Annotated in this window: 47 protein-coding genes and 2 pseudogenes (2 of these 49 cut by a window edge); 11 read left to right on the top strand and 38 right to left on the bottom strand. The window is 57.6% G+C overall.

The genetic code is table 11. From position 1 onward, the window contains the following. From ABIB00_RS14150 to ABIB00_RS14135, 4 genes are all read right to left on the bottom strand, one after another. Positions 1-234, bottom strand: partial view of a glycosyltransferase family 4 protein gene (locus ABIB00_RS14150; RefSeq protein WP_354104755.1) — the beginning only. Its footprint begins 933 nt before the window's first position; the window shows 234 of its 1,167 coding nt (coding positions 1-234); it begins with the start codon at positions 232-234; the stop codon falls past the left edge of the window. A 637-nt stretch (positions 235-871) separates the two neighbouring features. Further along, a complete protein-coding gene (locus tag ABIB00_RS14145; protein ID WP_354104754.1) occupies positions 872-1,738 on the bottom strand; it encodes a glycosyltransferase family 32 protein in 867 nt (288 codons plus the stop codon). 272 nt (positions 1,739-2,010) lie between these two features. After that, positions 2,011-3,393, bottom strand: coding sequence for an O-antigen ligase family protein (locus tag ABIB00_RS14140; RefSeq protein ID WP_354104753.1), 1,383 nt, complete (start codon positions 3,391-3,393; stop codon positions 2,011-2,013). Between the two features lie 98 nt (positions 3,394-3,491). Next, complete coding sequence (locus ABIB00_RS14135; protein WP_354104752.1) at positions 3,492-4,499, bottom strand: glycosyltransferase family 2 protein; 1,008 nt, start codon at positions 4,497-4,499, stop codon at positions 3,492-3,494. A 541-nt stretch (positions 4,500-5,040) separates the two neighbouring features. Between ABIB00_RS14135 and ABIB00_RS14130 the strand changes: the two genes are divergently transcribed. Beyond that, positions 5,041-5,796 carry a class I SAM-dependent methyltransferase gene (locus ABIB00_RS14130; RefSeq protein WP_354104751.1) on the top strand — a complete coding sequence of 252 codons (756 nt, stop codon included), beginning with the start codon at positions 5,041-5,043 and terminating at the stop codon, positions 5,794-5,796. A gap of 354 nt (positions 5,797-6,150) precedes the next feature. Here the strand turns inward: ABIB00_RS14130 and ABIB00_RS14125 are convergent, their stop codons facing one another. The 20 genes from ABIB00_RS14125 to rfbC all read right to left on the bottom strand — a co-directional run bounded on the left by ABIB00_RS14125 (position 6,151) and on the right by rfbC (position 33,225). Continuing rightward, the gene (locus ABIB00_RS14125) at positions 6,151-7,080 is read right to left on the bottom strand and encodes a glycosyltransferase family 8 protein (protein ID WP_354104750.1); all 930 of its coding nucleotides are present in this window, start codon (positions 7,078-7,080) and stop codon (positions 6,151-6,153) included. Positions 7,081-7,145: 65 nt separating this feature from the next. Continuing rightward, positions 7,146-8,126, bottom strand: coding sequence for a glycosyltransferase family A protein (locus tag ABIB00_RS14120; protein ID WP_354104749.1), 981 nt, complete (start codon positions 8,124-8,126; stop codon positions 7,146-7,148). 17 nt (positions 8,127-8,143) lie between these two features. After that, positions 8,144-9,286 (bottom strand): DegT/DnrJ/EryC1/StrS family aminotransferase, encoded by a 1,143-nt coding sequence (locus ABIB00_RS14115; protein WP_354104748.1) that lies wholly within the window; start codon positions 9,284-9,286, stop codon positions 8,144-8,146. Next, a complete protein-coding gene (locus ABIB00_RS14110; RefSeq protein WP_354104747.1) occupies positions 9,283-9,447 on the bottom strand; it encodes a hypothetical protein in 165 nt (54 codons plus the stop codon). Before ABIB00_RS14110 ends, ABIB00_RS14115 begins: the two co-directional genes overlap by 4 nt. Positions 9,448-9,726: 279 nt before the next feature. After that, the gene (locus ABIB00_RS14105) at positions 9,727-10,242 is read right to left on the bottom strand and encodes a UDP-N-acetylglucosamine--LPS N-acetylglucosamine transferase (RefSeq protein ID WP_354104746.1); all 516 of its coding nucleotides are present in this window, start codon (positions 10,240-10,242) and stop codon (positions 9,727-9,729) included. A 176-nt stretch (positions 10,243-10,418) separates the two neighbouring features. After that, positions 10,419-11,276 (bottom strand): glycosyltransferase family 2 protein, encoded by an 858-nt coding sequence (locus ABIB00_RS14100; protein ID WP_354104745.1) that lies wholly within the window; start codon positions 11,274-11,276, stop codon positions 10,419-10,421. A 152-nt stretch (positions 11,277-11,428) separates the two neighbouring features. After that, positions 11,429-12,454 carry an NAD-dependent epimerase/dehydratase family protein gene (locus ABIB00_RS14095; RefSeq protein ID WP_354104744.1) on the bottom strand — a complete coding sequence of 342 codons (1,026 nt, stop codon included), beginning with the start codon at positions 12,452-12,454 and terminating at the stop codon, positions 11,429-11,431. Continuing rightward, the gene (locus ABIB00_RS14090) at positions 12,427-13,605 is read right to left on the bottom strand and encodes a DegT/DnrJ/EryC1/StrS family aminotransferase (RefSeq protein ID WP_354104743.1); all 1,179 of its coding nucleotides are present in this window, start codon (positions 13,603-13,605) and stop codon (positions 12,427-12,429) included. The genes ABIB00_RS14095 and ABIB00_RS14090 overlap by 28 nt, the downstream gene beginning before the upstream one ends. A gap of 96 nt (positions 13,606-13,701) precedes the next feature. Continuing rightward, complete coding sequence (locus tag ABIB00_RS14085; RefSeq protein WP_354104742.1) at positions 13,702-14,223, bottom strand: acyltransferase; 522 nt, start codon at positions 14,221-14,223, stop codon at positions 13,702-13,704. Between the two features lie 28 nt (positions 14,224-14,251). Further along, on the bottom strand, positions 14,252-15,754 hold the full coding sequence (locus ABIB00_RS14080; protein WP_354104741.1) for an oligosaccharide flippase family protein: 1,503 nt from the start codon (positions 15,752-15,754) through the stop codon (positions 14,252-14,254). Positions 15,755-15,776: 22 nt separating this feature from the next. Continuing rightward, positions 15,777-16,841: a Gfo/Idh/MocA family protein gene (locus ABIB00_RS14075; RefSeq protein WP_354104740.1), complete on the bottom strand. Its 1,065-nt coding sequence runs from the start codon at positions 16,839-16,841 to the stop codon at positions 15,777-15,779. A 286-nt stretch (positions 16,842-17,127) separates the two neighbouring features. Then, a complete protein-coding gene (locus tag ABIB00_RS14070) occupies positions 17,128-17,640 on the bottom strand; it encodes a glycosyltransferase (RefSeq protein WP_354104739.1) in 513 nt (170 codons plus the stop codon). An 879-nt stretch (positions 17,641-18,519) separates the two neighbouring features. Continuing rightward, positions 18,520-19,947 carry an HlyD family type I secretion periplasmic adaptor subunit gene (locus ABIB00_RS14065; protein WP_354104738.1) on the bottom strand — a complete coding sequence of 476 codons (1,428 nt, stop codon included), beginning with the start codon at positions 19,945-19,947 and terminating at the stop codon, positions 18,520-18,522. Beyond that, positions 19,944-22,157, bottom strand: coding sequence for a peptidase domain-containing ABC transporter (locus ABIB00_RS14060; protein WP_502917812.1), 2,214 nt, complete (start codon positions 22,155-22,157; stop codon positions 19,944-19,946). Before ABIB00_RS14060 ends, ABIB00_RS14065 begins: the two co-directional genes overlap by 4 nt. Continuing rightward, positions 22,135-22,458 (bottom strand): hypothetical protein, encoded by a 324-nt coding sequence (locus ABIB00_RS14055; RefSeq protein WP_354104736.1) that lies wholly within the window; start codon positions 22,456-22,458, stop codon positions 22,135-22,137. The genes ABIB00_RS14060 and ABIB00_RS14055 overlap by 23 nt, the downstream gene beginning before the upstream one ends. 10 nt (positions 22,459-22,468) lie before the next feature. After that, positions 22,469-29,692: a DUF4082 domain-containing protein gene (locus ABIB00_RS14050; protein WP_354104735.1), complete on the bottom strand. Its 7,224-nt coding sequence runs from the start codon at positions 29,690-29,692 to the stop codon at positions 22,469-22,471. A gap of 109 nt (positions 29,693-29,801) precedes the next feature. After that, complete coding sequence (rfbA, locus tag ABIB00_RS14045) at positions 29,802-30,689, bottom strand: glucose-1-phosphate thymidylyltransferase RfbA (protein WP_354104734.1); 888 nt, start codon at positions 30,687-30,689, stop codon at positions 29,802-29,804. Beyond that, complete coding sequence (gene rfbD / locus ABIB00_RS14040) at positions 30,598-31,587, bottom strand: dTDP-4-dehydrorhamnose reductase (RefSeq protein ID WP_354104733.1); 990 nt, start codon at positions 31,585-31,587, stop codon at positions 30,598-30,600. The genes rfbA and rfbD overlap by 92 nt, the downstream gene beginning before the upstream one ends. Before the next feature lie 7 nt (positions 31,588-31,594). After that, positions 31,595-32,653 carry a dTDP-glucose 4,6-dehydratase gene (rfbB, locus tag ABIB00_RS14035; protein WP_354104776.1) on the bottom strand — a complete coding sequence of 353 codons (1,059 nt, stop codon included), beginning with the start codon at positions 32,651-32,653 and terminating at the stop codon, positions 31,595-31,597. A 14-nt stretch (positions 32,654-32,667) separates the two neighbouring features. Next, the gene (rfbC, locus tag ABIB00_RS14030; protein ID WP_354104732.1) at positions 32,668-33,225 is read right to left on the bottom strand and encodes a dTDP-4-dehydrorhamnose 3,5-epimerase; all 558 of its coding nucleotides are present in this window, start codon (positions 33,223-33,225) and stop codon (positions 32,668-32,670) included. A 364-nt stretch (positions 33,226-33,589) separates the two neighbouring features. Between rfbC and ABIB00_RS14025 the strand changes: the two genes are divergently transcribed. The 3 genes from ABIB00_RS14025 (at position 33,590) to ABIB00_RS14015 (ending at position 39,734) form a co-directional block, all read left to right on the top strand. Then, positions 33,590-35,926 (top strand): AAA family ATPase, encoded by a 2,337-nt coding sequence (locus ABIB00_RS14025; protein WP_354104775.1) that lies wholly within the window; start codon positions 33,590-33,592, stop codon positions 35,924-35,926. 74 nt (positions 35,927-36,000) lie between these two features. After that, complete coding sequence (locus ABIB00_RS14020; protein WP_354104731.1) at positions 36,001-38,010, top strand: hypothetical protein; 2,010 nt, start codon at positions 36,001-36,003, stop codon at positions 38,008-38,010. A gap of 254 nt (positions 38,011-38,264) precedes the next feature. Then, the gene (locus ABIB00_RS14015) at positions 38,265-39,734 is read left to right on the top strand and encodes an exopolysaccharide biosynthesis polyprenyl glycosylphosphotransferase (RefSeq protein ID WP_354104730.1); all 1,470 of its coding nucleotides are present in this window, start codon (positions 38,265-38,267) and stop codon (positions 39,732-39,734) included. 57 nt (positions 39,735-39,791) lie between these two features. Here the strand turns inward: ABIB00_RS14015 and ABIB00_RS14010 are convergent, their stop codons facing one another. Continuing rightward, positions 39,792-40,160, bottom strand: coding sequence for an H-NS histone family protein (locus tag ABIB00_RS14010; RefSeq protein WP_354104729.1), 369 nt, complete (start codon positions 40,158-40,160; stop codon positions 39,792-39,794). Positions 40,161-40,878: 718 nt separating this feature from the next. On the opposite strand from ABIB00_RS14010, the gene ABIB00_RS14005 reads away from it, so the two are divergent. Then, positions 40,879-41,265 carry an H-NS histone family protein gene (locus ABIB00_RS14005; protein ID WP_354104728.1) on the top strand — a complete coding sequence of 129 codons (387 nt, stop codon included), beginning with the start codon at positions 40,879-40,881 and terminating at the stop codon, positions 41,263-41,265. 159 nt (positions 41,266-41,424) lie between these two features. Here ABIB00_RS14005 and ABIB00_RS14000 read toward each other — a convergent pair whose 3' ends face one another. From ABIB00_RS14000 to ABIB00_RS13975, 6 genes are all read right to left on the bottom strand, one after another. Beyond that, positions 41,425-42,504: a nucleotidyltransferase family protein gene (locus ABIB00_RS14000; RefSeq protein WP_354104727.1), complete on the bottom strand. Its 1,080-nt coding sequence runs from the start codon at positions 42,502-42,504 to the stop codon at positions 41,425-41,427. Beyond that, positions 42,491-43,621, bottom strand: a complete 1,131-nt coding sequence (locus tag ABIB00_RS13995; RefSeq protein ID WP_354104726.1) for a serine/threonine protein kinase — start codon at positions 43,619-43,621, stop codon at positions 42,491-42,493. Before ABIB00_RS13995 ends, ABIB00_RS14000 begins: the two co-directional genes overlap by 14 nt. A gap of 157 nt (positions 43,622-43,778) precedes the next feature. After that, on the bottom strand, positions 43,779-44,024 hold the full coding sequence (locus tag ABIB00_RS13990; protein ID WP_354104725.1) for a hypothetical protein: 246 nt from the start codon (positions 44,022-44,024) through the stop codon (positions 43,779-43,781). 1,187 nt (positions 44,025-45,211) lie between these two features. Next, on the bottom strand, positions 45,212-45,739 hold the full coding sequence (locus ABIB00_RS39075) for a hypothetical protein (RefSeq protein ID WP_502917811.1): 528 nt from the start codon (positions 45,737-45,739) through the stop codon (positions 45,212-45,214). Positions 45,740-46,560: 821 nt separating this feature from the next. Beyond that, entirely contained in the window at positions 46,561-46,812 is a 252-nt protein-coding gene (locus ABIB00_RS13980) for a hypothetical protein (RefSeq protein WP_354104723.1), read from the bottom strand. Between the two features lie 506 nt (positions 46,813-47,318). Next, a complete protein-coding gene (locus tag ABIB00_RS13975) occupies positions 47,319-47,807 on the bottom strand; it encodes an arsenate-mycothiol transferase ArsC (RefSeq protein WP_247444011.1) in 489 nt (162 codons plus the stop codon). Positions 47,808-48,328: 521 nt separating this feature from the next. On the opposite strand from ABIB00_RS13975, the gene ABIB00_RS13970 reads away from it, so the two are divergent. The 6 genes and pseudogenes from ABIB00_RS13970 to ABIB00_RS13945 all read left to right on the top strand — a co-directional run bounded on the left by ABIB00_RS13970 (position 48,329) and on the right by ABIB00_RS13945 (position 50,955). Further along, the gene (locus tag ABIB00_RS13970; RefSeq protein ID WP_354104722.1) at positions 48,329-48,679 is read left to right on the top strand and encodes a hypothetical protein; all 351 of its coding nucleotides are present in this window, start codon (positions 48,329-48,331) and stop codon (positions 48,677-48,679) included. A gap of 603 nt (positions 48,680-49,282) precedes the next feature. Then, a pseudogene (locus tag ABIB00_RS13965) lies at positions 49,283-49,666 on the top strand (SMP-30/gluconolactonase/LRE family protein); the annotation flags it as partial. 85 nt (positions 49,667-49,751) lie between these two features. Continuing rightward, positions 49,752-49,985, top strand: a complete 234-nt coding sequence (locus tag ABIB00_RS13960; protein ID WP_354104774.1) for an SMP-30/gluconolactonase/LRE family protein — start codon at positions 49,752-49,754, stop codon at positions 49,983-49,985. Positions 49,986-50,001: 16 nt separating this feature from the next. Next, positions 50,002-50,310 carry a tripartite tricarboxylate transporter substrate-binding protein gene (locus ABIB00_RS13955; protein ID WP_354104721.1) on the top strand — a complete coding sequence of 103 codons (309 nt, stop codon included), beginning with the start codon at positions 50,002-50,004 and terminating at the stop codon, positions 50,308-50,310. After that, entirely contained in the window at positions 50,258-50,578 is a 321-nt protein-coding gene (locus ABIB00_RS13950) for a tripartite tricarboxylate transporter substrate-binding protein (protein ID WP_354104720.1), read from the top strand. The genes ABIB00_RS13955 and ABIB00_RS13950 overlap by 53 nt, the downstream gene beginning before the upstream one ends. 5 nt (positions 50,579-50,583) lie before the next feature. Continuing rightward, entirely contained in the window at positions 50,584-50,955 is a 372-nt protein-coding gene (locus ABIB00_RS13945; RefSeq protein ID WP_345946867.1) for a tripartite tricarboxylate transporter substrate-binding protein, read from the top strand. Positions 50,956-51,355: 400 nt separating this feature from the next. On the opposite strand, the gene ABIB00_RS13940 is transcribed toward ABIB00_RS13945, so the two are convergent. The 7 genes and pseudogenes from ABIB00_RS13940 to ABIB00_RS13910 form a co-directional block, all read right to left on the bottom strand. Further along, complete coding sequence (locus tag ABIB00_RS13940) at positions 51,356-52,759, bottom strand: amidase (protein ID WP_354104719.1); 1,404 nt, start codon at positions 52,757-52,759, stop codon at positions 51,356-51,358. An 85-nt stretch (positions 52,760-52,844) separates the two neighbouring features. Continuing rightward, positions 52,845-53,606: an SDR family NAD(P)-dependent oxidoreductase gene (locus tag ABIB00_RS13935; protein ID WP_354104718.1), complete on the bottom strand. Its 762-nt coding sequence runs from the start codon at positions 53,604-53,606 to the stop codon at positions 52,845-52,847. Between the two features lie 46 nt (positions 53,607-53,652). Then, positions 53,653-54,363 (bottom strand): ABC transporter ATP-binding protein, encoded by a 711-nt coding sequence (locus ABIB00_RS13930; protein WP_354045468.1) that lies wholly within the window; start codon positions 54,361-54,363, stop codon positions 53,653-53,655. Then, on the bottom strand, positions 54,353-55,072 hold the full coding sequence (locus ABIB00_RS13925) for an ABC transporter ATP-binding protein (RefSeq protein WP_247341524.1): 720 nt from the start codon (positions 55,070-55,072) through the stop codon (positions 54,353-54,355). The genes ABIB00_RS13930 and ABIB00_RS13925 overlap by 11 nt, the downstream gene beginning before the upstream one ends. Positions 55,073-55,074: 2 nt before the next feature. Then, positions 55,075-56,148, bottom strand: a complete 1,074-nt coding sequence (locus ABIB00_RS13920) for a branched-chain amino acid ABC transporter permease (protein WP_354104717.1) — start codon at positions 56,146-56,148, stop codon at positions 55,075-55,077. Between the two features lie 12 nt (positions 56,149-56,160). Beyond that, positions 56,161-57,029: pseudogene (locus ABIB00_RS13915) on the bottom strand (ABC transporter permease subunit). A 98-nt stretch (positions 57,030-57,127) separates the two neighbouring features. Continuing rightward, a protein-coding gene (locus ABIB00_RS13910; protein ID WP_502916518.1) for an urea ABC transporter substrate-binding protein crosses the window boundary here: on the bottom strand, positions 57,128-57,671 show its final stretch. Its footprint extends 698 nt past the window's final position; 544 of the gene's 1,242 nt are visible here — the last part of the coding sequence; the start codon falls outside the window, past its right edge; it ends in the stop codon at positions 57,128-57,130.

The following is a 57,671-nucleotide window of genomic DNA, read 5'->3' as shown; positions in this document are numbered from 1 at the left end:
TGGGGAGAGGCCCCGCCCGTGAAAGGCACGGCGAACTTTGGAATAGGTCTTGTAAAGAGGCAGCATCGGTGCGCTGAGGGGACCGATTTGGACCACCTCGTGACCTTCGGCTGCGAGAGATTCGGCCATATGAAAGGGAGTGCCGGACCAGAACCTGACTTCGCTTGCGTCGCCGATCGTCGCGAAGCCGATCCGCCGCGCCGTTTGCCTGCCGGAGAGGTGGCACTGGCTCATCTTGTCGCCTCACACGGCGCAAACGACCGTACAAAAAGGAGCATGGCACCTTTCGGAAAGAGGCGTTCCGCCATTTTCCGCGCTGATTCAATGATGGGAATCTCGGCAGATCTCCCCCTCCTCGCGCCGCTGACGAAGCTGGGAGACATGGATAATTCGACGAACTCTGCTGAGAGATCCCGAAACGGTTCGGCGCGATGATGAAGCATTCCCAAAATCCGACCTTACCCTAGCCCGGATCGAAGAGGCTCATCAGGCGCGGACATCGCAGACAACAGCGCCTCAAAACGAGTCTCAATATCCTCAGAACAGCAAAAACTTACGATCATACCTGCAAATTCGACAATAAGGCTCCCCTGCTCCACTCCGATCTAACTCCTCCGAGCCCAATATTGTGTCGCAGTCCTGCCATGATGCCGGCCGGTTATATTATCCTAGCATTATATTTATAATGTAATCTATCTAATTCGGTTATGGCTGACGCGACGATCCGCTACACAAGACACGGCTGTAAAAGGCGCTTCGTATGCAAGCGCACCCCATCGCCGCGGGTGCCATATCTGCGTTCGTTGTCCTGCCACTGAACATTCCTCCAGTGGCGGTTGTGGGGCTCAAGTGCTCATCAGGCTTGGGGAGGCTAAGGAGCGGAGCGCTTTGGTACGCCAGGGGCTTTAAAGTAGCGGTATACATTGCGCACCTGGGAATAGATGTGATGCGCTGGAGTGGAAAACCATCCGTCCATCGTGACGATGGGGTCTGAGAGCACCCCGTAATACCTGCCGAAAAGATTGGAGTGATCGCTATATATGTTGAACTGCAGTGACAGCTCCGTCTCGTTTGCGACCATGCGGTAACTGTTGCTACTCATCAGCGGCTCGATAGCCAACGTATACGCTATGGGGCCCGTTGTTCTCCAGACGCCCTTGTTTCCGACGCCATGCACCCACGATCGGTAATTCTGAATATTCGCCAGAACGCGCTCAATCACCGCCTTCAGAAATGGATGACCGGCCGCGGCTATGATATGCCACTGTTGCAATTCGCGCTTCCTGTCCGCGCCAAACTCTTTGTGCACGCCCCAGCCCGCGTGCGGCTCTCCGGGGCTGTTCCGCCAAAGCGACAGAATGAACCTATCGTCTAATCGAATGACTCCGTCGAGCGGCTGGACAGTTGTGCTTTTGATATCGATATAGACGCCGCCGCACTTGTACAGCAGGAGATAGCGGAAGAGATCAGCCCGCGCCGCTCCGTACTGCGGATTGATCTTGTGAAACAGGTTCGCGATTTCCGGGCCATAGTGCTTGACGATGAAGCTATTGATCGCTTGATCGTCGTACAGTCGGTGTTCCCAGCCGGGGTTCATCGCTTTGATGGCTCGTATATTGTTTGCCAAGCAGATCGGTAACGGACTCTTTGAGAAATATATTTGGTGAATAATTCGCGGAATCTGTCGAATCTGAAGCCCCGCATCAAAGGTCGGAGTTCGAATATCCTGGATGGCCATGACAGATACCTTCGCTCGAACTAGCAGATAGGCCACGAAACACTGCGCAAGAACCGCTCAAAGACACTCAGCCTTGCTACAATCCCGGCGTCCCATTCGTCGCCGAGTACTTATTCGCGGCATTCGCTAGTGCCAGGCCTGCGAAACGAGAGAGGAAATCCCGATCGGCATGCTCGCCAACGGCTGGGTACCATTTGCGATCACTCCAGAACTGACGCTCCGCTATGTGGCCCGCGAGCCACGGCCTCGCAGCAAAACGCGCTTCCGCTAATTTAATCACTCCAAGTCTCCGCCGCTCTTGCGGCTCTATCGCGCAGTACCGCGGTTTCCGCGAGGTTCGCTCGCATCCCGGCAAAGACAGCAATAAGAATGAAACAGATGCCCCAAAAATGGACTATGAACCCCACAAAAACGATAGTTGCTATGACAATGCCCAGCGCAACTGACAGCCGTCCCTCTTCAGGAGTGAGATGAGGTGATCTGTCGATCGCACCAAGCCAGCATGAGCTCACAAGCGTCAAAAGGATCAGTGCGCTTCCAGGAATTCCATAGTTCATTGCAGCGCCAAGCCAAAAGGCATCCACGCTCGCACTCACAAGCGCCCCATGAGACTGCCAATTCCAGTCGCCGTTCAAGCCAATTCCGAAGATCGGCGAACCGAGTACGACAGGCCCCCCGGCCTCCCAGATCGCTTGACGGTACCAAGCCGCCTCGGCACTCACTCCGCCAAGGCGTACAAGGGTCACGACAGGCTTGCCAGAGAAAGTGAAAACAGTAACGAGAAGAACTGTCACAGCCAGTCCGACCAGCTTCCATCGAGTGGTAAAGCGAGGCGTCGCAGCGTAAAAAATCGCCAGAGCAAATCCGATCACATACGCCAGTAATGGACTCCGCGCCTGCGAAACCGACACACCGACGAGCGCGATGCCTGCAACAGCCCAGCCGAATACCCGGGTCCTGAACGTAGTAAAAGCCAACGTCCCGAACCAAACGCAAACGGCGCCGAATAATATCGAATGTTCCAGGGGACCCATAGCGCGAATGCCCCCGTTCCTGAATAATGTCTCGGACTTCAACGCTAACGCGTCCTCATAACTAGGTTTCACATAACCAGTAATGCCTTTGACGAAGTCGTAGGTGAATAGCCTATCAGTCAGAGGGTCGAGAAGCGCGATACCGATGACCACAATAATCAGCTTACAGGAGAAGCGTGCGAGTCCCACGGGACTATCGCCCGGAGCGGGAAGATACCGGAAACACAAATATGCACCGGTGAATGAAATTGCCTCTATCCCGGATCCCTTGAGACCCGTGAGACCATCCGTAATGGTGGCAGCCAAGATCATCCAAATGCCCGCAAGCGGAGCCACAAAATCAGATGGGACGCGGACTACAGTTCGCCTGTCGCGCTGGGAGAGCCGCGATATCGCCACCATCGACATCACAAAAATCAGAACTCGAGCGACGGTGAGGCGAAAGTCCCCGATGAAGAACGATAGACCCTCGGGCAGAAAGATCGTGACCAATAATAGCTTGAGATATAGCTCGGAACTTGAGGGCGAACGGTCTGCAGCGCGCCTAACTAGACTCTGCTGCCGATCCGGCAGATAGGCAATTTGAAAACCCGGGTTCAATTCTAAGCTTTTGCGGCTCATAGCGAATACCTCGAACTCCCAAGACATCCCGCCAACAAGAAGCAGCGCTCAAACTCGAGGCGCCCCATCAGGTCGACCATTCCGTCCTGACAAGCGCTTCATTTCGTCGTCTCCAAGGGAATCGCCAGGAAGTCGCGACGCAACCGACTTGTCAGGCTGGGTGGCATCAGCGCGTAGGCAAGTGCCTTGTAATAGTATGGATCCGTGGGATGCAGACGAGCACATCGCCAAGCCGTTCTTAGGGCTGATAACCGACGGTTTGAACGACGTGAATCCAATACGCTGTTGATAAAATGCGCAGCGATATTGTTGTCCATCAAGCTGTTACGGGATCCAGGACCCTTATCATCGCATTGTTGCTCGAACCGCAGACCTCGCCGCTCGCACGCTCTGCTAAAAGCCTCAAACTCGAATTGCTTGCGCCACGTCGGCGCACGCCGGGTGAGTGAATTGGGAAGAATGCGGTACGCATAAAGGCACTCGCCCAATACAATCATCGGGTGCTGTTCGCCAATTCTCAATATGTAATCGTAGGTCTCGGCAACCTGCAATGAAGGCGCGAAACGCATATGGCCGACCAACGACATTCGAAACATTCCTGTGGGATCAAGAGCCGGCATTCGAAAAGCTCTGTTCTCGGATCGGCAATGGTCCTCGCTTTTCGGTGAAAACACGGGGGCCATAAATGTCCCGTCGATAATAAGCTCGTTACCGCAGAATACGGCAGCCAAATGCGGCTTGTTCAGCAGCGCACGAAGTTGCTTTTCGATTCTGGTTGGGTGGCTGATGTCATCCGCGTCTTGAATTGCGTAGTACTCGCCGCGGATCTGATCGAGCGCTCGATTGATAGCCATAGGCTTGCCTGAATTCGCCTGATGGATCACGCGAATACGCTCGTCTATCAGTAAATCCTGAACTGTTTCGAAACAGCCGTCCGTGCTGCCATCATCGATAATGACGATATCTAGCTTCGTATAGGTCTGATCGATGACGCTCAGCAGCGAAGGCCGAAAATACTCCCCTGCATTGTAAACGCACATCACAACAGTGACGAGGGGTTGGTCAGCCATCCCTTCAGCTTTGGGCGAAAGTGCTTGGGACGGCATGAAGAGCTCCTGGTCAGTAGAGGACAGTGTTTTGTCTTCGACGGGCTGGCATGTCTAGGATGGGTCCTGCTGTCGAGCGCGAGACGGTGATTGACTTTGCGGCAGCTCGCAAAGCGAGTTTCAAAGGCGACGGACTCCGGCCCTAGGACAAATTGCACGCTCTCGGCGACGCGCGCACTCACATCATCAATCCCTGACATGGCCTCTCGTCAGCTTGTCCGGAAAGCCGGTATGTTCCCACCTCCATGGTTCCGACCGCGGCTCTGTTCAGCCCGAAATCTAACCATTTAAATCACATTAGTCGGATGAAGAAAATAGGTTTATCCAGCGCCAGCCAATTAAATCAAGGATAATTAGCGACTTCAACGCAGGTCCGCGCGCAGCCAGTTTCCGCGGAATCGGATGCCAATCCGTATGAAAAAAGGCGTGTCGCGCAGAAGTACGATATTCAAGCGTCCCGAGCTTATTATTACGATTAATATGTGATATAGTTGGCCGCATTAAAAAAACCGTGCACGCGGTTAAATATGGAGATGGCGTGATGGCCACAGTTTCTTCCCGAACTTTAGAGATCGCGCGAGATTGGAAGAGCACAGATTATTACAACAAAGCGGAATCGGATGCCTGGACCGATCCGTTTTGGAAACCGGGAACGCAATTCCGACGCCTGTTCGAGAAACTGGATACGACGTCAACCGTGGAACTCGCGTGCGGGCACGGTCGCCATTCCGTTCGTTTGTTGAGCACAAAGGGCGATCAGACGGCGCTTCAATCGCTAGTTCTGCTCGATGTCGTCGAGGATAATGTGCTGCATTGTAGGCGACGATTTTCGGACGTTTCAGGAGTAAGCGTGCATACCAATAGCGGCTACGACTTCCATCCCGTCGAGGATGGGTCCGTCTCCGCTATATTCTGTTTCGATGCGATGGTGCATTTCGAGTATGACGCCGTTTTCTCCTACCTGCAGGATGCTTCTCGCATTCTCAGACACGGCGGCCGCGCACTGTTTCATCACTCCAACTTAGACAAGTATCCCGGATCGGAGTACAGAAATAATCCTCATTGGCGCAATTTTATGAGCAAGAATCTGTTCGCGCACGCGGCCACCAGATCTGGATTGCGTGTGCTCGAGCAAGTTACGATAGATTGGGACGAATCACAAAACTTGGACTGCCTGACTCTTGTTGAAAAGAGGGCAGATGGCTCGCTGAAATTGGAGACGCCAAGAGCGCGCAACACAAGCAGTCTGCTTACCCGTCTCGCGGGCAGAGCCAGGCGCATGGGCTTCCAAAAATAGAAAGCGACGGATCGATCCACCGATATGAGTAGGCGGCTCGCCGCTGCTATCGCTCGCCGGGTCTTCGAGCGACAGCAGTGGGGTGACTTACGCGCTTGAATGACGAACGCGGCCTTCTCCACCTTCAACGCAATCGCCCGGAGGAAGACATCTTCCGGGACGCTTTCGCACCTCCTTGGTCTGTCTGATCAAGTTCGACCGCGCTGGTTGCGAACTCCGTACGCGTCAAGGGCGGGTATCGACTTCGAGACGCCAAAGAGTTGAATCCCGCCCGAAAGGCGGTTCTCACTTTGGCCTTACTCCCTAATCTAGCCGACCCCCCGCGATCGGATGATCAAGAGGAGACTGTTTCGACTATTTGTAGCGACTCCGATCAACCTGACGATCAATCATGATGTCCGACCGAGTTGATTTGACCCGTCTCGCGTCCCTGAACCTTTTTATGCGGGACCAACCAATACGCAGCGTGCTTTCCATTTTGTCCATAGAGTTGCGCGCGAACCGCGTGCGGCTTCGAAACGAATCGTACAACGCTGCATTCGCGTTTGGAACGCCAGGTCTCCAAGGTTTGTTCCAGGTCGTGAAGTGAACTATGCTGGGTTTGTACTGGCCTGCCAATTCGGAGACGTCGAGCTCCGTGTTGTAAGCCAGATAATTCCATCGGGAATCGAGCCCTTTCCAAAGGCCATCACACGCAACATTCAGTGCGTCTTGATCCGAGTAGGGCGATCCAGGATAGCGCTTGAGATAGTCTAACGCCGTTTCGGAGATTTTCGCCTGTCGCCATTGGTCAAGGTCTATTAGAAGTACACCGGCATTAAAGTAGTCTCGCACGCGAGGCACCGGTGCGTGAACGGTTTGATTTTTTAGCTGAGAATCGAGGCCGTCCAGAACCGCGCCAAGAACCTTTCCCCCGAGATCTGTTGCGCAGAGCGCCTGCAAGTCATCAAGAACGAGGAGATCGGAGTCTAGATACAAAACCCTGGAGACAGTGTTCGGAAAGATGCGGGGGATAAGGAATCGGGCGTAGGTGACTTTTGAAATGTACCTAATGGTCGAGAAGTCCCGAAACATCTCCAAGTCTACTTCGATCCATCGGATCGACGCAGAACCATGCGGAAGAGAGTCCAATATTCTCTTTCGGATACGCTCGGAAACACCGTCGACAAGCACATGAAACTCGAGCGGTTCGTCGCTTCTATTCGTCTCCACAACTGACCGCAGGGTCGTTGCAAGCGGCATAGAATACCGCCGGTCACAAGCGAGGACAATCGGGCATCGCATTTGTTTTGATTCCATAAGGAAACGAAATGATTGTCATCGACCTCGTGAGCCGAGCGAGCAATTCGTTAGTCCAATAGCCTGCCCGGCGCTCTTCTGATAACGGACAACGCCCATCGACGGCCGTCTTTGCCTGGAATCTTCAGCACTCGCCAAATTGGCGGAAAGTATCGCAACCGGCGATCCATGGTTGTGGCTTCGTGTATGTGGCAAAGGCCGTCACTAAGGCGCCCACGTCGCAGCAATCCGATCCCACTGCGAAACACTTGGTGAGCCAGCGTATGGCGCGCCCGGGCACGTAAACTCCGCGAATTTGGAACGCGATCCCCGCATTCATCAAAAAAGCTCTCGAACGCGAGCAAGCACTGCCGATAATCTAGTATTCTCTTGGCAAAGTAGGCGTTGGACATCGCCGACGAATGCTTGCGATAGATTGCCTGCACCGCATTGATCTGGGCAACTGTGCCGTGCGCAGCAAAACGTAACCACATTTCCATATCGCCGGCGTGAGGGAGCGACGTGAGGTATCCGCCGATCGCCTTCTGTGTCCGTGTCCGCGCAATTGCGGTCGCTGAGGGAACGTCATTTCTGGCTGTGGTGCACATCTCTTTTATCAGGTCTTGCCGTGTCCAAGAATGGTTCTCGCCCGCAGGTAACGCAGGAATCGGTAAATCGTCAAACCAGAGGATGCATTCTCCATATGTAAGAACAACGTCGGAGTTTGCGTCCATGATCTCCGTTGCCCGCTGGAGGGCTCCGGGAACCAGCAGATCGTCAGCGGACAAAAGCAAGAAGTATTCGGATGATGCCCACGCGATTCCTTCATTGAACGTATTGATATGACCATGATTGCGCGAATGCGCTCTCACCGTCACCCTCGGGTCGCTTTGCTCCAATTTCCTTGCGACTGACACCGAATCGTCCGAGGAGCAGTCGTCGATGATAAGTACGCGCAAATCCGAAACGGATTGGCTGAGAATGCTCGACACGCAAGCCTCAAGGAAGCGCCCATAATTGTAACAGGGGACAACAATATCGACCTTCGCCATTCCCGTTATCCTGACTATCAAGCTATTCGGATGTGCTCCAGCAGGGCACCGATGACTCGATTGACATCGTCCTGGCTCATTTGCGCGTAAATCGGCAGCAGTATCGAACGATCCTGCGCGAGTTCGGATTGACGGAGATCATGGCGCTGCTTCCCATTAGCGTAAGCGGGTTCGCGGTGCGAGCACATGATCCCCCGTCGTGTCGCGATTCCCTTATCGAGCAGGTCTTGCATCACGGTGCGCTGGTCGAGGTGGTCAGGCAAACGCACGCAATAGCTTTGCCAATTGGACCTGGCCCACTCGGGCTCCCCCGGCACGCGCAGACCCTCGAAATTGGAGAGTAGCTCGGTGTATCTGGCAGCGATGGCGCGGCGTCGCGCCACCAGTTGCGGAAGGCGTTCGAGCTGTTTGCGACCGATCGCCGCTTGTATGTCGGTCATGCGGTAATTGTACCCGACGACGAGATAATCCTCGAAGATTACTTGAGGCGAACCATGCCGCACCGTGTCAGGGACGCTCATGCCATGTTGGCGCAACAGTCTGAATTTGCGATCAAGCTCCGGATCGGCGGTGGTCAGCATCCCGCCTTCTCCGGTTGTGATCACTTTCCGAGGGTGAAAAGAAAAGCAGCCGATGCGGCCATGCGGCTTTCCAATCGACTCCCATTGCCCATTCATGTGGATTTTACTGCCGGCAGCACACGCCGCATCCTCGATCAGGACAATGCCATGACGGTCAGTTATCTCGGTAAGTGTTGCAAGGTCGCAAGGCATGCCCATTTGGTGGACTGCGATGATCGCGCGCGTTCGCGGGGTTATCGCTTCCACCAGCCGGGTGGGCTCGATGTTGTAGGTTAACGGATCGATGTCTACAAAAACGGGTGTTGCGCCTTGAAACCGGACCGAGTTGGCCGTTGCGATGAAAGAATGACTCGGCGTGATCACCTCGTCACCGGGTCCGATGTCCAGCGCCGCCAACGCGAGCTGCAGGGCTGTGGTACAATTTGATACAGCGCATGCGAAGGGTGCGCCGACAAGGGTGGCGAATTCTTGCTCGAAGGCGGCGACTTGCGGACCTTGCGACACCCAGCCCGATAGAACGACTGCGCGCGCGGCACCCGCTTCTTCGTCGGCGAGGAGCGGCAGTGCGATCGGAATCACGACGCAACCGCCTCTCGCGGGCTGACCGCAACGAGCTTGCGTTCCGCGCGCCGCCACTTCACGAATTGCGCCGGGCCCTGCTCCAGCGCACTGCTGGCGGCCCGATTATTCGGCAGGTCATCCGCCTCCATTACATGCGCGCCGGCGTGAGATTCTTTCATTTACACTTCCTTTGACAAGGTCCGATGTCGATGAACTGCGTTGCACGCGCGGCGCCGCGCTGCGGTTAGGCCCAGAATTTGGCGGCGCGTGCCTGGGATATCTGCGTCTCTGCCACTCCACATTGCTCGTGCCCGCCCACAACAACAGTATCTATCCGACAAACCAATGCGTGCGGTCGTGCGATGCCTGTGTACCGAGCCGCTCGGCCCCGCTGGCCCACTCATCAACCGTGTGGACGAAGCGCTCAAGATATCCCGGCGCTGCGCCCATCGCGAAGCTCACAGCACCGCGCCTGTGTAGTAGGGCCCGTTGGGTCGCGCCAGATGAGGCCACTGCGTTAGCCAGAGGTCGGCGCAATGGCCAATTCGGTCTCCCGACATCGAAAGCTGCTCAACGTTGGCGATGCTGTCGAGCCAGATGGTGCGCGCACCCATTATTTGTCCGAATCGCAACGCCAAATATCCCGGAGCGGCCCCCGTCGAGACTACGATGTCCGGCTTTTCATTCCAAACGATCCAGGCGATCCTGCGCGCTGCTTTCAACAGCGCGATCTTGGTCCAGCGGTTAGCATCGTTGACGAGGTAGAACTTGTGGTCGGGCACCTGCGCGCCATAAGATTCATGGACGGTGACGAACGTAACCTCGCAATGCTCGAAAGCGGGTTTGATCCGCAGCAGCTGCACCCAATGGCCCCCACCCGAAGAGACTGCCAGCACTTTCGGCCGTACGTTGCGTGACCGCTCCGTATAGGGGTTCAGCACCGGGTTGCGATCAAAGACCGGGCTCCGAAGCATTGGCTGGCCTCCCTAAGATGCTGCAAGATTCGCAAGCTCCCGTATCGAAAGCCTCGAATTGCCAGCATTCAATATTAAATGCCATTTAAATTAACAAGCAAGCCATTTAAAATCAAGCATTTTATATGGCGCGACGCGTTCGGTTTTCCTATCACGCGCCCAACCGAATTAGGGCCTCATTTGATCGAATCTGGCAGCGCCACCCGCGAAGTCTCGTCTCGTTGCCAGAGATGATCTCCACGTCGGCCGCCTCTGGTTGCGTTACATCGAGCAGCAATGTTCACCCAGCAATAGATCAACAATCCCGGCCATAAGCGAGGTTCTTTGAACAGTGTAACGAGCGTCCGATTATTGCCCGCTCCCTTGTTTGCGCGCAGCTCGGGAAAGCGCCGGGCGAGCTCGAATGTTCCCCTATAGGCCCGTGTTCTGACGGCGACGAGCTGCAGCAGAGTGCGTGGGGCGAATACCGTGGACCTCACGTGGGGCAGAGTCTCCCTCTCTTCCCGTCTGAACTGAAGTCGAACATAGGTGTCATCAGCAGTGATGTCTGGAAATTGGCCGAACCGCGTGCGTCCGGCCTCGGACAAGGCGTAGACGCCTGAACCTCCGATTCCCTCGCGCGAAGACGGCAACCGTGACCGAATTCCGAAGTATTTGCGGACGAGCCAGGAACAGCCCGCCAGATTGATGTCTGCCGTAGGCGCCACCGCCAAAACGTCACCTTCATTGAGGCGTCTTGCCAAAGCTAGAATGGCATGAACGGTAATAACGATATCGGCGTCAGCATAAATTCGCGGAAAGATGTTCGCGACTTGATCACCAAGATTCAGAGCGTGGGTCTTCCTTGCGGTGTCCGACTCCACAACCTTGATGGTCGAGCCGAAACGCCGAGCGATATTCGCGGTGCCGTCTGTACAGCCGTTGCAAACGACGACCACGCGCAGCTCGTCCGAACCTGGCTTGCCGACCCATTGGCTCAACGTCCGAGCAATCACGGAACTCTCATTGTGGGCTGGGACGACGATCGAAATCATGGCTGGCCCGGTGGAATGGATCCGACTTCCGTGCCTCTCTGAGGCGGCCGCGGGGTCCGTCAGTCTCAGCGCGAGCCCCTGCTAAGCCGCCATCGGCGGCACCAACGAAATCTATCCGGATGGCACGGCCGCGCGTTCCGCCTCAGCCGCAATCACGATGCCGCCGCCTGCCGCTGACGATCCGAAGCGAGCTCGCGTTCGGATCGCCACCATTTCACGAGATCGGCGAGCCCCTGCTCCAGCGAAACCGTGGTGCGGAAACCCAGCAGACGTTCTGCCTTGCCCGTCGATGCTAGTCGTCGTGGTACCGGATTGACCGAGCGCTCCGGCCCGAATTCGGGTGTCAAGCCTCGGCGTCCCATCACAGACGCAAGCGCCATAGCCAGCTCCGTCAGGCTGGTTTCAGTGCCGCTCCCAACGTTGAAGACCTCATCGGTAATCTTTGACCTGGCTGCAAGGATGTTGGCGCGCGCGATGTCGCGGACGTGGACGAAATCCATGCTCTGACGGCCGTCACCAAAGATGATGGGAGGCAATCCGGCCTCCAGCCGCTCCATCCAGCGGATCAAGACCTCGGTGTACCGTCCGTGGATATCCATCCGGCTGCCATAGACGTTGAAATACCGGAACGCCACGTAATCGAGGCCGCATACATCGTTGAAGGCCCGCAGAAGCCCTTCGTTAAACGCCTTGGCGACTCCATAGAGAGTCCGGTTGTTGTACGGATTCTGCCGCTCGGTTGTCGGAAACTCCTCGGCCATGCCATATACGGATGCCGAGGAGGCTGCGACGATCTTCTCAATATCGTGCTTGATGCACAGCTCCAGCAGGTCGTAGGTGGCGTCCACCATGACTTCCTTGGCGAGGCGTGGCTCGGCTGCACAATGAGTGATGCGGAGTGCGGCCTGGTGAAACACGATATCGGCAGCCTTTACCAGCGCTTCCATCAGCTTGCGATCGCGTATGTCGCCGTGAACCAATCTCACCGGTCCACGCCCGAGCGCACGCCGGAGATTTTCCGGCCGGCCCCTGACCATGTTGTCGAGGGCAACGATCTCGATGCAGCCCTCGTCGCAAAGCAGATCAACGATGTGGGAGCCGATGAATCCCGCGCCGCCGGTGATCAGAACGCGTTTTCCCTTGAGATCAATCAAGACGCTCTCCTGTTGTGGGACCATGTCATGACGCTTTGTGGATGCTCCACACGGTTGCTGATCGTTTCGCTGGGCCGCAGTGCCGCCGCGCTCCTCAATGTGGAGACAACTTCGGCCGCCTGTACCGGCAGCAACTCCGGATAGATGGGAAGAGAGAGGAAGTCGTTCGCAAGCATCTCGGTGACGGGGAGATCACCGGCATGATAACCGAGTTCTGAATAGGCTCTCTGCAGATGCACCGGAACGGGATAGTGAATCCCGGCGCCAATGCCGGAATCACGCATTAGCGTCAGCGCGTCGTCGCGGCGCTGCAACCTGACCGCATAGACGTGATAGACGTGACGAGCGTACCGGGGCGGCTGGGGACGCGCGAATGGGAGATCGGACAGCAGTGCATTGTATCGCTCAGCGAGCGACTGACGCGCTTCCGTCCAGCGCTCAATGTAGTCCAGCTTGACGTTCAGTATCGCGCTCTGAATTTCGTCCATGCGATAGTTATATCCGGGGATGACGTGGTCGTATTTCGCCTCCTGTCCCCAATCCCGCAGCAGTGACACACGGCGCGCGAATTCAGGCCGATCGGTTACGATGGCCCCACCCTCGCCAAACGCTCCAAGATTCTTTCCGGGATAAAAGCTGAAGCATCCCAGATCGCCAATCGAGCCTGCGCGACGTCCCCGGTATTCCGCGCCGTGCGCCTGCGCGGCGTCCTCGATGACGACCAGACCGTGACGACGCGCGATCTCCATTATGGGATCCATGTCGGCCATCAGCCCGTGGAGATGAACTGGCAGAATAGCTTTGGTTCGCGGTGTTATCGCGGCCTCGATCAAGCCGGGATCCATCGTCCATGTTACAGGGTCGACGTCGACAAACACCGGCCTCGCGCCGCTGTAGAGAATGGCCGCGGTCGTCGCGACGAACGTCATGGATACTGTGATGACTTCGTCACCGGGTCCAACGCCCGCCGCCAGCAAGGCAAGGTGAAGCGCGGAAGTGCCACTGTTCACCGCGCGGCAATGGGCGGTCCGGCAATAATCCGCAAAGCGACCCTCGAAGGCGGTGACCTCCGGCCCGAGCACAAAGTGCCCGCTAGCGAGGACCCGAGCCACCGCGGCGTCGATTTCCGGCTTGATTTGGCGATATTGGGCTTTCAGATCAAGGAAGGGTATCAAGATTCAAAACCTTATTTGGACCAACAGGATATAAAAACAATTAATCCACATTATAAGCATTTAATCAAGCATTACACTATAATAAATATATTCGGATTAAAATGGCTTGCGAAGCGGCTCTGACGAGCCACGATCGCTCAGGATGGTGGTTTCCGGCTCCGGACAGAACCGGGCGGGCACTCCCGCGACGGTGGCGCCGGGCGGAACGTCCTTCGTCACCACCGCACCCGCGCCTACGGAGGCCCCCTCTCCGATCGTTACACCGCACAGAATGGTGGCGTTCGAGCCGATCGAAGCTCCCCTGCCCACATGAGTGCGTTGCAGTGTCCAGTCCGAAGCTTGCTGAGGACGACCATCCGCGGCCGTTGCCTTCGGATGCTTGTCGTTCGTGAACATCACGCCATGACCGACGAACACTTCGTCCTCGATCGTGACGCCCTCGCAGATGAAGCTGTGCGACGATATCTTGCAACGCGCACCGATCTTTGCCCCCGCCTGGATCTCGACGAAGGTTCCGATCCTGCTCTCGTCACCTACTGTGCAACCATACAGGTTGACTAGATCGGGATGAAAGATCCTGACGTCCCTACCGAGCTCTACGTCCTTTGTAATAGGCATCTACGCCTCCAAGAATCGGCAGAAGGCCTCACAGGGCTGAACGCGATGGCCTCAGCTTTGGTGCAGCACGGGCGAGACTAGCTGCGGCGAGATGGAGCTGATGCAGTAGCGGGTGGCCGGTCACTAGCAGCCCTAGCGACCAGCAAAGCGCCGCAGCACACAATCCCGAGGCCAAACCGGCAAGCGGTGTCACGATCCCCGCTTCCGTCAGCGCCGCACAGCCGGATGTGCCTAAAGCGGTTACCGCCGTGACCACACCGCTCTTCATCAGCGCGCGAAGAATGTTTGTTGGCCTGAAGCCTAGATGCCGCCCGATAAAATAGATCGCGACGGCAGCCTGGAAGGGCAACGTCAAAACTGCGGAGGCGGCGACAGCGTGCACACCGAAGAAGGATGCGCCAAAAATTACAAGCAGCGACGGAGGTAGCGAGATGAAGGAGGACACCAAAGCATCCCGCACACTTCCGACCGCTACGAGCATCGGATAGCTCAAGCACGCTGCGAAAAGCGCCATGTTTGCGATGCAGAGCAACCGCACCAGAGGCACGACCTCCAGCCATGTCTCGCCGAGCCAGATTGCGATGATCGGACGCGCCATGATGGCCACGAATATCAGGAAGGGCCAATGCGCGGCGGAGAGCAGCTCGATCGCCTCGAGATAAACGGCCTTCAGGTCATCCCCCGCTTGGCGCCTTGCGACAATCGCGGGCATGATCACAGGGTTCAATACCTGCGTAACGAGCTTGTCGAACGTTTGCGTCAGGTTACTCGCGCGGCTGTACAGACCGACGGACATGAAGTCCAGAATTCTTGCAAGGAACAGCTGGGGCGCCAGATTGTAGAAGACGTTGATGACGCTGATCCCGCTGGCATAAAGGCCGAAGCTGACGATTTCGCGATATTTGAGGAGCGAGGGACGCAGCGCGTCGAAGTCCCGATGACTGGCGAGCAGCGTCAAGGTCAGAACCACGCTTCCCGCCAAGGCACCCCAGACCGGGGCCATATAGCTGAATCCCGCTATCGCTAGCCCGATCGAGACCACTGCAACAGCCACACCCGCGGCGAAGTTGCAGATGGCTAACGTGCCGAACTTCATGTCCCGGCGCAGCAAGGCTGAAATTGTGCCGGAAAATGGCGCCAGGAAAAAATTCAGCGCCGACACCTCTATGCCCTTCTTGAGACCGTCCTGGGCGAAGAGATCTGAGAGCGCGCCCGCAAGAACTAACAGAAGAAGCGCGATGGCTACTGAGATCCCCAGCGAGATGGTGAAGGCTGAGCGAATATCGGCTGGAGATAGATCACGCTTCTGAATCAGATAATTCCCCCCCCCGAACTCCTGAAAGGACGCGCCAATTACCGCGGTCACGGCATTGACAACCGCATACACTCCGAATTCCGTGGGCGATAGCAGACGAGAGAGGACGGCGGTGACTACCAGGAACAGCACGAGACTGCCATAGCGATCGACCGCCGAAAACAGGATGGAGCGTCGTACCGAACTCATTGCGAGACCGTCGCGCTGCTCGCGCATTTGAATGTTGCCCGCCAATGGTTCAGACCGTTGCCGTCGCACGCTCCGGAACCCTGCGCTGCTGCCGCTTCAGCAGGACCGGTTTGCCGTGCTCGGCGATCGAGCGCGATGCAGCCTCCAGGACCTCGATCACCCGCAGCCCGGACATGCCATTCGAAATCGGTTGCGTCCCGCTACGCACACATTCGATGAAGTGGTCGACCTCGACCTGCAGCGCTTCCCTGGGGGAGACGTGGGGCGCCCACATATCGCCGGCCCGATAACCGATCCGGAACTGATGGGCTTTGTCGGAGGAGCCATCGACCGTGATGCCCTTGTCATACACCTTGATCTTTTCCGTCGGCTCAAGATCGTCATAAACGATCATCTTCTTGCTGCCTCCGATGAACGTCTGGCGAACCTTGATCGGCGAGAGCCAATTGACGCTGATGTGAGCCACGCATGCACTGTCGAAGAACAACGTGATATGAGCCATGTTTTCCGGCGAGCCGACCACATGGCATGATCCTGTAGCCGAAACGGCAACGGGCTGCTCATCGAAGATATAGTGAATGATCGAAATGTCGTGCACCGCCAAGTCCCAGATCACGTTGACGTCACTCTGGAACAGGCCAAGGCTCGCGCGTGTGCCGTCGTAGTAATAGACGCTCCCGAGCTCCTTCTTGACCATGAGCTCGCGGATCTTCCGCACGGCCGGCGTATAGACGAAAGTGTGGTCCACGCTCAATATCAGACCGCGCCGATCCGCCTCATCGATCAGGTGTCTGGCCTGATCTGAACTTTGTGCAAGCGGCTTCTCCACGAGAACGTGCTTGCCCGCCCTGAGTGCGGATAGAGCCAGTTCATAGTGTGTATGAACCGGCGTAGCGATAGCCACGGCATCGACGGCAGGGTTCTTGAGCAGTTCGTCGCAACAGGATGTTGTTATCACCCCTGGATAAAGCCGCTTGCTGGCCCCGAGCTTTTCCGAGTCAAAGTCGCATACGCCGATTAGACGCGCCGAGGGATGAGCAGCGAAATTGCGGACTAGGTTCGGTCCCCAATAGCCGTATCCGATAACTCCAATTCCTATTGTGTCGCTCGACATAATTGCACCGGTGATCTGAAATCGGGTGAAATGTTGAATTTACTTGGCTATCGCTTTCGGTTGCTCTGGCGATGACCAAACTGCTGGCCAATACCAGTCGGAAATGAACGCCGGCACGCGCGCAGTGCATCCCGTACATTCCAGCTCACGATCATGGAGGATACGTCAAGCAGCACCGCCCCGTTCTTTGGCAGCCTTGGTCGTTGGCGTATGCACCCCCTCCATCGGTCTCACACGACTCGAGACGAAAAGAGGCTCGACCGACTTGTAGCTCCATGTTGACCGCCTAAGCTGAAGCGCTGGTAGCTTGGGAACGGATATGTCCCGATTCAATAAAAGTCCGAATTGTCGTGATCAGCTGCGGTGATGCTTCTCCACCGAGGCGCTCGCATCGGTTGAGGACGTCCAGTTGATCAAGCTTGTCGGCTAGTTCGCTTTCCTCAAAAGCGACCTCAATCCGGCCCTGCGCGGCAAACTGTTTTGCCGTTGCGACCTGATGATCGTTTCGGTGTTCGCCTAAGCTTGCACGACGCGGCACGACAATAATTCTCTTCCCAAGTTCGAGGGCGGTAATGATGGAGCCCATGCCCGCATGAGCGATCACCAAGCTTGCGGCCTCAACGCAATTTCTGAATCCGCTGGGGTCGACGAACCGTTCGGAGCGGATGTGCTTGCATTGATGCCTTGATGGCCCGATCTGAGCGAACACATCGCTTCTCGCCCGTGCACCGGCCCATTCATCGACCGTTCGGATCAGACGGTCAAACTGAACTTGCGTACCTACTGTTACGAAGATCATGAGAAGCGTCCTTGATAATCAAGCGCTCGGCGAGCAGTATTTTGGTCCTGATGTCTTGCCATCAGATGCGCTCTGGTTCCTGATAAATGCTGCGTGGGTTGCCGGTCGTGGATGGCGCGCTCGCGAGAGGCACGGTCTCGACCATGTTTGAACATCGACGCTGCGGACGCATCACGGCTCCTGCGAGGAAACACGACCATTAAAGTTGATTTAATGTTCTATTTAATTCATAATCTAACAATACAGGATCCGTCATTATTTTCAAGTGACCATCTTATTAGATTTTTAAAACACGCAACCGCATGCAGAAACAGGATATTTCGAGCTGGATTCGCGCAAGTCGAATTAATTGAAGCCATTATTATGTACCTCAGCGGCTGAGCCCGCCTCGCAGTCTCGACGCGCAGAATTTCCGAGCAATCGGTTCGGAATTTGAGGTAGAGAACGGACCTGCAACGCGCCGGCATCGTGATCCGACATCTGGGCGTGCGGCCGCTGCACGAGGCTCAGCCGGGGGTCCCCACTCCCGTTCGCAACCAGTGTTGGCGCGGACCAGGCGCGAAGACGTTCGCCTTTCGATCGGCCCATGGCTCGCGTCGCGAGATGTGGTGCAAAGTGAGACGGGCAGATCGCGCACTATTGGAGCATGGCGGAGGGACTGCTCGTACTCGCATCGCCGTTAGACTTTCACGCCGCTAGCGAGCAATCCAGCGCATTCCGTCGGCGGGCACTTAAGCCAGTGCGGTCCTGTGCGCCATCGGATCATTTGGGTGGTCGCGGCCGCCGGAACATGGCTTGCGATTGGCCTACAATTCCAGCAGCGCGTGCTACGGTGCCGCTGGAACTGCTTTCATTGGATCGCCGTCTGCCCTGAATGCCCTAGTATTCTCGGATGCTTTCATCCAGACCGCGAAGCAACGGGTACAGGAAATATGAAATCACGGTGCGCTTTCCGACTTTCATTTCGGCCGTCACGGCCATACCTGGAATCAGTTGAATGCGCTCAGGCGGCACCCGAAGGTGAGCGTCGGACAAATCGACCAGTACGCGGTAATAGGGAGCTGGCGCGCGGCGCACACCTTCGGCTTTCGGGTCGGGCGAGAACGTGTCCTGACTGATGACGCGGACTTCGCCCGTTGCAGTTCCGTACTTCTGGAAAGGAAACGCTTCGAACTTGATGCGGACAGCTTCTCCAACCGCCACCTGACCAATATCTCGACCCTCGACATTGACCTCCGCCTGGAGAGGCACATCACGAGGAACCAGGACAAACAGCGTTTCCGCTTCGCGAACCACCGAGCCGACTGTCCGGTTTGCGATCTCCAGCACCACGGCATCTGCCGGCGCCTGCAGGACGATCAGCTGCCGACGAAGGTCGGCCTTCTTCAATTCCTCTGCTGCGCTATTGCGCTTCGGGACGGTCTCCACCAGTTCCTGGTAGGTGGTGCGACGAAACTCCTCGGCGAAGACCTTTTGGTCAGCCCGGGCCTTATCCAGCCGATGTGTACTATCGGCGATACTTCCATGAACGCGCGCCAAATTGCTCTCGACCTCGAGCCGTGCATCGCGAGACAATAGGAAGTTCAGCCTCGAACCGACCTCCTTGTCCATCAGTGTGGTGCGCATAGCTTCAATTGAACGCATCGTGTCGAGTCGCTGAATGAGAACCGCCTCTTCGTTCTGCGCCGTCTTAAGATTGGCCTGAGCGGAAGCGATCTGTGCGTCGTAGTTTTGGATCTGCGCTTCATAGGCGGCCCTCCTCTGCAAGAACAACTTGCCCTGCAGGACCTGGTCCGCATTCGAGAGCTCCGTGACGGAATATTGGGTTCCATTTAGTTCGGCGCCCAGGCGATCGATCGACGCATCGAATCCCGCCACTTTGCCGCGCAATTGATCGAAATCCGCCTGCGAGAAAGTCGGATCGAGCGTAGCCAGAACGTCGCCGCGGTTGACGCGATCACCGGCCTTGACGTGGATCTCGCGTATGACCGACGTTTCCAACGGTTGCACGACCAGGTTTGGACGTATCGTGGTCAATTTCCCCTGCGCCGTGACGATCATCTCCACCTGCGATACGGATGCCCAGGTCACCGCGAAGGCAATCATTGCAAGCACACTATAGAGAGTGAGACGCGCAATCCGCGGCGGCGCTTGCTGTTCGACTTCGGTCGCATCGGACTGGAATTCGACGATTGCAGGCGCTTGCCTCGGCACTGACCTGAATAGCTTGCGCCGTCGCTCGACCGTTCTGGCCAGAACCAGACCGTCCGGCTTCGTGTCCGCGCGTGATTGCCTTGTCTCCTTCATGCAATCTGCTTCATCTGTTGGTTCCACAAATGCCTGTAAATGGTGCATTTCGACAGAAGGTGGTCGTGGCGATCTACGTCAACGATTCGGCCGCGGTCCATCACCAGGATCTGGCTTGCTTCGGTCAGCATTGACAGCCGATGCGAGACGATGATGACGGTACGCCCTGCCGCCAAACGGCGGAGATTGCGCTTGATGATCATTTCGCTTTCGGAATCGAGGGCACTCGTCGCCTCATCGAAAATCACGATCCGTGGATTGACGATGAGAGCCCTCGCAATCGCGAGCCGCTGCTTCTGCCCGCCGGACAGGTTCGAGGCATCTTCCTCGAGCATGGTGTCGAAGCCACGGGGCAACCGCTCGATGAACTCGTCGGCGCCTGCGAGCTGCGCCGCAGCGACGACTTCGGCAAATGTCGCGTCCCGTTTCACGCAGGCGATATTGTCGCGGACCGTCCCTCGAAACAGGAAATTATCCTGCAAGACGATTCCGAGGTTTCGGCGCAGGTGTGCCAAGTCGAGCTCCCTCGAATCGTATCCGTCGATACGGAGTAGTCCCTGTTGCACCGGATACATGCCCGAAATCAGCCTTGTGAGCGTCGTCTTGCCAGAGCCGCTTCGGCCCACGATCCCGAAGATCGAACCCGGCTCGACGGTGAAGGAGACATCATCGAGCGCCGGCGCTCCCTCAGCTCCGTAGCGAAAAGAAACACTCTCGAACTCGATTTTTCCGGCGAAGTCGGGCCGCAGCCCATCTTTCTTGCCATCACGCTCAGGCTTCTGATTCATCACCTCGCCAAGCATTTTCACGGCAAGAGCAACTTCCTGGTATTCGTGCACCATGGTCACGAGTTGGACCAGTGGTCCGGAGACCCTGCCGGCCAACATGTTAAAGGCGACCAGCGCGCCGATTGTCATTTCTCCAGCGAAGACATCGAGTGCTCCGACAGCGATGATCCCAAGTGTCATGATCTTCTCGAGAAATCCAGTGAGGGCCTGGGCACCGGCGGAAATCTTCTCGACACCGAATCGCATGGTGATCGACTGTGCACAGCGGCTATCCCAAATCCTGCCCTGCACGGGCTCCATCCCTAGCGACTTCACCGTGCGCATACCGTGAACTGTTTCGACGAGGAGAGCCTGCCGCGCGCCTTCCGCCTGGTAAAGATCGTAAAGACGTCGCCGGAACGGGCCCATGAGCAGGCCGACAACAGCGCCGCTCGCGGCAGTGAAGGCCAGAACCATAAGTGTCAACTTGACGCTGTAGAGCGCAAGGACCGGCAGGAAGACGAATAGCGAAAGCGCGTCGAGGGTGGTTAAGAATAGTCGGCCGGTCAGAAACTCACGGATCCGCGCCGCTTGCTGCATGTGCTTGACCAAGACCCCCGCTGCCATGTGCTCGAAGAAGGTGACCGGCAGCCCGAGGAGATGACCGAACGTCTTTGTAGCAACTCGAATGTCGACCTTATTGGTCGCATAAAGCAGCAGGTAGCGCCGCAGAAAGCCGAATATCGCGTCAAAGACTAGTGCTGCGGCCGCCCCTGCCGCGAGTACGTAGAGCGTGGTGAAGCTCTCGTGAACCAGAACTTTGTCGATGACGAGCTGGAAAAAGATCGGGGTGACAAGGCCCAACGCATAGAGCAGGATGGCGGCAATCGCGACGTCCCTGAACAGTCGCCATTGAAGAAGCAATTCCGGTACGAACCACCGGAGGCCGAAACTCCTGCGCCCATCCCGTGTCAACTGCTCGCGCTTGATCAGGATGGTGTCCCCGGCCCATTGGGCACAGAATCGGGCCCGGTCGACAACCAAGACCTCGTCCTTGCGGTCGGCGAGCGGGTCGAAGACGCTGACGACCTCAGTGCCCTCAGCTCCCACTCCTGCACCAAGGACAACGATCCAGTTGCCATTGGCGAGCCGCGTCAGCGCCGGGTAGGCTTCTCCGAGACGGATCAGCGCACCCCACTCCATTTTCGTGCTTCTCGCGCGCAGACCTGCATCCTTGGCCATGCGCAATAGAAGGTTCAACGAGAGCGGAGCGGCTACGGCATAGGCGTGCTTTAGACGCTCGACCGCCAGGTCGAGGCCATGATAACCGGCAATCTTGGACAGGCATTCCAAGGCCGTCTGTGTCGCCAATCCAGGCGGCTCCGCAACCCGGCCTTTCGCGCCACCAGCGGAGTCGATTTCACCGGAAGTTTGAAGAGACATTTTGAGACCGTGGCGCGTTGGGCGCGAGCGCATCGCGTACGACCGACGCACCGTTGTGCGAATCAGCTGGCTGATTCCGCCGGATCACGCCCGCGTCGACCAACCCCTGAAGCGCCTTCTGCATCACATCGACCGAATTGGCGAAGGATTCGACCGAAAGGATCAGCCGCTGAGAAAACACGCGTTTCGGCACATTGTTGGCGTCACGCTCCGTCGGTGAAAGACTGACCAGATCGACGCGGACGATGGTTCCGCTAACGGTAATTTCTTCGATTCCGTCGGTATAAAGTTCGGCGTGCATCTGGTGTCTCCTATGCTGCGAGCTGCTGCCTGAAAACCACATCAACGCCGTAGCTCGTTGCGTTGTAAGTGTTGTTTGGAAACAGGCTATCCGTCCCGTACGCAAACACACCGTTGCCGGCGATCGATGCCGAGGATGGAGCCGTCAGAGGTCCGTTGGTAATTGCGCTGGCGAGGAGGCCCGGATCAGCCGCGTAATTGCCGGCGGTGTGATAGGAGGCGACGTAGGTGGTTCCCGGCATGATCGTCACGGGCGTGGCAAAATTGACCTGCTGCCAGCCACCAGCCGTTTCGCTGGTAAATGTCGCGGTTGCCAGCAAACCAGTGTTGCTCCAAAGATCCGCAACGTGGGTGCCCGTGTTGGACGGCCCCTTGTAAAAGCGAATGCCGACAACATCGCCAGGGGTAGACGTCTGAAACTTGACGCCCAGTTCCACGGAATTTGGATCATTGGCTGCCACAATGCTAGGCACCTGACTTGCGCTGAACAGGCTCACAGTCGTCGAAGACGCAGCGGTCACATTGAGAGCGACGGATGTACTGGCGGTGCCACCATGGCCATCGGAGATGCTGTAGTTGAAGGACGCCGATCCCGTGTAGCCGGTCGTCGGAGTGAAGATCACGCTGTTGCTTTGGGCGTTGAAGCTGGCAACGCCATTCACACCGCCGCTCGCGCTCGTGATCGTGAGCTTATCGCCATCGGGATCGGTGTCGTTGGCAAGCAGTACCGAGGTCGGTATCGCGAAGGGGACGTTCTGCGTGGCGTAGAGGCCGCTGTCGTTCGCAGCGACTGGTAACTGGTTGGCGCCGCCGCTCAAGCTGTTGAACACGACGTCCACCCAGTAGTTGGCGGCTTTGTAGGTGCTGGTCGGGAACAGATTGCTCGTTCCGTAGGTGTAGACGCCATTGATGTTCGCAGGAGCCGTGAGCGGACCACTGGTGCGAGCGGTGGTGAAGTAGCTGGTGCTGGAGGCATAGTGGCCGTTGCTGTGAAAGCTCGCGACGTAGGGGATGCCAGCGGCGATGGACACGGGATTGCTGAATGTGACGGTCTGCCAGCCACTGCTACCCTCGTTGGCGAAGGTCGCGCTCGCCAGCAGCGTACCGGTGCTGCTCCACAACGAGCCCGTATGGGTCCCGGGGTCATTTGCGCTCTTGTAGTACTTGATGCCGGTGATCGTGCCTGCCACGGAGGAGGTGAATTGCATGCCAAGGTTGACTTGCGACGTATCGGAATTCGACAGAATGGCCGGCGTGTCCGAGGTCGAGAACAGGCTCACGCCTGAGGGCGCTGTCGTCACCGCGAGATTGAACGTCTCGCTGACTGACAGACCGCCGACATCGGTGACCGACGTCTTGACGCTGAGGGTGCCAGCACTGGTGGACGTTGGTGTCCCGCTGAAGGTCCGTGTCGAGGCATCGAAGGTCAGCCATGCGGGAAGTGCCGTGCCGTCGGCGGCGGTCGCTGTGTAGGCGAGCGAATCCCCGGAATCGACGTCGGTGAAGGTGCCCGCAGGCAGCGTTAAGGAGAATGACGTGCCGACTGTCGCGGTCTGATCGCCAGTCTGGACGGCCAGCACTGGCGCGTCGTTGGCGCCATGAATGGTAACGGTGAGCGTTGTCGATGACGTGGCGCCGGCGGTGTCGCGCATCGTGTAATTGAACACGTCGGTGAGCATGTTGGTCGACAGCCGCAAGGCCTGCACGGCCGGATCCGTCTCGCTGACCGTGTACGTGAAGGTGCCCGAGGCATTGAGCACGAGGCTGCCATGCGCTCCAGATAGTGCTGAACCAAGTGCACCACTGGTCGAGCCGAAGCTGAAGGCGGTGACCGTCTTGGTATCGTTCGCATCGGGATCGGTATCGTTGGTCAGCACGTTACCGGTGGCCGCCGTGCCACCGGTGCTGTTGTTGAACCCGCCCTTCTCGGTGGCATCACCGACGTCAGCAACCGCGGTGGGCGGCGTATTATTCGTGGTGGAGGATCCGCTGAACACGACGTCCACCCAGTAGTTGGCGGCTTTGTAGGTGCTGGTCGGGAACAGATTGCTCGTTCCGTAGGTGTAGACGCCATTGATGTTCGCAGGAGCCGTGAGCGGACCACTGGTGCGAGCGGTGGTGAAGTAGCTGGTGCTGGAGGCATAGTGGCCGTTGCTGTGAAAGCTCGCGACGTAGGGGATGCCAGCGGCGATGGACACGGGATTGCTGAATGTGACGGTCTGCCAGCCACTGCTACCCTCGTTGGCGAAGGTCGCGCTCGCCAGCAGCGTACCGGTGCTGCTCCACAACGAGCCCGTATGGGTCCCGGGGTCATTTGCGCTCTTGTAGTACTTGATGCCGGTGATCGTGCCTGCCACGGAGGAGGTGAATTGCATGCCAAGGTTGACTTGCGACGTATCGGAATTCGACAGAATGGCCGGCGTGTCCGAGGTCGAGAACAGGCTCACGCCTGAGGGCGCTGTCGTCACCGCGAGATTGAACGTCTCGCTGACTGACAGACCGCCGACATCGGTGACCGACGTCTTGACGCTGAGGGTGCCAGCACTGGTGGACGTTGGTGTCCCGCTGAAGGTCCGTGTCGAGGCATCGAAGGTCAGCCATGCGGGAAGTGCCGTGCCGTCGGCGGCGGTCGCTGTGTAGGCGAGCGAATCCCCGGAATCGACGTCGGTGAAGGTGCCCGCAGGCAGCGTTAAGGAGAATGACGTGCCGACTGTCGCGGTCTGATCGCCAGTCTGGACGGCCAGCACTGGCGCGTCGTTGGCGCCATGAATGGTAACGGTGAGCGTTGTCGATGACGTGGCGCCGGCGGTGTCGCGCATCGTGTAATTGAACACGTCGGTGAGCATGTTGGTCGACAGCCGCAAGGCCTGCACGGCCGGATCCGTCTCGCTGACCGTGTACGTGAAGGTGCCCGAGGCATTGAGCACGAGGCTGCCATGCGCTCCAGATAGTGCTGAACCAAGTGCACCACTGGTCGAGCCGAAGCTGAAGGCGGTGACCGTCTTGGTATCGTTCGCATCGGGATCGGTATCGTTGGTCAGCACGTTACCGGTGGCCGCCGTGCCACCGGTGCTGTTGTTGAACCCGCCCTTCTCGGTGGCATCACCGACGTCAGCAACCGCGGTGGGCGGCGTATTATTCGTGGTGGAGGATCCGCTGAACACGACGTCCACCCAGTAGTTGGCGGCTTTGTAGGTGCTGGTCGGGAAAATGCTTCCGGATCCGTAGCCATAGACACCATTGCCGCTAGCCGGAGCCGTTAACTGGCCATTGGCAAGCGATGCCGTGAAATAGTTGGGCGTACCGGAATAATTACCGTTGGTATGATAGGACGCGACGTAGGTGGCGCCTGCCGTGATGGCCACAGGGTTGGAGAAGTTGACCTGCTGCCAACCGCTGGCTGTCTCGTTCGCGAATATGGCAGTCGCAAGCAGCGCTCCAGTCGAGCTCCAGAGATCTGCAACATGGGCACCGGTATTCAATGATCCCTTGTAGAAACGCAGACCGGTTATTGTCCCGTTCACGGATGCGGTAAACTTGACTCCAACTTCGACGGGGCTGGTATCGCCGGAATTGGCGACCCCTGGCGCATCATTGGTGCCGAACAGGCTCTGCGCAGAGACGAGATAATCGACCTTGAGTGACACCTGGCCGGACCCGCTTTGGCCGCTCGTGTCTGTGATCGTATAGGTGAAACTCGCTATCCCAGCATACCCATTGGTGGGGGTAAAGGTCACCGTCTGGTTCTGCGCATTGTAGCTTACGTTTCCATTGGCCGGATTACCGACGCTGGTAAGTGAGAAAGCCAGCCCGGACGGGTTGGTGTCGTTCGCGAGCAGCGCTGATGCCGGAATGTTCAGCACACCATTTTGGGTAACCGTGAAGCCACTGTCCCCGTTAGCTTGCGGCGACGTCACGCCTGTATCAGAGAAAACGACGTCGACCCAGTAATTTGGGGCTTTCGTAGAGGAAACATCGTCGGGGAAGATCGGGCCAGTGCCATAGGCAAAGACGCCGTTGAGGCTGCTGCCAAGCGCAGTGAGCGCCCCTTTCGTAAGGCCTTCGTAGTTGATGAAGTAGAAATCAGTTGAGGAATAGTGGCCGGTGTTCGTGTGATAGGAAGCAACATACGTCACGCCAGCGTTAACAGTGATAGGAGTGGCGAAATTAACCTGCTGCCAGCCGCTCGCCGTTTCGTTGGTGAAGGTGGCGCTCCCAAGCAGGGTGCCGTTTGTGGTCCAGAGATCACCGATGTGAGTGCCAATGTTCTCAGGCGCTTTGTAGAAACGAATGCTGGTGATCTTGCCCGACACGGCGGGGACGAACTTGACACCAAGCTCAACTGAACCGGAATCGCTATTTGAGATCACCGCAGGCGTATCGGTAATATTGAAGAGTGTCTGGTTGGAAGACGGCGTGACGGTGTAGGTAACCCCTGCACCCGGTGTTTCCAGGTTCAGGCTGTCGTCGATTGCCCTGGTCTTAAGGTTATAGGTCCCCTGAGCCCCTGTGACGAACGTGTATGACCACGTCACATTCGCCGCGCCGACGTTACTGTTGGCCGGATGCCAGGTTGTTCCACCATTCGTGGAGATTTCGACGCCGGCAATCTTTCCACCGGCGTCAGCGGCCGATCCCATCACCGTGATCGATTGTCCCTCGACAACGCTGGCAGCCGAGAGATTGATGACACCAGAGGTCGGCGCCGTACCGTCTGTCGACTGGGTCGCGGCAGTCAAGTTCGCCTGCAGCGTTGCCGGCTGAACCCCCATGTCGGCAAACAGGTTAACCATCGCCTGCTGTACGTTCGGATCTACCGGAGTCGCCGGTCCATCGTGGTCGCTAGCAAGCGCCCATGGCCAGTTGATTGAACCGGCCGAGAATATCAGTGCACCACTAACGGGATCCCGATGCAGCACGAGATTGTGCGTCGCTGTGCCATCCGCGAACGTGTTGCCATAATCGAGGAGATACTGCCCACTTACCTGCACCGTTGAAGATGAGACGCTGATCAACCCCGCCGGGCGAAATCCGTTGTCCGGCGCGGTGTCCCATTCAACACCTAACAGGCCCGGTACGAGCGAGGCGGTCTGCCCGGCTGACGTTTGCGCGACGGCCGTGTTGCGCCAGAAGCGCAATTGGGTCATTGGATACGGTATCGTGATCGTATCGTACCGAAATGCGTTGACCGCGAACAATGTACCGGTCAACTCGTTCGAGGGAAGAGGCGGACCGAACCGCGGGTCAGAGTAATTTCCGGTCGCCTGTCCTGTTGGATCAATCAGCGCATTTGCGTGCGTATCCTTATAGCTGATGAGTGTGCGGTTGGCCGATCCGCTGCCGTCGATGCTGGGTGCCAACCTTGTTTTCCAAAAGATCTCGTTGCCTGTGAGAAACGCAAGGTTCACGCCAGCATGCGCTGCGGCCTCTACGTTGGCGCGCTGAGCTTCGGTCCAATACTCGTCATGCCCCGCGTCCATGAACACTTTGTGATTGAGCAACAACGAGCCGTTTGTCGCAGCATCGATTCCAGAAATGTAGGAGACATCGTACCCGTTTTGCTCGAGCCACTGAATGGCCGCAAACTCAGCCGTGAACGGGGAGTCTCCCCCCTCAGAAAAGGTTCCCTCGCCGTCACGCGTTACGAGAGGGCGATTGTAACTGACCGCGAAAGCCGATCCGTTGATGCCCGGGCCGTTCCCGAAATAAAGGTTGGCGCCTCCCCAACCGTTGTAAGCTTGCCAGTCCTCATCACTTGTCTGCAAGACGATATCGCTGTGCGAAGCGTCGTTCCTTATGACGAACGGGATCTGGAAAATCTGGGTGCCGTTGATGACGCTGGCGATGTAGACGCCCGAGACCGCATCGGTTGGCACGCTCCAGGCGTCGGTTACGCTCCAGTTGCCGGCATCTACGAGGCCAGTCGACGGGTCACTTAACGGAGCAGGTTGGACGACCGCGGCTGCCGCCTGATGCTGCAGACTCGTAACTAGTCTGGCACCATCGCCTCCATAATAGCCCAGGCGGTAAACATCGACGTGGTAATTCGGGTTGCCAGTCAGATTGTTTATCTTGAATTGGACCGTCCCTCCGACATCGGTGCTGATTGCTGTCGCAAACCCTTGGGTCAGAGTCGAATTGTCTCCTGGCTGAATCTGCCAGACACTTTTCGGCGTACCTGGCTTTTGGTTTTCCAGTACGATGGTATTCGTGGGCGGATCGGACACAATGGTGCCTCCCTGCCCATCACTTTTAAAATTCCAATTCGAGTCCATCCCCGAGAACAACAAGGTGATATCGGCCGCACCATTGCTGAAATCAACTACGCTGATATTCGAGCTATTGTCGTAGTGGACGGTCGCCGACATCGATGATGTGAAGGGTAGATCTTTCAGGTCGATCAGGTTCGCTGGCGAAAGCGCTGCCCCCGGCGACGAACCTGCAATCAACCCGTGGAACTTGGCCGACTGATCGAGGACAAGCGTGCCACTTCCCGCGTCGAACGACACGATTATGCCCGAGAATGATCCATTCAAGAACTGCCCGGAAACCGAACCTTCAATCTCAAGGATCGCCTTGTCTGAAATTTCGAAAGATCCTATGCCGGTGACGTCGCCCTTAAGTTTCCCTGTAGCAATGCCATCGCCAGGGAACGACCCTCCTTCGACAGCCCCGTTGTTCACTACATCGCCTTCGACGATAAAGGGCGATCCGACACCAAACGAAAGCGTCGCGCCTGCATCAACGACCAGACTCTTAATATCAACACTGGACGCGCCGGTGACGATATACGCTCCTGCCGCATCGAAGACCGCAGAGTCAATGATCGTCGGGACGCCGGCGCTCCAATTCGTGGCAATATCCCAGACTCCACCGCTGGAATTGGTCCAGTGCGTGGTGCTCGGGACCGAAATCGATGATGATGTCGGCGACGTCCGTTCGTTTGCTGCAAATGGGAACTTCGGGCCCTGATAGCGGCTCGTCAAAGACGTCGACGACAGCAGCTCAGACAATCGCGTTTGGAAGGGCGCAGAGAAAAGATGGGGCGGACTGGATGACCCGCTTGCTGGCGGATGAGCGAACAGCGGGATCCAAAGGCCGGGCGGATCGGAGTCCTCGAATGCATTCCACAACGGCGATTCTCGCCAAAAAACATTCAAATCCGCGGGAATATCTTCCGCTGAAGAAACGGCCCGGGCTCCCCGACCAAAGGCACTCGCCTTTTGAATAAGCATGGCCAATCCGATTAAACAAATAAACTATAGACATTTAGTTATATTTTAGACCGCAGGTCAATTCAATGTGCGCGCGTTTAAAACAAATATAGTTATCGACCAAGGAGCGCTATTTCGAAGCAAAATGCGTCAGCCGAGTGATTTCGTTCAGATATTTGCCGTAACCGCTCTTCTCCAACGGTTGCGCCAGCGCGAGAAGTTGATCACGATTGATGAAGCCGAGTCTAAAGGCAACCTCCTCGAGACAGGCAACCTTCATTCCCTGCCGCTTTTCAAGGGTCTGCACGAACATCCCGGCATCGATAAGAGACTCGACCGTGCCGGTATCCAGCCAGGCAAACCCCCGCCCCATGCGCTCAACGTGCAGCGCGCTGGCTGAAAGGTAGCGCATCTGAAGATCGGTAATCTCGAGCTCTCCCCGCGACGACGGCTCGACGCGACGGGCGTAGCGGACAACGCGATTATCGAAAAAATACAGCCCTGTAATCGCCCAATTCGAAGGTGGCCGTCTGGGCTTCTCCTCGATCGATACTGGGCGGTCCGCCTCGTCAAACGCGACGACGCCATATCGTTCTGGGTCCCGCACGTGATAAGCGAAAACCGTTGCGCCTTCTTCACGTCCTGCCGCCCTGGCAAGTAATTCGCTCAAGCCATCGCCGAAAAAGATATTGTCCCCAAGCACCATCGCCACCCGATCGTTTCCGATGAAATCGGCACCAACGATGAAGGCGTCCGCGAGACCGGCGGGGCGGGCTTGTTCCGCATAGCTGAGCCGAATGCCCCATTGGCTGCCGTCCCCCAGCAACCGCTCGAACTGACACCTGTCTGAAGGCGTGGTGATAATCAGAATTTCGCGAATTCCTGCCAACATCAGCGTCGACAGGGGATAATAGATCATCGGCTTGTCATAAATCGGGAGCAACTGCTTGCTGACCACGTGCGTGATCGGATAGAGGCGCGTTCCGCTGCCGCCAGCCAGCACGATTCCCTTGAGCATCGGTTTCTCCTTCTCCAACCAGCCGGTCGAGACAGACTTCGAGTGAGTGGCGCCAAGGGGCCAATCGAATCCCGAACACACGTTCGGCCTTAGATGAGTCCAGGCACGAGTTCCGTGGCCGACGCGCAGCGGTGGGAAACTCTTCGGTGGTGATCGCTTCGAGCGCCGGAATTCGCGCTCCACGACGGGAAAGCTCGTAGAAGATTGCCTGCGCAAAGTCGTGCCAGCTTGTCTCACCTTGACCGGCGAGATGAAAAATGCCGGCCGTGGCCCTGCGATCGGCCGTTACTGACCGTTCTGCGATCCGAAGGACGGCTTCCGCAAGGTCCAATGCTGAGGTCGGATTTCCATGTTGATCCCGAACAACCCTTACGATGGGCTGCGTCTCACATAGCCGCAGCATCGTTCGAACGAAGTTGCTGCCATAAGGGCTGTAAAGCCACGAGCATCTGATCACGGTCGCGAGCGGATGCGTGGCCAATACGGCTGCTTCGCCGGCAAGCTTCGACGCGCCGTAGACATTCAACGGCGCGGGGATGTCGCTTTCGTCATACGCATCCGGTTTCGCGCCGTCGAACACATAGTCGGTCGAGAGATGGATGAGTGGCACGCTCATCTGCCAAGCAACATTTGCTAGCGTCGCCGCGCCATCGCGGTTGATGCTGAACACTTTCGCTGCTTCAGATTCGGCCTTGTCAACCGCCGTATAAGCGGCCGCATTGATGATTGCAGACGGCGCGATCGAAGCGATGAGCTTGTCGATTCCTTCGCGGTTCTCCAGATCAAGTTCTCGGTGCCCGAGAGCCACAGCAGGCAGACCGCGCATTGTGGCGAGATCACGTAGGCACTTTGCCAGCTGACCGTTCCGCCCGGCAATGAGGATGGGTCGATCGGTCATCTTCACCTCAATGTTGGACCGCGAGGAGACCCAGACGCGAGCCGTCATAGACACCGCAGCGAGCACGCTCCCACCATGCACGGTTTTTGAGATACCATCCGACCGTTTCGGCCAAGCCCTGTTCGAAGGCCCTCGTCGGCTCCCAGCCAAGTTCGCGATGTGCCTTCGACGCGTCGACGGCATAGCGCGAATCATGTCCCGGACGATCCGGCACGAAAGCAATGAGAGATCGTCTCACTCCCGCGCCCGGAGATAACCGATCCAGCACATCACAAATCCGGGTGACCACTTCCAGGTTGGATCGCTGGCTGTCTCCGCCGAAATTGTATTTCTCACCCGGTCTCCCCTCGTACAGAAGTCTTATCAAGCCGGCGGCGTGATCATCGACGTGAAGCCAGTCGCGAATATTTCCGCCGTCGCCATAGACCGGTAGTGGCTTCCGGTCGATCGCATTGAGGATCGTCAACGGGATGAGCTTTTCCGGGAACTGGTACGGTCCGTAATTGTTCGAACAATTCGATACGATGACTGGCAGTCCGTAGGTTCTGAACCACGCGAGCGCGAGGTGGTCCGAGGCCGCCTTGCTCGCCGAATACGGCGAACTCGGCCTGTAGGGCGTGTCCTCGCGAAACAAGTCCTCCGGCCCCAATGAACCGTAGACTTCGTCTGTCGATACGTGGATGAATCGGAACTGCTTCCGCCGCGGAAGCGGCAGACGTTCGTAGTAAATCCTGGCCGCCTCCAACAGCGTGTAGGTGCCAACTATGTTGGTGCTGACGAAGGCCTCGGGCCCGGCGATCGAACGGTCGACGTGGCTTTCGGCGGCCAGATGTATGATCGCATCCGGCTCGTAGTCGGCGAACGCGAGATCCATAACCTGTCGATCGCAGATGTCGGACTGCAGGAACGCATAGGACCCCAGCCCCTCGATGCTCGCCAGCGAAGCCAGGTCGGCTGCGTATGTCAACTTGTCGACGTTGATCACTGCGGCACCGGTCTGCAGCACTAAACGGCGACACACCGCAGAGCCGATAAAGCCCGCTCCGCCGGTCACCAAGATACGCATCTTACTCATCTCCGCTATTCGAAAACGCAAGCTACTTGGCTGAGCACAGGAAGGGTCTGGTCCTTTGGCGATATCTGAGCCTCTGAGGTTGTCACCGGCCACTTGATTGCTAATGCGGGATCAGCCCAATAGACGCCGCAGTCATGGCTCGGCGCGTAGACCTGGTCGACTTTGTACAAGACGACGGTCTTGGGCTGCAGCGTACAGAAACCATGCGCGAATCCCTTCGGAATGAACAGCTGCTCACCGCTTTCGCTATCCAACCGGATGGCGACGTGCTTGCCGAAGTTGGGCGATGAACGCCGGAGATCAACGGCAACATCCAGAATGGCCCCGTTCAACACCCGTATGAGCTTGGCCTGGGCGAAGGGCGGTCGCTGGAAATGCAAGCCGCGCACTGTGCCGATCCGATCTGAGCTGGACTGATTATCCTGAACGAAGTCATGGAGGATCCCCTTTTCGGCAAAAGCCGATCGCCGAAAGGTTTCACAGAAGTAGCCGCGGGCATCGGAGAACCGATCTGTTCGAATTACTTTGACATCAGGGATAGCCAAGGATCGCAGTTCCAGCATTGGGCACCTCCTGCCGGCCCTCAATTTCGAACAGGTTTAACGCAGATTATAATCTTCGATAGGATCAATTTTCCGTCCGCCAACTCGTCTCTAACGCTCACATTATTTTCTAACGCTCACATTATTTGCGATGCAAACACCAATCCGAACGTAAACTTCGGAAACATCATCTTTTTTTGTCGATGTCGCATCGAAGCAGCGGCCTCGCCCTTATTTTCAGCCACACTTAAATTAATATATGATTTATTTAAATTGGCAAGCAGATTTTTTAATGTATATAATCTATCGGCGCCCGCACGTTCTCCCTGAACGTTGGTCTGCGGGCGGGCGGCCTAAACGTGACCCACTGTCAGACAGGTACGTGATGCTCCAGAACAATCTTCAACACACGGATAGATTACGGCTGCCGGTGAACGGGCTGGCTCAACCAGCCCAGGCACAGGGCGGAGGAATAAGCGACATCATCAATTTCGGGATCGGGCTTCTACGGCGCCAATATCTCGTGATCCTTGTCACTGCTGGACTCGTGACTGCGGCCAGCCTGCTTTATCTCCGGGTGGTGCCTCCAACCTATACCGCGCAGGTTCAGCTCCTGTTGGCTAATCCAAGGCCCCAATTTGTCCAGCAGCAATCACTTCTCGCCGAGCCGGCCTTCGATCTCAGTCAAATCGAGACCCAGCTTCAACTCCTGAGATCAAAGGCCACCGCGGTTGCGGTAATCGACCAGTTGAAACTGGCTGACGATCCGGACTTTAATTCGTCAGGGCTATCTCTACAGTCGCTCTGGCAGCGGATTCGGACATGGGCCTCGCCTGGATCGAGGAAAGACAGCCCACCCGATACGAAGGGCGAACCATCGGACACTCTCGTAGACGCATTTCTGAATCGGCTTTCAGCGGGGCGTGTCGGGTTCAGCAGCGTCATTGAGATCAGCTTCAATTCGAGCAACGCGGCCCGAGCCGCGGAGATCGTCAACGCGGTAGCCAATACCTATGTTGCGGACCAGTTCAATGCAAAGTTCGACGCCAATCGCAAGGCAACAAGCTGGCTGCAGGAGAGGCTGCGCGATCTCGGTGACCAAGCCCTCGCTGCACAACGTGCTGTCGACGTCTACAAGGCCCAGAACAATATCGTATCTTTGGACGGAAAGTCCATCGACGAGCAGCAGATCACAGAAATCAACAATCGACTGGCTGCCGCACGTGCCCAGGCGTCGGAGGCCGCGGCCAAGTTGGCTCGCTATGAATCTCTCCTTGCCTCCGATCCGAAGAAGCCGTCCTCGATGATCAATCTGGATGCTGTCGGGGCCGATGCGACGAACAGTCAGATCATTACGGGGCTACGCCAACAGTATCTAGAACTCACGAGACGTGAGGCCGAGTTGACGGCCAAGGTCGGTCGCGACCACTTGGCAGTTGTCAATATCCGGAACCGCATTCGGGAGTTTCGCGTCTCTCTTCTCGACGAAGTCAGAAGACTTGCCGAAGTCAGCCGAAGCGAATTCGAGCTCGCTAAACAGCGGCAGGAAGAAATCGAAAAGCAGTTGTCCAAGGCCGTTTCGCAGTCCCGTTCAGTCAATTCTGCTGAGCTGACTATCAAGGATTTGGAAAGCCGGGCAAAGGGCTTGCGTAGCTTGTATGAGACTTTCCTGCAGCGTTACATGGGCTCCGCACAGCAGGAGACATTCTCCATCTCGGAAACGCGGGTAATCTCTCCCGCTTCGCCACCGTCGAGCAAGAGCAAGCCAAAGACAAGGCTGGTGCTGGCGGTCGGCATCCTCGGCGGTCTCGCGCTAGGCGTAGGCTTGGCGCTGCTCAGAGACCTTATGGACCGCGTCTTTCGCACCTCTTCACAAGTGGAAACTGTGTTGGAATTGCCTTGTCTATCTTTGGTCCCATTGTTACCGGCCCGCAAATCTCCGAAGCTACCAGTTCGACTCCAGCAAACCCACGATGATGTTCAGCAACAGATAGCTTCGTCTCCAACCGCAATTCATCGAACCGTGGTCGGGATGCCGCTATCTCGATATACCGAGGCAATTCGTTCCATCAAGCTAGCCATCGACCATAATCCGGCGAAAATCTCCTCCCAGGTCATCGGCATTACCTCGGCCCTGCCGAATGAGGGGAAGACCACGATTGCAGCCTCGCTCGCGCAATTGATCGGGCACACCGGCAAGAGAGCTATCATCGTCGATTGCGACCTCAGGAATCCCTCACTATCAGCGATCTTTGCGCCCAAAGCTGCCGCCGGAATTATCGAGGTGGCAAACGGCAGCCGCTCCCTCGCGGACACTATCTGGCGGGATCCGACGACCAATCTTGCATTTCTACCTGCCGTGCGGCGGGGACCTCTGCTTCACACCAGCGAAATTCTTTGCGCCGACGCGATAAGCAAGTTGTTCGACCGTTTGCGAGCCGACTACGACTACGTCATCGTCGACCTCCCTCCCCTGACACCGCTGGTCGATGTCCGAGCCACTTCGTCTCTAATAGACTGCTACATTCTCGTTGTTGAATGGGGCCGAACCAAAATAGATGTCGTGCAGCACGCGCTGCACACGGCACCCAACATCCACGAATCGCTGATTGGAGCAGTTCTCAGCAAGACGGATACCAAGGCAATGGCTCGATATGACGGACACCGGAGCTACTACTATCATGATAGCCATTACATCCGTTATGGACTTTCCGGGTCTTGAGGCTGTCTCGTAGTGGCCCCCCGTTCTCCGCCTAGCGGATCAGTGGAGTGGCCGCGCGACAAGGTGGTGTTTAAATGATTATCCGGCTTGTCATGTTAGCCGAGTTAGTGGCGATCACCGCGGCGCTCACATTGCCGGAAAGCCTACAGAGCTTGGGATTGGCATCGTTCATACTTGCAACAGCCGCGTTCGTTGTGGCGATCTTTCCGTCATCCGCATCCCTCGGGCTCGCCAAGCTGCTCCGGCCTTATCTCGTCGTTGTACTCGCGGCGCCGGCGCTCTGGATGGCGTTACAGGCGGTGCCGATGCCCGTGGACACGCTCGGCAATCCCATCTGGGCAACTGCTTCGGCGGCCTTAAACGAGCCCCTCGCCGAAATGATTACAGTCGATATTGGTGCGACTATGCTCTCGCTCGCGCAGTATTGCGCTGTGCTCGCCGCGGCCTTCGTCACTGCGGTCATCACGCTTGACCGATATCGCGCAGCGCAAGTCCTGCATCTCCTACTGTCGGTAACCACCATTGCGACAGCCATGTGGTTCGGTAAGGAAGCACGTGCTGTCGCCGGACCCGACGGCTCAACCGTCGCTGTGCTTGGCGTCTTGCTCGCCTGCGCGACGGCGATACGCGCAGCGGATCAATTGCGGCGGCACAGGCGGCCAGGAATAGTCGCGCCAACCCCGCTCCCTGCTTTGTCCGCCGCGATCATCGCAATGATTGTGTGCATGACCGCGCTGCTCATTCGAACCGACTCCGCCGCCGTCATTGCCGCCCTCCTTGGATCAGGAATCTTGGTCTCGGTGTTCAGTATTCGGAGATGGTACTTGGGCTTGTGGGGGACCGCTGGTGTTCTCGCAACCGCCGCAATACTCTTTATTGCCGGCGCAACGGTCATTCCATTCAGGACTAACACCGATGTGACGATCGCGTTGTCGACGAGCAGCCAGATCGCGACAGAACGGATGCTACAGGACGTCAGGCCGGCGGGATCCGGTGCCGGCGCTTCGACGGTCCTCTTGCCTCTTTATGGGGACGTCGATATCGGCGCCCCGCGAGAAAGGTCAACGGCTGCCGCTGCAATCGTTATCGACATGGGGTGGGCGTTCCTTTGCGGCCTCGTAGTGATTGCAATGCTTGGCGCTTGTATCCTGTTCAGGCGTTCTCTGTCACGCGGTTACGATTACGTATATCCAGCCTTGGGCGCCGGCGCTTCGATTGCACTGCCAATATTAGCCTTTGCCGAGCATGGAATTCTGGGTCTTGGCGCATCGCTCCTGGTCGCAGCGCTTTTTGGACTAGCATTCGGCCAAAGCGTCCCCGGTGTAGGCCGCGAGGCCTTAACCGTGGAATCGAAAGAGGCCTCGGATTGGATGGCCGGTCCCGTTCCGGCGTCTCGTCCAAGGCTCGCCTCAGCGCTTGTCACCATTTGGCCGCGCGTTGCCCTGATGGTGCTTGGAATAGTGCTGATCATGCAGACAATGTGGATGGTTCTCCCCACGTGGTATCTCGCTGGTCAGTCTTCTTTGTCGGCAGCTGTTTCGGCCGCAGCGGCATGGCCAAACGGGATCTCGAAACCAGTTTCGGTTGCGGCTGCGCGCGGAGACTTTCGAATCCACGGCGAATCGCTACCCCGCGGGGAGCCAGCTCTCGCCGCGGACGAGCAAAAGACCGAACTTCCGGCAGCGTCGAGTTCTTTGGTCCGGTCATTGCGCTCTTCGCCGCTTCACGGCGACATTTGGCTCATGCTCGCGGCGTCGAAGCAGAATTCGTCCCAGTCGAGCACGGCAGCCATGCTCAAGATGTCGTACTATACTGCGCCGAACGATTTGGATCTGCTTCCGTTAAGGCTATCGGTCGCGCTCGCTACAGATGCTGTGGTACGGGAGCTTGAATTTCGGGACTTGATCAAGCGGGACGTCAGCCTCGTCGTTACGCGTGGATCTGCTATCAGATCAGCGCTTGTGACCGCGTACCGGTCAGCCTCAAGCGAGGGGAAGATCTATCTCGAGAGCCTAATTTCGGAGCTTGATCCGACGTACCTCGACAACATGCGCGCGCCGCGTTCTCGTCAGGGTTCTCGATAGAATCCTCTGGTTCCGTGACGGCGGCTTGCGTGCAGGAAGCCTTACCTCTGCGGCAAAACGCTCCGCGAGTGAAACTGCCGCTCCAAGACCCGGGTACGGAGCCCACCCGACTGCGTTGCGAGTTCCGGCACCGAAAGAATTTCCGCCACGGACCATGACTTTGAGCAAATTTAAATAACACGGACCAACATTTCATACTTGATAATTCCAATAGATTAATAATAAATTAAATAGTTAATCTAGGGCGCCCGGCAATGAATTTCGTGAACCGACATTTCCCCGATCAAGATGAGACGGATTGTGTCAGTCCGGGGCCAGCGGTACCCCGCCAGCATAACTGGCCCCTCAGATACGAGTCGATCGAATACGTGGCGCTCTGTGCGGATGTTGCGACCATTCTATTTGCGAGCGTCGTTTCTAGGTCGCTGCACCAAATTCAAGATGCGCAGGCCGCAGGTGACTTGAGTAACGCACTTTGCTTGGCACTGGTCAGCGCAGCTTGTCTCGTTTGCCTGTTGAAGACCCATGGCCTCTATCGGCCAGTTGAGCTCCTTGTCCTTCGAAATCAGATACGCGCCCTTTGTTTGGCGTGGACGTCATTGTTGCTTTTGATTTGGGCCGTGTTCGGCTTTGCGATCGGTCCGGGTTCTTCTCAAGAAGCAGGCTCACTCTTCGCTGTCATCGGCCTAGGCTTGCTTATTGCCGAACGGTGGGGTGTCAGGACACTTCTCGGTAGAGGCCTGAGCGGTAGAAAATTTGCTAGCACGAACATCGCTTTGATCAGCGATCAACCTCTATCGGAAAATGCCGGGCTGTCTGAAACGTTGGCAATGCACGGTTACTGCGTCAAGGGAAGGTTCAGCTTGCCTCCGATGGGCTTCGGTCCTGCCAGTAGAAGGCGGCTCGCCAGCCGCGTGATTGACTACATTCGCAGTTCCCAGCTTGACCAAGTGGTGGTGGAGGCTAACCCGGAACGATGGCCCGAACTTCGGGCCTTGGTTGCCGATTTACGGGTATTGCCTTTCCCGATCATGTTCGTGCCGGTCGGCACAACATCCGAGTTGCTTCGACATCCTACGCGGAGTCTCGGAAGTGCCGTTTGTGTAGAACTTCAGCGCGGTCCCCTCACGCCCATTGAATGCGCGACGAAACGAACCATCGATCTCGTTGGCGCAGGCCTCGCCTTGACGATATTTGCACCGCTCCTCGCGCTGGCTACGGTGGCGATCAAGCTGGATTCTCCTGGCCCTGTATTCTTTCGACAACAACGCTGCGGCTTTAACGGCCGGACCTTCTTGATCCGCAAATTTCGGACGATGCATGTGCTCGAGGACGGGCCTGTGATCCTTCAGGCCGACCGCGCCGATCGACGCGTTACCCGCGTCGGCAAATGGCTGCGCCGGACAAGCTTCGACGAACTGCCACAGCTGCTGAATGTACTCGACGGCAGCATGTCACTGGTGGGCCCCCGTCCTCATGCCTTGGCTCACGACGGAGAATTTGACAAGCTGGTGCGCAACTATGCCCTTCGCCGCAGGGTCAGGCCGGGATTGACTGGGTGGGCTCAAGTCCACGGCTGCCGCGGCCCGACTCCTACAGCGGTCATGGTCGAAACACGTGTACAATATGATCTCTGGTACATCGACAACTGGAGCCCTCGGTTGGATCTCGCAATCTTGCTGCGAACCCCCGTGGAGGTGCTGCGTGGCCGCAATGCCTACTAGGCGCACAGATTTATGTGGCTGCGCCGGCTAGCTTGCCGCCGATCATTGCCGAGCCGGTCAGCCCCGCTGACGAAGCTTAGGACCCGCTTCGCCTATGCGAAAGTCCTCAACCCTTCGACCGGACTTCACTGCTGCAACCAACCACCGCGGCCGCTTGCCACGCCCTGACCAGGTCTCGGACGTCTGTGGGTTCCGATACTTCGGCAGAACTCGCGGATATTTACGCCTCTGCTTTCCGGTCGGAGACGCGCCTGCGCCACGGGAGTCCGCTAAAACAGCCATCCCGCCCCCGAGAACTGCTAAGCGCTTCTCCAGTTCGTGCTTCTCCGCCTTGATCCGCTCAGACAACATCCCGCTAATTTCCTCATGAAGCGACCAGAGATCGTCAAGAGACATGGATTCTAGTTCGAGTTTCTTAGCCGACATGGGCTCACCTTTTAGTTGCGATCATCTAATATTGGCCCGATTGACATTAATCAAGACGAAGAGCCAAATTGTCCCGCAAAATGTGCGGAACCGACTGGAACCTTCGTTCCAGATAGCTGCGTCTCGGTTATTAATCAAGTCTGGAGAATGAGTGATCCGCAGAATTTAACCGCGGAGAAGTAATTTCACGCGCCCAGCGCAGGGCCGCGGAACGCATCAAACGTCAAACCGGACCTTGGGATGAGATCAAGCCGGTCGCGTGAACAACTTTTCGCGCCGCAGCCTCAAGAAGGACGCTTGACGCGCCGAGGCGCTCTTCCTTCGTCTGGGCATCCTTATTACCGTACGGTCGTCCCATACCCGCAGACGGGAGCGAATAACTTCGATATCCCGCAGTGCACGCTGCCTGAGCTCGATTTGGGCCATCAGAGCCTGGATGTCCGAAAATGAGGCCGAGGGAACGATAAATCGGCTGACTGAATCTTGAAGACGTTCAAGAGGAAGTTCGATCAAGACTGCTCCTCCATCAGCAATTTCTTTGCTCGAAAGCATTAATAAATAATCGTCGCAATAATTATTAAATCATATATAATAATTTTATTGCCAGGTCAATTCCGGTACTGACTTCGTCAATCGTTCATTCGCGGCTCGGTCACGATACTCGAATGTAGAAGATGATAGATGGGCAACCAGTCAGTCGAACGGTGACGAGAATGCTATGCGCAAGCAGGATCTCGAAGCTATGGATTTTGAGGAACTTTGGCTTCTCCACGAGGAGCTGACCAAGATTCTTGCTGAAAAGATAACCGCCGAGAAGCGTCAACTGGAAAAGCGTCTTGCGCAACTCAACCAACCCGATCAATTGGGCCAAGCTGAAAGCGGAGCAGCCGAGACGGGGACGGGGCAGCCACCACGCCGCAAATACCCAAAGGTCGTACCGAAATACCTTAACCCACTCCAGCCGACAGAGACTTGGTCGGGACGCGGTAAACAGCCTCGCTGGCTGGTTGCCGCGCTCCAATCAGGGCACACGTTGGAGGAGTTCAGGATTCACGAGAACGACGAATCACCCGATCGGATTGCTGGTGGTCAAGGGCATTCCTAGCTCTGCGCAGGCGCAAATTTGACTTGCCTGGAAATGCCTGCCCTGCGGATTCTGGAAAACAGTCTACCGACCTGCGAGTAGGTAGCTGATTGCAAAACCCGTTCCGCCAAGGGATCTGCCGCCAATCCCTCGAAAGCGCTCGTGAGACCGTCGCTGACCCTAGACCTTTCCCGTACGAACCGCGGTGGTCGCTCTCAACAGCAACTGTAAGGTGCTCGCTCTTGGGACAGACCACAATCCACGCGGGCGCGCGCTGGTTTTCGTGCGGCCAATGGCCGCCTCCCTACGGTAATTTCTGAGGTCCAGAACAGTCATCGCGAGGAAGGGCACACGAGTGGCGGGATAGCGCGCTTGCATCAATTGTCGCATGAACTGCAGACGCGGAATCAGTCGGGAGCGCAGCGAGCGCGGGATCTCAACCCCGAGCAGCTCAGCGAGAGCGAACAACTGGGTTTCAACTGCGTTCTTCATCAATTCACCCGAAAGATGAGAGATAAGCTCATTCCAATCGATACCCCCGAGGGGACTGCTCAAATCTCGCAATTCAAGAAGATGTCGCAGATCGAGGTCGCCCAGCCAGTAACCGAAGTCTTGAAACTGATCGTGGATGATCAAGATAAGCGCCCGGTAGGTAGGCGTGGGAACATACGCGCTCCCGGGCCCCAACCGCGTGGGGACGCAATGATTCAGGGTTTGTCCGGGATCGCGGTTGAAGTATCCGGGGCCTGGAGCAGCGCGCTGCAGATCGATGGTCCCGACATCCCGCGACCGGTTCAGCTCTACATACCATCTCTGGCTTTCGGGAAGGGACCGCTCATGAATTTGATAGCCAATTGCGCCCAGAGCGGCGACCGCCCTTTCAGCTTCGTCCGGCATGACCATAATATCCAGATCAGACATCAGCCGAATCCCTCGCCGTTCATCAGGCGCGGTGGCTAGCGTTGCTGCTCCCTTGAGCAATATTGGCGTCACTCCTTGGCCGTTCATCGCAATGACGGCTTCTTCCAATTGAACCGCCAACCGGTCGTTGCGCAGTACGTTTCGGTGATAGACCTGTCGGATATACGCGCAGACGTCGTCCGGCAACACCGATGCAAATTGATCGACGAAGTCAATGAGCGCGGGCGTCGTCAATGTCTCGTTTGCGAGGCCGATTACGGACGTCCACTCCACATCGGCAGGCGGCAAACCTCGAAGGCAATTACAGAGGCTCGTCAGTGCCGCACTATGCTTTGCCATTGCACAAGTCCATCAGCAGCGCCCGGGCCTCTCCCGACTGGGAGTAGGTAAGCTGAAACGATCGCGCGCCGGCGACAATCCGCTTCAAAGCAAAAAACCCGGCCTGCGACAGCCTTCCGTCGGCGGCAAATGCGCCGTCAATGAGCCGCTTCATCGAATCCAGCTGATCCAGCGATGCCAGCTCGGCCGTGCCGCTCGCAACCCGGTTCAAAAAAATGATCCAACTCGCAGAAAGGCTTCCAATGTGCGCGTTCCGAATAGGCAAGTATCGCACCTGAGCGCCGTCGGCCCTGCAATGCGTGACGCCGTCCCAACTGCTATGCAACAGCGACAACAACTCCCATGACCCTTCCTTGAGAGTGAGAGCAAATGGAAATCCACAGACCGCGCCATCATCACCAATCAGCGCAACATCGTCACCGGTATACTGAAATCCTGCGTCCACCAATTGCAGTGTAAGCGTCGACTTGCCGGCTCCCGGCTGGCCGCACAACAGCAAGCCAGTCCCGCAATTCGCAAGAGACGCGGCATGGAGGGCGAAGACCCATCGATCGCTTCGAATAAGCCGCTCGGTCAAGTACGCTTTGACTGTAGGTGCAAGTGCTTCGAGTTCACATCTGTGGACGCCCCCGTCAATTCCTCGGAAGAACACTCGATCGTCCAGCAGCATCGCCTCGATTGCGATATCGTTTTCGCCATCCTCGTTGTCCAGGATGCAAAATAGCGAAACCAACCGCTGCAGGAGCTCCCGATTGTCAGCCCGGACACTGATACGATGCCGCCCTAAAATGGCTGAGAAGGCACAACTGGCCGAGATTTGCCAATCGACGTCGAGCAGCCCTTGATCTGTCCAAGCGTCTATAGCCTGCCACGTGAACCGGCGCGCCGCGTGCTCAACAATGTCCAGCTCTCCGAGCTCCCGATAAACGGTTGCCAAAGAAGCGCCCTCTGCCAACTTGCACCAGATAAATGCACCCAGCTGGTCCAGCTGATAGATGTTCTGCCTTGTCTCACTAAATAGCACGGGTCGGCCATCCAGCAGTGCGAAGACTGCATCCACAGCTGGCCTCAACACCACTTTTTCTGATGATTTTTCGAGCACGGCTCCAGCCAACATGAGCAGTATTTAATCTCGTCACCGTGCCGAGCCAGCCGCGACGAAATCTGCGATGCACTGTTCCACAGCCTTCGATGGAACGAACAGCCGCCTCAGATCCAAGCCCAGCATCTAGCGTGGGCACACATCACTTCGAAAATGGCCAGACACCGACGGGTCAAGCAGCCAGCTGATTGCCCTCGCCTGTTCTGGTTCGAGAATTGTTCACCACATCTTCTGTACAATCGCTGTGCAGCACAGCTAAGCGGTGAGCGTCCAGCAGATACCGATAGGCTTCACGATCAGCACTGCGCTCTTTTAAAATTCGTTCCCTTTCACCGATGATTATTAATTGGTCGCGCATTTTGGCGAACTGCAGCGTAGCGGAGCCGATGTTGCGCTTGTTATGATTTGATTCCCACATGGTTCCCTCCCAGCACAGCACAACTTACAAAGTTAGCTTACGTCATGCGGCAGAATTGACAATAAATATTCGCGGCGTCAAATATAATAAAAATGCGCCGTATGATTGAACCTGCACCATCCCCCTTGATACCAAGGGGCGCGCTCGTAGAAGGCGCTCGGAGACCCGCCGACGATTAACCGGCTCATCAACGACAGATATCCATCGATCCTTATTCCGATTTCCAGAACGCATACGCTCGATTCATTCGAGCAAATGCGATTTAATTTGCAAATTGATTTTTTCGAAGCGAACATATGACGAAGTGAAGAACGAGGAGTGAAGCTGTCGAGATGCGCCGTCACCGGCATCTCTCATGGCGCCAAGCAAACGCCCAGCGCCCGATGCCGCTAAGTAAACAGCACTCCCACTCAAGCCAGCCGGTTTCCGATCAGCAGCGAGCAATATCTAGGAAAGGCCTACATGGGTATGATTATGGTCAAGTGCCCCCAAACCGGTCACGTTATTCCCACCGGTATCATGTCCGATCGTGAGACATTTCTGCGAAGCGTCGTGTTTTTCGGCAATACTCATTGTCCAATTTGCCGCGCCAATCACAATTGGTTTGCTCGCGAGGCTTGGGTGGAGGAACCGGTCACTCAGCTTGTCAAGTTGTTCGGAAGGGCGCCGTCGTGCTGATGTCGAATATCGTCGGCGTATACGTCTGGCCGAATTAACGGTGGAATGCGGACCGGATGGATAGCCTTATTTGGCACCGCGCTTGCTGAGTTCTGTTGCGCTCCACCTTCCGACCCGTGGAAAGGAACTTGGCCGCGCCTGATAGAAGCGAAATGATGCGCTTCTCAATGGAGACTGTTGCTATGCCGCTTCGGCCAGATCCGCAGCGGCTATGTGCAAGTTGAGAGATCGGGTCCTACCTCCTCTCAGCTGATCGCTATCATGGTCCTTTCGCCCTCACCGGGTAGAATCGCGCCTAGCTTCGAACTTCGCAGGCGACCGCGCTAAGCGGGGATGCGGATCTCGTTCATCGGCCCGATCGCCGATAACGGCTCCTGCAAAACATTAAACGACTGGTCGCCTGCAAATTGTCCGAGCGAGAGAAGCCGCAGCGAATCTCCGCTGCGGTTCTCGACAGGAGGCGTGCCGCCTGGATGTGGAGTCCTGATGGGACGCGCTGCACGATGCTGCTAGGCTGAGCGAGGGTTCACGATGGTGTACCCCCTTAGGGAGCGCGCGTGGATCCTCGTCGCGTGCCCTCCCGAGTTTGCGTCATACGCCAACCAGATGTCACCGGCGATGTGCCGCTCCAGGACAAAGACGTGTCCGCGTCGCGCTGCAGCCATTCCCGGGGCGGGCGAGCCGCGCGGAAAACGCAGCCAATTAGCCGCCAGGTTAAGTTCCGGCACTATGCGACCAAACACTCGTATTGCCGCACCACATCCACAGAACGATCGAGGGCAACCGGCTGGACGACCGCCGACGATCTCAGTCTCAGCCATGTCTGAGCTGACTGCGGACATCCTTAAGCTCCGAACAGCATCTGGTTTTAGACCTCGTGCTGATCTGCTAGATCTCTGCATGTGCACCAACGACGTTGAAAAATCGCAGGGCATAGTGACGTTGCATTCGGGTGGAGGAGGACGTAAAGGGCGCGCCTCCGAAGAAACGGAGATTGTTAAAGCGAAAATTAACGCAGTTACTACTCGACTAAACATGCAGGGGACTCCCGATTAATGGCCCCGCCCCAGCCAAGAGAACGCCTTGTATTTTGTCGAATTTAAGCTTGCCGTTTAAAATTTCTCACTTGAATAAATTAAATAATTGAACAGGATTTGGGGACCTATGCCGGCCTTATGTCTCTTTGCGATGCATTGCGAGCAAGGTTGGAGCGCACGCGGACAGGCGGTGATTCTCACATTCTCCGATGTTGGATAGATCCCTGGGAGGCCCTTACCAGCCTCAGCTTACAGGTTCAGCGCTTGGTCGGAAAATGAGAGCCCAAGGGCCGGGCACACGCAATCGCGGGCATGGGATCTCGCCGGCTTTGAGGCCAAGGTACCCCTCCGGCAGCGCACGGTTGAGTGCCGTCGCCCTAACAGCATCCGCTCGCTTTGCCGTCGTGAAAGAATGTTCAACCGCATAAATTCCCGGGAGATGGCCTCAATGGGGCCCTCTCGTTTTGGCGGGGCGCCTGCTGCTTAGTCCTTCCTCCCGCCGGGGTGACATCTTACTGATAGATCCGTCTGAGTTTTCGAATGATCCACCGTGCTCGCCATCGGCGCAGCTTTAGGGCCTGGGACGAAAATCGGAGCCAGCCTGGTCGGCAGCGAAAGGACACTGCGTGCCACCTCCTCCTCGTTACTGTCGTGCACCCCACGCTAGCGAGACGTAAAGATGCACCGCAAGCAGAAAGACAGCCGCATATCCCGTGAAGAACAACATTTGGGGTACCGCTCGAAGAATGACCTCTTTGATATTGCCCATATGAGCCTCTCGGTGCTCCCTGTTCGGTGGCACGGGGCTAAAGGTTGCGCTCTTACGATCGAAGCTGCTTTTGCAGATCGTTACGCTCTTCAAGTAGTTCGTTCAAACGTTGAGCATTGCCAATTTGTGTTTCCTGCCACTCGATTCGATCTTCTGCAGTCCATAAGTAAGACTCTCGATTGAACCGATCTTTTTCAAATCCATCGACTTGAATGTACATCTCGATTTCACGCTCAACCTTGTCCAACTGCTCTTGGAGAGCCCTCCGTTGCCTCGGTGGCCACGTTTTAGCAATATCCGTCACCCGCCTGAACCTACACCCCAAGTGAAGAGGCTTGGCATCCGCATGCTCCGACGAGAATAGGAGCTCCGGATTGGGTTTATTGGGCGACCTGTTGAGCGAAGCGATATGTGTGCTTGGTAATAAATGCATCGACATCTGAATAGCTCGATTTATGGGAGCGACGTCTACAATATTATTCTACCGAAATATATGAGGAATATACCTTAAGCTATAGCATTTCAATTCCATAAATAATCACAGACGGCGCCGGACTCCCCGACTGCGCTTTGGCTGCCATGGAGGGAATTGAGCCCGTTGCAAATTCTTATTTAAATACTCCAATGATTTTTATTAATTGAACAATGGACACACTGAATGCCATGAGGGCCAATCCAGGCTGCTTCGCTGTCGATGCGGACAGGGGCTGACGGCTCTGCCATGCCCTTTCGGCGAACGAATAGAACAACCATCTGCCTCACGCGGATGAAGGTGGCGCTATGATGGAGTGGGGATGTCCGCGCCTCCCGCTATTCTTTCCGCAGGCTTTCGGCATGCCCCTTCAGGACCGCCGGTTGTCGCGATATAGCGATCAAGTTCGTGACCATTTGCGTCAGGTGCGGCAGGGCATCGCTGGGCTGGGCGACATCGATATCATCCACTTGCCAATACAGGACCCGGTCCGCCACAGCCGGAAAGTGGCGTTCGATCATCGATCGATGCTCCGCCTCTTTCAATCCTATGACGACATCTGCTTGACTGAAGTCAGCTAAACTGCAGGCCTGCGGAAATTTATCAGCGCCCTTCGGGCTAATTCCTAGGGCTTGCAACCCCTCGAGTGCAAAGCCGGAGATGGGACCGGTGTTCTCAAGCGCCCCCCTCTCGGCAGAGCCTCTGGAGAATGCTCGCCATGGCAGCTCCTCTTGTTCAGCAAGGTGATTGAACAGTTCCTCCGCAAACCGGCTGCGGTAGTAGTTGCCCGTACAAAGGAAGAGAACCCATTTGCAGTTTTCAGTCATTCCGAGACGCCAGGAAATGGAAGTTCGATGGTGGCTGGAGGCGTGAGTTTATCTCGAATCGCGCCAATCTCCTCGACCCAACGATCACCAGCTTGTCTCCTGTAACATCGCTGGCCGAAAGCTTGGCGAATGCGCCGCGAGGCCATACCGCACCGTCAGCTATTCTGTCGAATGAAGAATGGCATCAGCTTCTCGAAGATTTGCGACCGAAAGCGATCAATCTCCCAGGTAAGCGCATCGCTAAACCCTGTGGCATACGCATGGATAGTGGCTCGGTCCGCAGTTACCTTGGTGGGCACCCCATTTACAACCACCAAACCAGTCAGAACCTTTCCATCCCATTCAACTGCGCGACCACAATCGACCGACATGGCAACTTCCAATATAAATGACAGGATGGCCTTATATCTCACACATTCCAAACCTGCGCCAATCTACTTGATTTTAATAACACGATTAAATCGAGGATTGAAATGGAATTTACGTAGCTAACTGCCTCTTTTGATCGATTGACATTGCCGATGATCACCTATTCGACTCCCATTTTGCATTTAATTAACGCGATACGCGGAGACTGGCTCTGGTCTATCGGGCGACCGATGCCGGCGCGACGTGCGTTTTCCAAGCTCGCCGACCGGCTGGCGAACCTCGCTACCGTTACTGCCGACGATCGCCACCTGCTCACGGTTGCGCCCGCAGCGTTAGGGGAAGGACTGCAACAGCGCCTGTCCGCCGGACTTCACGCAGACGAAGTCCTGTTGAAGCTGGACGAGGTTGCTAAAAGGGCCAATCGTCGGCCCCGTTCTGGATGTCAGTCGGGAAGACCGCAGGAACAACGCCGCGGCGGTATTGACCGGCCTGATCGACGGTAGAGGCGCTCATCGACCGATTTCTTGCGACCACAAAGGGCGCGCGCGATCGAGAACGACAAGAGCCGTCCGTGGCACAGGCGCGATTAGCTCGAAATGCCGCACGGCGTGCGGCGGATTTTTGCCGCACGCGTGCCGCACGGCGGCCAAAAGAACGAACCGAGGTCGGCCTAAGCGACTGATGCTGTTGTGGATTAGATGGTGGGCGCACCAGGGCTCGAACCTGGGACCCGCTGATTAAGAGTCTCATCTTCTACGAACGCAAACAGGTACTTAGCTGTAAAATGGTCGTTCAATGAGCCTATATAGACCAATAGGTTACACGCGGATTGTAAATCGCATGGGGAACCCCCAGCCCTGCGTCCGGAACGTAAGTAGCGATCGAAAAATCCAGCGCTTGTTACGAGCAGGCTGCTCCGGACATTTTTTGACGGGGGGTGCAGGTGGTCATCATCCTTTTCTGCCCGGCCGCGCCCTTCGCTGGTTGCGCCACCGGCGCCTCGAAGTCGAGGCGGAAGGCCCGCAGATACGCGTCCATAGCCCCGGTGAAAGCAACTCCGCCCGCCGTGACCACAAGGCCACTCACCAGTGGTGTGTCCCAGTTGAATGCCATTCCAAGCGGCGTACGACGGCGAGCCGAACGGGTTGAAGATCGCGCGCGACGGGCGGATCGTCATCACGGACTATCGCTATGGGCTCATGACGCTCGATCCAGCCAGCGGCAAGGTCACGTCCATGCTGGAGCGGCGCTGGTCGGAGCGTTTCAAAGGCATCAACGACCTGGTCCTTGCCAGCAATGGCGACATCTATTTCACCGACCAGGGCCAGACCGGCATGCACGACCCGACCGGTCGCGTCTATCGCCTGCGCGTGGACGGAACGCTCGACCAGATCGTCAACAACGTCCGCAGCCCGAACGGCCTCGTGCTCAACGGCAGCGAACACATCCTCTACGTGGCCGCCACAAGGGGCAATGCGATCTGGCGGATACCGCTGATGCCCGACGGCACGGCATCGAAGGTCGGCATCTTCATTCAACTGTCCGGCAGCCTCGGCGGGGCCCGATGGCCTTGCGATAGACGAGCAGGACAACCTTGCCATTGCTCACGCCGGTCTTGGTACCGACTGGATTTTCAGCCGCCTGGGCGAGCCGCTCTATCGGATCCGCTCCTGCGAAGGGCTCGCCACCACCAACGTGGCCTATGGCGGTCCCGACAACAAGAGCCTCTACATCACTGAATCCGAGAGCGGCTGTGTCCTGGTTGCGCGCCTTCCCGTCGCCGGTCGGTTGATGGCGTCGCATCGATAGCGAAAGGATAACCTTCATGCTCTGGACGGTGCAGACGGTAGTTCTGATTCTTGGCCTGACCGCGTCGGGGACGGCCTGGGCCGCATGGCCCGACGACAACCCGGTCGAAGTCGTCGTTGGCTTCGCCGCGGGTGGCGGGACCGACGTGATGGCCCGCAAGCTTCTTCCCTTCGTCGAGAAAAGACTTGGCGGGAACGCGAGATTTGTCGTCGTCAACAAGCCCGGTGCCGGCGGCGAGATCGCGGTCGCAGCGATTGCGCGCGCCGTCCCCGATGCCTACGCGATCGGGTCGTCAACGTCCCCGGCTACAACTTTCTGCCGATGAAAGACCCTGTACACCATGGGACGAAATCCGTCTGGTTGCGCGCGTGGTCGACGATCCCAGCGTGATCGTCGTTCGCAACGACAGCCCGTTCACGACCCTCGCAAGCGTGCTCGACGCGCAGCGCAAGAAGCCGGGTTCGGTCACGTTCGGCCATAACGGCGCGGGCACGAACAAACATCTGGCCATCCGCATGCTCGCAAAGGCGGCCGGCGTCGAGCCGAATGAGATTTCCTATCGCGGAACGGCAGCGGCCATCTGGTCAGCCTGAGCAAAGTGCCTAAGCTTCACGGTACCAACAAAGCAGAGCTCCGGGCTATCGCAATCCTGTCTAAGCCTAGTTCCTCATCATTGCCCGGCGTACCCACGGCCGAGGAAGCCGGCGTTCCCGTCATCATGACCGCCGAGCGCGGCTTTGCGCCGCCGAAGGGCGCGCCCGATGACATCGCGAAGAAGCTGCAAGCCGCGATCGCCGAGAGCCTCAACGATCCCGAATACATCAAGTGCTCAGCCGGTGGTGCTCCAGTGCTCGCTTTCATAGCCGGAGCCGAATGGCAAGCGTCTCGACGATATGACGAACGGGTTGCAGCCGCTTGCGAGCGAGATTCAGTCGATCGGAGCGCGCCGCTTACGCCAATCCGTAACTGACTGCAAGTCCTACTGACGGCAGGAAGTCATTGAATTCCGGTGGCGTCTGGGCTCTCTCGGGCTCCCCAAAAACCTACCCAGGCATCCGCTGAGATCGACGATATGCGGTTCGATCCGACTTCCGCTCATGGCCATAGCTGACTTTCGACAACTCAAACCTGCTAGATGGGCGGAAGCGGTCATCTTGTCTACGCCCGGCCACCACTGATAAGCTTTCGGCTATTTCCTTATCAGTTCGCGAACTGCCTCCATTTGCGACGAAGCCATATCGGTTGCCGACTGACTGCTGGGCTCACCAACCCAAATTTCGTGTTCGACTCGCTAAATGAGCCCTATCTGCCAGTCGACTCCGCAGGCTAGGAGATTGCGCGCGCGTCTTGGTATCATTCCGTGACCCCGTTCATTCGATGGCCGCGCGCCGGGTATGCCAGTCCGTTACCGATTGGAAGGCATGACCGGCGCGGGCAAGCACATCCTCGGACAGATGCGGACCCACCAGCTGCATGCTGAGCGGCAGGCCGTCCGACGCCATCCCGTTCGGCAGCGTGATAGTGGGGCTGCCCGAGAAGTCGAACACCGCGGTGAAGCGCAGGATACTGAGCAGCACGTTCGGATCGGCACCGTATTCGGCCATCTTGGTCAGCGTCGGGATCGGCACAGGCATTGTGGGGATCAGCAGCAAGTCGATATCGCCGAACAAGGCGGCGAGACTTCCGCAGAACTTCAGTCGCTCATGATGGATCTGCGCGATCTCGATACCGCTCATCGACCTGCCCTGCTCGATCAGCTGCGCCAGATCGGGGCCGTATTCCGATTTTCGCGACGGATAGGTCTCCAGGTGCGCCTCCGCCGTTTCGATCGAGCACATCGGGATCCACATGCTGACAAGCTTCTCGTAGGCCGGGAACTTGACCTCGCGGATATCGGCACCGAGCGCTGCCAGCGTGCGTTCGGCTTCCAGCAACGCAGCGACCACCTGCGGATCGATCCCGTCCTGGATGTAGCTGCGGTCCACGCCGATCCGTACGCCCCGGATGCCGTCACCGATGCCGGCCAGATAGTTCGGCACCGGCGCCTGCAGGGCCGTGGGGTCGTTGACATCGGCACCTGCGATGACGCCGAGCATGGCCGCCGCGTCAGCAGCGCTTCGACACATCGGCCCGACATGGTCGAGCGAGTCCGCCAGCGGAAAGACGCCGTGGCGGCTGACGCGTCCCCAGGTCGGCTTGATGCCGGTCAATCCGCAGGTCGCCGACGGAAACCGGATCGAGCCGCCGGTGTCGCTGCCGATCGAGCCGAAGCAGAGCCCCACCGAGGTCGCCACGCCCGATCCGCTTGACGAGGAGCCGACCCAGTAATCGACACCCCAGGGATTGAGCGGCGCCTGATCGTTCGGATGGTGGCTGGTATAGGCGCCCTCGGTCATCTTGAGCTTGCCAAGAGTGACGGCGCCGGCGTGCTCGAGCCGGTCCACGATCGTCGCATTGAAGGACGGAACGAACTTGGCATGGATCGTAGTGCCGCCTGCCGTCGGTGCGAACGTGGTGTAGCAGAGATCCTTCAATCCGATCGGCACGCCATGCAATGGTCCACGCCAGACGCCCTTGGCAAGCTCTGCGTCACAGCGCTTCGCTTGCGCCATGGCCCGCTCGGCAAGCACGAGCGCGTAACCGTAAAACTTGCTATCGAGCTTCGCGATCCGGCTCAGCATGGCCTCGGTTACTTTCGAAGGCAGGAGCTCACCCCGGCGGAACAGCTCGGAGAGTTCGGTGATCGACTTGTAGTGAATTGGATCCGCTGACATCTGACAGCCCTGCTGTTGTCGGAAATGGCTTCGCTCACCGGCGCCGCAGACGGCCGGCCTCGTGACTACGCTGCTCGATATGCGCCTAGAACTGCACGCCGCGCGTGAGGGCACCATCAACCACGAGGTTGGTCCCCGTGATGAAGCTCGCCGCCTTGCTGGCAAGGAACACAGCGCCGTTCGCCATCTCCTGCGGCGTTCCCATGCGGCCGGTAGGATTGAGCGCCAGCGCGGTGTTGTACAGTTCGGGATTGCCATCCTTGATCTGATTCCAGACACCGCCCTCGAAATAGGTGTTGCCGGGAGAGACCGAGTTGGCGCGGATGCCTTTGCCGGCAAGCTGGAAGGCGAGCCCCTGCGTGTAATGGATGATCGCAGCCTTGAACGTGCCGTAGGGGCCGCTGGCGAAGTCGACCTCGCGGCCCGACACGCTGGAGATGGTGACGATCGCAGCGGCCTTGCTCTTCTCAAGATACGGCATCGCCGCATTGACCAGCCGCACCGTGCCCATCATGTCGGTGGAGAACTCCTTCTCCCAGCTCTCCTCGTCCTGCCCAATCGACAGCGCGCTGACATTGGCAACGACGATATCGATCCCGCCAAGTTTCGAGGCCATATCCTCGACCCAGACCTTGAGCGCCGGCCCATTGGAGACGTCGACGGAACCGCCGAACGCCGCAACACCTTTCGCCTTGATCGCGGTGACAGCACTATCGACGTCGGCCTGGTTGCGGGCGCAGATGCCGACATCTGCGCCTTCCGCCGCGAAGGTGTCGGCTATCGCCTTGCCGATGCCCCTGGTGCTGCCGGTAACGAGAACCTTTGCTCCCTTGAGTCCCAGATCCATGTCCATTCCCTCCCTATTGACGACTTATAACGTGCGACGTGGCCGTTCAGAGCAGAAGCTGCTCGCGGACATTATGCTCGTTGACCTCGCCGCCTGCCAGCGACTGCGTGATCTTGCCCTTCTCCATGATGTAACAACGCTCGGCGATCGCCAGGATCGTGTCGAGATTTTGCTCGACGAAGATGATCGTAGTGCCGAGCTCGTTCCGGAACGATCTCAGCGCCCCGCAGATGTGTTGGACGATCGAGGGCTGGATGCCCTCAGACGGTTCGTCCAGGATCATCAAGGATGGATTGCCGATCAGCGCGCGGCCGATGGCGAGCTGCTGCTGCTCGCCGCCCGACATGGTCCCCGCGACCTGCCGCCTGCGTTCCCTGAGCCGCGGAAAATACTCATAGACGAGCTCCGGCAGCTTCTTACCGTCGGGACCGCCGATCAACTCGCCGACCTGGAGGTTTTCCTCAACGGTCATCTGCGGAAAGACGTCGCGCCCCTGCGGGATGTAGCCGAAGCCCGCCCTCGCCCGCGCGTCGGCTTCGAGCTTTGTGACGTCCTGATCCATGAAGCTGATCGTGCCGCGCCAAGTCTGCAGCAGGCCGATCAGGCACCGCATCAGGGTTGACTTGCCGACCCCGTTACGGCCGATCACGCCGACGATCTCGCCGCGCGAGACCGACATGGTGACACCCTGCAGGATCGGCGTCGCGCCGTATCCCGCCCATAGATCCGATACGTCAAGAATCCGATCAGTGGGCATGGGTTTTACCGAGATAGATTTCCGCGACCTTCTCGTCCTGCAGGATGTTTTCGAGATTGCCGCGCGCAAATATCTTGCCGAGATGCAGCACCGTGACGCGCTGGGCGACCTGGCGCACGAAGGCCATATCATGCTCGACGACAAGCACAGTCATGCCTTCGGCATTGAACGACTTGATCAACTCCCCGGTCTTGAAGGTTTCCTCGGGAGACATGCCGGCGGTCGGCTCGTCCAGCAACAGGAGCTGCGGCTTCAGCGCCAGTGCCATCCCGATTTCAAGCCATTGCTGCTGGCCGTGCGACAGTGCCCCCGCGAGCTTTTCGCTGTCCGGGCCGAGATTGAGCAGCGTCAGCAGGCGATCCTCCTCTGTGATGCGTTCCGCCCCGGACAATCGCTCCTGGAGCGCGATTTGAATGTTCTGCCGGACCGGAAGTTCCTTGAACACGCTCGGAGCCTGCATCTTGATGCTCATGCCCCGTTGCACCCGCGCATATGGACGCTCGGCGGTGATGTCGACGGTATCGAACAGGATGCTGCCCTGGGTGGGTGGGTAAAGACCCACGATCAGCTTGAACAACGTGCTCTTGCCGGCACCGTTGGGACCGATCAGGCAGTGCACCTCGCCCGCGTCGACCGTAAGATCGACATCGGAGACAGCGGTCAATCCGCCGAAGCGCTTGGATACGCCCTTGACCTCGACCAGCGCCATGTTCAGGATTCTTCCGGCTGTAAGCGACCGGCCTCCTCCGCGACGGCGCCATCATCGCGCCGTCGGCGCCCACCCCACCAGTCGGCGGCAAGCTTGCCAATTCCGAGCACAAACCCCTGCGGCGCCAGCATCACCGTGGCGAGCAGCAGCGCGCCCATCAGCACCAGCGCGGCCTGCTGGCTGTAGACCGTGATTATCTGAAAGCCGAACAGCAACAGGAACGACCCGACCAGGGTCGCCGTCAGATCGTTTCGCCCGGAGAAGGCCACCCACACGATCGGCATCGCGGCTGCCGGCAAGCCGATGCTGGAGGGCGTGATAAACTGTCCCCAGGACGTGTAGAGTGCGCCGCTGAGGCCCGCGAGGCCGCTGCCGATCACGAATGTCAGCAGCTGGTATTTCCGGACGTCATAGCCCAGCATCTCCGCGCGTTGGGGATTTTCGCGCGTTGCCACGATGACATTGCCGATCCCCGAATTGACCAGCATGCGCAGCGCGAGATAGACGATCACGATCAGCGCGATCATGATGTAATAGAGCGCCGATCCCTCGATATAGAAGTCACCCACGGTCAGCGGGTCCATGCCCTTCATGCCGTTGAAGCCGTTCAACCGCGCCGGGCCGATGTGCCATTCCGGCCCTGCGGTCTGACCAAGGAAGAAGGCAAGCACGAGCGTCGCGGACAGCGTCACGATGCCGAAGAAGATGCCGTTGATCCCACCCCAGATCATGAAGTAGCCGAGAATTCCCGCCGCCAACATCGCGAGGACAACCGAGAGCACGAGTGCGGCGATCGTCGCAGTGCCGCCGCCCATGTTGATGGCGAGCACGCCATAGCCATAGCCGGCGATGCCGAAGAACAAGGTCTGGCCGAACGACAGCATGCCGCCATAGCCCCACATCAGGCAGAGGCCGAGCGCCATGAAGATCCAGATCAGGAAGTAAGCGAAATTGCCCACGTCGTAGGAATCGGCGAACAGCGGATAAGTCAGCGCACCCGCGAGCACGGCGAGGAAGCATGACCAGAAGATCTTGCCGCGTCCGAGCGTCTGTGGGCCTTCCAGCAGCTTGAACATCAACATTTCCCCTTAGCGCCCACGGCGGACCAGCACGCTAGAGAGCCCTTCGGGCAACACCCGAATGATCAGGATGACAGCCACCAGCATGCCGATCTGACCGATGATCTGTCCATAGCTCGCGTTCAGCGCCATTCGGATTATCGCCAGGAAGACCGCGGCCGGCGCCGTTCCAAGCAGCACGTTCGCTCCTCCGATCACGACGGTGACGAAGCTTTCGACCACGAATGTCGCACCCATGGTCGGAATCAGCGTCATGGTCGGCGCGTAGAGCGCCCCGCAGAGCCCGGCGAGGCCGGTGCCGATCCCGAAACTGATCGCATAGACGCGGCCTGTGCGCGCGCCCAGCGCCTTCGCCATCGCGGCGTTCTGCATAGTCGCGCGGGCGATCACTCCGAACCGCGTCTTCATGAAGATGATGTAGAGACCGCCCAGCACGGCCACCGCGCAACCGAACAGCACCAGACGATAGGTCGAAAACGAATAACCGCCGATTGCGAAGCTTCCCTCCGGCGTTCCGATCCCCCGTACGGCAGACCCGACAATCAGGAGCATCGATTGCGTCACGATGAGACTGAGGCCCCAGGTCGCGAGCAACGAATCCAGCGGCCGCTTGTAGAAACGCCGCACGACCAGGAATTCGACGAGGACACCGATGAGCCCCGCCGTCAGCGCGGCCAGCATCTGGGCAATCGCGAGCGGCACACCGAGATTCACAAGGCCAACCGTCACATAGGCACCACACATGATGAACTCGCCGTGGGCCATGTTGATGACGCCCATCATGCCGAACACAATGGCGAGGCCTGCGGCCGAAAGAATTAGGAACGCAAACACACGTCGGCGAACTGATAGAACACGGAGAATACTTCAGCCGACATCTTGATCCCCTTGCCGATCCCGGCGCCGCATCGTTGCGGCGCCGGCCTTGTTCAAGATCGTGACACTCAACACGAGCAAGATCTGTGCCCGCCGGACGTCACGACTTCTTGGGGAGATGACTCGGGGTGTACTGATCCTTGTCGTTCTTCTTGGTGAGATCGCAACCGATCTCACCAAGCCAGTAGGGCTGGATCGTCCCGTAGTCCTTCTCGACCTTCACTTCGTGCTTCGGCCCGACCGAGATCAGGCGCATGCGGTGCGAGGTATGCTGGCTCTTCGGATCGATGCAGACCTTGCCTTCGGGGGCGTCGATGCAGGCGTCTCCACTGGAGATCACCTTCCGCATGTCGTCGAGCTTGATCGACTTCGCCTTCTCGACCAGCGCCTTGTACATGTAGAGCGCGTTATAGGCGTTGTAGCCCATGTCGTTGATGTAGAGTTCGTCGGGGAATTTCGCGTGCCAGCGCTTCTTGAACTCGGTCGCTTCAGGCGTGTCTATTTCCTCGAACCAGTTCGCGGTTGCGTGCATGTTGTTGAGCGCCGGCGGCTTGAACCGCTTGTGCTCGAAGCCGAGCATGACCTTGATCGAAGACCCCATCGGCAGGTTGAGGTTGGCGGCAGCGGCTTGCTCGAAGAACGAA

This window comes from Bradyrhizobium sp. LB14.3 (assembly GCF_040547985.1).
Lineage (GTDB): Bacteria > Pseudomonadota > Alphaproteobacteria > Rhizobiales > Xanthobacteraceae > Bradyrhizobium.
Note: the sequence above shows the minus strand (reverse complement) of the source record. Positions and strands in the feature narration are given on the sequence as shown.

Bases quoted from the DNA above. Each gene is read 5' to 3' on its own strand.
- ABIB00_RS14145 (WP_354104754.1), bottom strand. From the start codon at position 1,738: ATGGCCATCCAGGATATTCGAACTCCGACCTTTGATGCGGGGCTTCAG.
- ABIB00_RS14140 (WP_354104753.1), bottom strand. From the start codon at position 3,393: ATGAGCCGCAAAAGCTTAGAATTGAACCCGGGTTTTCAAATTGCCTAT.
- ABIB00_RS14135 (WP_354104752.1), bottom strand. From the start codon at position 4,499: ATGCCGTCCCAAGCACTTTCGCCCAAAGCTGAAGGGATGGCTGACCAA.
- ABIB00_RS14130 (WP_354104751.1), top strand. From the start codon at position 5,041: ATGGCCACAGTTTCTTCCCGAACTTTAGAGATCGCGCGAGATTGGAAG.
- ABIB00_RS14125 (WP_354104750.1), bottom strand. From the start codon at position 7,080: ATGCGATGCCCGATTGTCCTCGCTTGTGACCGGCGGTATTCTATGCCG.
- ABIB00_RS14120 (WP_354104749.1), bottom strand. From the start codon at position 8,126: ATGGCGAAGGTCGATATTGTTGTCCCCTGTTACAATTATGGGCGCTTC.
- ABIB00_RS14110 (WP_354104747.1), bottom strand. From the start codon at position 9,447: ATGAAAGAATCTCACGCCGGCGCGCATGTAATGGAGGCGGATGACCTG.
- ABIB00_RS14105 (WP_354104746.1), bottom strand. From the start codon at position 10,242: ATGCTTCGGAGCCCGGTCTTTGATCGCAACCCGGTGCTGAACCCCTAT.
- ABIB00_RS14100 (WP_354104745.1), bottom strand. From the start codon at position 11,276: ATGATTTCGATCGTCGTCCCAGCCCACAATGAGAGTTCCGTGATTGCT.
- ABIB00_RS14095 (WP_354104744.1), bottom strand. From the start codon at position 12,454: ATGGTCCCACAACAGGAGAGCGTCTTGATTGATCTCAAGGGAAAACGC.
- ABIB00_RS14085 (WP_354104742.1), bottom strand. From the start codon at position 14,223: ATGCCTATTACAAAGGACGTAGAGCTCGGTAGGGACGTCAGGATCTTT.
- ABIB00_RS14080 (WP_354104741.1), bottom strand. From the start codon at position 15,754: ATGCGCGAGCAGCGCGACGGTCTCGCAATGAGTTCGGTACGACGCTCC.
- ABIB00_RS14075 (WP_354104740.1), bottom strand. From the start codon at position 16,841: ATGTCGAGCGACACAATAGGAATTGGAGTTATCGGATACGGCTATTGG.
- ABIB00_RS14070 (WP_354104739.1), bottom strand. From the start codon at position 17,640: ATGATCTTCGTAACAGTAGGTACGCAAGTTCAGTTTGACCGTCTGATC.
- ABIB00_RS14065 (WP_354104738.1), bottom strand. From the start codon at position 19,947: ATGAAGGAGACAAGGCAATCACGCGCGGACACGAAGCCGGACGGTCTG.
- ABIB00_RS14060 (WP_502917812.1), bottom strand. From the start codon at position 22,157: ATGTCTCTTCAAACTTCCGGTGAAATCGACTCCGCTGGTGGCGCGAAA.
- ABIB00_RS14055 (WP_354104736.1), bottom strand. From the start codon at position 22,458: ATGCACGCCGAACTTTATACCGACGGAATCGAAGAAATTACCGTTAGC.
- ABIB00_RS14050 (WP_354104735.1), bottom strand. From the start codon at position 29,692: ATGCTTATTCAAAAGGCGAGTGCCTTTGGTCGGGGAGCCCGGGCCGTT.
- rfbA (WP_354104734.1), bottom strand. From the start codon at position 30,689: ATGCTCAAGGGAATCGTGCTGGCTGGCGGCAGCGGAACGCGCCTCTAT.
- rfbD (WP_354104733.1), bottom strand. From the start codon at position 31,587: ATGACCGATCGACCCATCCTCATTGCCGGGCGGAACGGTCAGCTGGCA.
- rfbB (WP_354104776.1), bottom strand. From the start codon at position 32,653: ATGCGTATCTTGGTGACCGGCGGAGCGGGCTTTATCGGCTCTGCGGTG.
- rfbC (WP_354104732.1), bottom strand. From the start codon at position 33,225: ATGCTGGAACTGCGATCCTTGGCTATCCCTGATGTCAAAGTAATTCGA.
- ABIB00_RS14025 (WP_354104775.1), top strand. From the start codon at position 33,590: ATGCTCCAGAACAATCTTCAACACACGGATAGATTACGGCTGCCGGTG.
- ABIB00_RS14020 (WP_354104731.1), top strand. From the start codon at position 36,001: ATGATTATCCGGCTTGTCATGTTAGCCGAGTTAGTGGCGATCACCGCG.
- ABIB00_RS14015 (WP_354104730.1), top strand. From the start codon at position 38,265: ATGAATTTCGTGAACCGACATTTCCCCGATCAAGATGAGACGGATTGT.
- ABIB00_RS14010 (WP_354104729.1), bottom strand. From the start codon at position 40,160: ATGTCGGCTAAGAAACTCGAACTAGAATCCATGTCTCTTGACGATCTC.
- ABIB00_RS14005 (WP_354104728.1), top strand. From the start codon at position 40,879: ATGCGCAAGCAGGATCTCGAAGCTATGGATTTTGAGGAACTTTGGCTT.
- ABIB00_RS14000 (WP_354104727.1), bottom strand. From the start codon at position 42,504: ATGGCAAAGCATAGTGCGGCACTGACGAGCCTCTGTAATTGCCTTCGA.
- ABIB00_RS13995 (WP_354104726.1), bottom strand. From the start codon at position 43,621: ATGTTGGCTGGAGCCGTGCTCGAAAAATCATCAGAAAAAGTGGTGTTG.
- ABIB00_RS13990 (WP_354104725.1), bottom strand. From the start codon at position 44,024: ATGTGGGAATCAAATCATAACAAGCGCAACATCGGCTCCGCTACGCTG.
- ABIB00_RS39075 (WP_502917811.1), bottom strand. From the start codon at position 45,739: ATGTTTAGTCGAGTAGTAACTGCGTTAATTTTCGCTTTAACAATCTCC.
- ABIB00_RS13975 (WP_247444011.1), bottom strand. From the start codon at position 47,807: ATGACTGAAAACTGCAAATGGGTTCTCTTCCTTTGTACGGGCAACTAC.
- ABIB00_RS13970 (WP_354104722.1), top strand. From the start codon at position 48,329: ATGATCACCTATTCGACTCCCATTTTGCATTTAATTAACGCGATACGC.
- ABIB00_RS13955 (WP_354104721.1), top strand. From the start codon at position 50,002: ATGCTCTGGACGGTGCAGACGGTAGTTCTGATTCTTGGCCTGACCGCG.
- ABIB00_RS13950 (WP_354104720.1), top strand. From the start codon at position 50,258: ATGCCTACGCGATCGGGTCGTCAACGTCCCCGGCTACAACTTTCTGCC.
- ABIB00_RS13940 (WP_354104719.1), bottom strand. From the start codon at position 52,759: ATGTCAGCGGATCCAATTCACTACAAGTCGATCACCGAACTCTCCGAG.
- ABIB00_RS13935 (WP_354104718.1), bottom strand. From the start codon at position 53,606: ATGGATCTGGGACTCAAGGGAGCAAAGGTTCTCGTTACCGGCAGCACC.
- ABIB00_RS13930 (WP_354045468.1), bottom strand. From the start codon at position 54,363: ATGCCCACTGATCGGATTCTTGACGTATCGGATCTATGGGCGGGATAC.
- ABIB00_RS13925 (WP_247341524.1), bottom strand. From the start codon at position 55,072: ATGGCGCTGGTCGAGGTCAAGGGCGTATCCAAGCGCTTCGGCGGATTG.
- ABIB00_RS13920 (WP_354104717.1), bottom strand. From the start codon at position 56,148: ATGTTCAAGCTGCTGGAAGGCCCACAGACGCTCGGACGCGGCAAGATC.